The organism is Microbacterium sp. NPDC057944, assembly GCF_042887445.1.
Classification (GTDB): domain Bacteria; phylum Actinomycetota; class Actinomycetes; order Actinomycetales; family Microbacteriaceae; genus Microbacterium; species Microbacterium natoriense.
Genome location: NZ_JBHVPJ010000001.1, coordinates 843894 through 901564 on the forward strand (window position 1 = coordinate 843894; position 57671 = coordinate 901564).

General features: G+C 68.0%; 44 protein-coding genes and 2 tRNA genes (2 of these 46 cut by a window edge). 23 read left to right on the forward strand and 23 right to left on the reverse strand.

The genetic code is table 11. The annotated features are described in order from the left end of the window. Positions 1-1112: the 3' end of an AAA family ATPase gene (locus ACFVRO_RS03790; protein ID WP_386949427.1), read on the forward strand. Its footprint begins 1429 nt before the window's first position; 1112 of the gene's 2541 nt are visible here — the last part of the coding sequence; its start codon lies off the left edge, out of view; it ends in the stop codon at positions 1110-1112. Between the two features lie 10 nt (positions 1113-1122). Further along, a complete protein-coding gene (locus ACFVRO_RS03795; RefSeq protein ID WP_386949429.1) occupies positions 1123-2247 on the forward strand; it encodes a M24 family metallopeptidase in 1125 nt (374 codons plus the stop codon). Positions 2248-2312: 65 nt separating this feature from the next. Here ACFVRO_RS03795 and ACFVRO_RS03800 read toward each other — a convergent pair whose 3' ends face one another. Further along, positions 2313-3443, reverse strand: coding sequence for an aminotransferase class V-fold PLP-dependent enzyme (locus ACFVRO_RS03800; RefSeq protein ID WP_386949431.1), 1131 nt, complete (start codon positions 3441-3443; stop codon positions 2313-2315). 312 nt (positions 3444-3755) lie between these two features. Between ACFVRO_RS03800 and ACFVRO_RS03805 the strand changes: the two genes are divergently transcribed. Then, complete coding sequence (locus ACFVRO_RS03805; protein ID WP_386949433.1) at positions 3756-5135, forward strand: reverse transcriptase family protein; 1380 nt, start codon at positions 3756-3758, stop codon at positions 5133-5135. Between the two features lie 117 nt (positions 5136-5252). Here the strand turns inward: ACFVRO_RS03805 and ACFVRO_RS03810 are convergent, their stop codons facing one another. Beyond that, positions 5253-11273, reverse strand: coding sequence for a GH92 family glycosyl hydrolase (locus tag ACFVRO_RS03810; protein WP_386949435.1), 6021 nt, complete (start codon positions 11271-11273; stop codon positions 5253-5255). Between the two features lie 188 nt (positions 11274-11461). Here ACFVRO_RS03810 and ACFVRO_RS03815 point away from each other — a divergent pair, with 188 nt between their 5' ends. Both ACFVRO_RS03815 and ACFVRO_RS03820 read left to right on the forward strand, forming a co-directional pair. Further along, positions 11462-12463 (forward strand): LacI family DNA-binding transcriptional regulator, encoded by a 1002-nt coding sequence (locus ACFVRO_RS03815; RefSeq protein WP_386949438.1) that lies wholly within the window; start codon positions 11462-11464, stop codon positions 12461-12463. A gap of 152 nt (positions 12464-12615) precedes the next feature. After that, entirely contained in the window at positions 12616-12834 is a 219-nt protein-coding gene (locus ACFVRO_RS03820) for a PLD nuclease N-terminal domain-containing protein (protein ID WP_386949440.1), read from the forward strand. A gap of 109 nt (positions 12835-12943) precedes the next feature. Here the strand turns inward: ACFVRO_RS03820 and ilvD are convergent, their stop codons facing one another. Then, positions 12944-14848 carry a dihydroxy-acid dehydratase gene (ilvD, locus tag ACFVRO_RS03825; RefSeq protein ID WP_105673407.1) on the reverse strand — a complete coding sequence of 635 codons (1905 nt, stop codon included), beginning with the start codon at positions 14846-14848 and terminating at the stop codon, positions 12944-12946. A 76-nt stretch (positions 14849-14924) separates the two neighbouring features. On the opposite strand from ilvD, the gene ACFVRO_RS03830 reads away from it, so the two are divergent. Further along, positions 14925-15749, forward strand: a complete 825-nt coding sequence (locus ACFVRO_RS03830; protein ID WP_386949442.1) for a helix-turn-helix transcriptional regulator — start codon at positions 14925-14927, stop codon at positions 15747-15749. A gap of 61 nt (positions 15750-15810) precedes the next feature. On the opposite strand, the gene ACFVRO_RS03835 is transcribed toward ACFVRO_RS03830, so the two are convergent. Then, entirely contained in the window at positions 15811-16488 is a 678-nt protein-coding gene (locus ACFVRO_RS03835; protein WP_386949445.1) for a helix-turn-helix domain-containing protein, read from the reverse strand. Between the two features lie 157 nt (positions 16489-16645). Here ACFVRO_RS03835 and ACFVRO_RS03840 point away from each other — a divergent pair, with 157 nt between their 5' ends. The 4 genes from ACFVRO_RS03840 to ACFVRO_RS03855 all read left to right on the forward strand — a co-directional run bounded on the left by ACFVRO_RS03840 (position 16646) and on the right by ACFVRO_RS03855 (position 21497). Further along, positions 16646-16972, forward strand: coding sequence for a hypothetical protein (locus ACFVRO_RS03840; protein ID WP_386949448.1), 327 nt, complete (start codon positions 16646-16648; stop codon positions 16970-16972). 198 nt (positions 16973-17170) lie between these two features. Further along, positions 17171-18532 (forward strand): 3' terminal RNA ribose 2'-O-methyltransferase Hen1, encoded by a 1362-nt coding sequence (locus ACFVRO_RS03845; protein WP_386949451.1) that lies wholly within the window; start codon positions 17171-17173, stop codon positions 18530-18532. Beyond that, the gene (locus tag ACFVRO_RS03850) at positions 18529-21048 is read left to right on the forward strand and encodes a polynucleotide kinase-phosphatase (protein WP_386949454.1); all 2520 of its coding nucleotides are present in this window, start codon (positions 18529-18531) and stop codon (positions 21046-21048) included. Before ACFVRO_RS03845 ends, ACFVRO_RS03850 begins: the two co-directional genes overlap by 4 nt. A 44-nt stretch (positions 21049-21092) precedes the next feature. Continuing rightward, positions 21093-21497, forward strand: coding sequence for an Imm70 family immunity protein (locus tag ACFVRO_RS03855; protein ID WP_386949457.1), 405 nt, complete (start codon positions 21093-21095; stop codon positions 21495-21497). A 43-nt stretch (positions 21498-21540) separates the two neighbouring features. On the opposite strand, the gene ACFVRO_RS03860 is transcribed toward ACFVRO_RS03855, so the two are convergent. The 7 genes from ACFVRO_RS03860 to ACFVRO_RS03890 form a co-directional block, all read right to left on the reverse strand. Continuing rightward, complete coding sequence (locus ACFVRO_RS03860; protein WP_386949459.1) at positions 21541-21900, reverse strand: VOC family protein; 360 nt, start codon at positions 21898-21900, stop codon at positions 21541-21543. Positions 21901-22012: 112 nt separating this feature from the next. Beyond that, positions 22013-22885 (reverse strand): MerR family DNA-binding transcriptional regulator, encoded by an 873-nt coding sequence (locus ACFVRO_RS03865; protein WP_386949462.1) that lies wholly within the window; start codon positions 22883-22885, stop codon positions 22013-22015. Between the two features lie 329 nt (positions 22886-23214). Further along, positions 23215-23287: transfer RNA gene (locus ACFVRO_RS03870), tRNA-Ala, on the reverse strand. A gap of 25 nt (positions 23288-23312) precedes the next feature. After that, positions 23313-23386: transfer RNA gene (locus ACFVRO_RS03875), tRNA-Ile, on the reverse strand. Between the two features lie 98 nt (positions 23387-23484). After that, on the reverse strand, positions 23485-24363 hold the full coding sequence (locus tag ACFVRO_RS03880; RefSeq protein WP_386949464.1) for a DUF4097 family beta strand repeat-containing protein: 879 nt from the start codon (positions 24361-24363) through the stop codon (positions 23485-23487). Beyond that, positions 24360-25049, reverse strand: coding sequence for a response regulator transcription factor (locus ACFVRO_RS03885; protein ID WP_223585469.1), 690 nt, complete (start codon positions 25047-25049; stop codon positions 24360-24362). Before ACFVRO_RS03885 ends, ACFVRO_RS03880 begins: the two co-directional genes overlap by 4 nt. Beyond that, positions 25037-26302: a histidine kinase gene (locus ACFVRO_RS03890; protein ID WP_386949466.1), complete on the reverse strand. Its 1266-nt coding sequence runs from the start codon at positions 26300-26302 to the stop codon at positions 25037-25039. The genes ACFVRO_RS03885 and ACFVRO_RS03890 overlap by 13 nt, the downstream gene beginning before the upstream one ends. 117 nt (positions 26303-26419) lie before the next feature. Between ACFVRO_RS03890 and ACFVRO_RS03895 the strand changes: the two genes are divergently transcribed. Further along, positions 26420-27130 carry a VIT family protein gene (locus ACFVRO_RS03895; protein WP_386949469.1) on the forward strand — a complete coding sequence of 237 codons (711 nt, stop codon included), beginning with the start codon at positions 26420-26422 and terminating at the stop codon, positions 27128-27130. A gap of 51 nt (positions 27131-27181) precedes the next feature. Here the strand turns inward: ACFVRO_RS03895 and ACFVRO_RS03900 are convergent, their stop codons facing one another. From ACFVRO_RS03900 to dnaA, 7 genes are all read right to left on the reverse strand, one after another. Then, positions 27182-27586, reverse strand: a complete 405-nt coding sequence (locus tag ACFVRO_RS03900) for a DUF3566 domain-containing protein (RefSeq protein WP_386949471.1) — start codon at positions 27584-27586, stop codon at positions 27182-27184. Beyond that, entirely contained in the window at positions 27583-30129 is a 2547-nt protein-coding gene (gene gyrA / locus ACFVRO_RS03905) for a DNA gyrase subunit A (protein ID WP_344013736.1), read from the reverse strand. Before gyrA ends, ACFVRO_RS03900 begins: the two co-directional genes overlap by 4 nt. Before the next feature lie 171 nt (positions 30130-30300). Then, positions 30301-32376, reverse strand: coding sequence for a DNA topoisomerase (ATP-hydrolyzing) subunit B (gene gyrB / locus ACFVRO_RS03910; RefSeq protein ID WP_386949473.1), 2076 nt, complete (start codon positions 32374-32376; stop codon positions 30301-30303). A gap of 119 nt (positions 32377-32495) precedes the next feature. After that, on the reverse strand, positions 32496-32993 hold the full coding sequence (locus tag ACFVRO_RS03915) for a DciA family protein (protein ID WP_341940792.1): 498 nt from the start codon (positions 32991-32993) through the stop codon (positions 32496-32498). Continuing rightward, the gene (recF, locus tag ACFVRO_RS03920; RefSeq protein ID WP_386949476.1) at positions 32986-34149 is read right to left on the reverse strand and encodes a DNA replication/repair protein RecF; all 1164 of its coding nucleotides are present in this window, start codon (positions 34147-34149) and stop codon (positions 32986-32988) included. The genes ACFVRO_RS03915 and recF overlap by 8 nt, the downstream gene beginning before the upstream one ends. A gap of 218 nt (positions 34150-34367) precedes the next feature. Further along, positions 34368-35510 carry a DNA polymerase III subunit beta gene (dnaN, locus tag ACFVRO_RS03925; protein WP_386949479.1) on the reverse strand — a complete coding sequence of 381 codons (1143 nt, stop codon included), beginning with the start codon at positions 35508-35510 and terminating at the stop codon, positions 34368-34370. Between the two features lie 537 nt (positions 35511-36047). Next, positions 36048-37439, reverse strand: a complete 1392-nt coding sequence (gene dnaA / locus ACFVRO_RS03930; protein ID WP_105673394.1) for a chromosomal replication initiator protein DnaA — start codon at positions 37437-37439, stop codon at positions 36048-36050. 318 nt (positions 37440-37757) lie between these two features. Between dnaA and rpmH the strand changes: the two genes are divergently transcribed. The 11 genes from rpmH (at position 37758) to ACFVRO_RS03985 (ending at position 48397) form a co-directional block, all read left to right on the forward strand. Then, a complete protein-coding gene (gene rpmH / locus ACFVRO_RS03935; protein WP_045257399.1) occupies positions 37758-37895 on the forward strand; it encodes a 50S ribosomal protein L34 in 138 nt (45 codons plus the stop codon). Positions 37896-37901: 6 nt separating this feature from the next. Beyond that, positions 37902-38246: a ribonuclease P protein component gene (rnpA, locus tag ACFVRO_RS03940; RefSeq protein ID WP_105673393.1), complete on the forward strand. Its 345-nt coding sequence runs from the start codon at positions 37902-37904 to the stop codon at positions 38244-38246. Then, a complete protein-coding gene (gene yidD, locus ACFVRO_RS03945; protein ID WP_223585472.1) occupies positions 38243-38593 on the forward strand; it encodes a membrane protein insertion efficiency factor YidD in 351 nt (116 codons plus the stop codon). The genes rnpA and yidD overlap by 4 nt, the downstream gene beginning before the upstream one ends. A gap of 3 nt (positions 38594-38596) precedes the next feature. Beyond that, positions 38597-39676, forward strand: a complete 1080-nt coding sequence (yidC, locus tag ACFVRO_RS03950) for a membrane protein insertase YidC (RefSeq protein WP_105673391.1) — start codon at positions 38597-38599, stop codon at positions 39674-39676. After that, complete coding sequence (locus ACFVRO_RS03955; RefSeq protein ID WP_386949482.1) at positions 39673-40164, forward strand: protein jag; 492 nt, start codon at positions 39673-39675, stop codon at positions 40162-40164. The genes yidC and ACFVRO_RS03955 overlap by 4 nt, the downstream gene beginning before the upstream one ends. 28 nt (positions 40165-40192) lie before the next feature. Continuing rightward, positions 40193-40816 (forward strand): 16S rRNA (guanine(527)-N(7))-methyltransferase RsmG, encoded by a 624-nt coding sequence (gene rsmG / locus ACFVRO_RS03960; protein ID WP_386949485.1) that lies wholly within the window; start codon positions 40193-40195, stop codon positions 40814-40816. 3204 nt (positions 40817-44020) lie between these two features. Further along, positions 44021-44944 (forward strand): ParA family protein, encoded by a 924-nt coding sequence (locus ACFVRO_RS03965; protein ID WP_386949488.1) that lies wholly within the window; start codon positions 44021-44023, stop codon positions 44942-44944. Further along, the gene (locus tag ACFVRO_RS03970; RefSeq protein ID WP_386949491.1) at positions 44944-45915 is read left to right on the forward strand and encodes a ParB/RepB/Spo0J family partition protein; all 972 of its coding nucleotides are present in this window, start codon (positions 44944-44946) and stop codon (positions 45913-45915) included. Before ACFVRO_RS03965 ends, ACFVRO_RS03970 begins: the two co-directional genes overlap by 1 nt. A gap of 118 nt (positions 45916-46033) precedes the next feature. Further along, entirely contained in the window at positions 46034-47476 is a 1443-nt protein-coding gene (locus tag ACFVRO_RS03975; protein ID WP_344013749.1) for a sugar porter family MFS transporter, read from the forward strand. A gap of 47 nt (positions 47477-47523) precedes the next feature. Continuing rightward, the gene (locus ACFVRO_RS03980) at positions 47524-47859 is read left to right on the forward strand and encodes a tryptophan synthase subunit alpha (RefSeq protein WP_223585477.1); all 336 of its coding nucleotides are present in this window, start codon (positions 47524-47526) and stop codon (positions 47857-47859) included. 10 nt (positions 47860-47869) lie between these two features. Further along, positions 47870-48397 (forward strand): GrpB family protein, encoded by a 528-nt coding sequence (locus ACFVRO_RS03985; RefSeq protein WP_386949494.1) that lies wholly within the window; start codon positions 47870-47872, stop codon positions 48395-48397. 60 nt (positions 48398-48457) lie between these two features. Here ACFVRO_RS03985 and trxA read toward each other — a convergent pair whose 3' ends face one another. The 4 genes from trxA to ACFVRO_RS04005 form a co-directional block, all read right to left on the reverse strand. Beyond that, positions 48458-48781, reverse strand: a complete 324-nt coding sequence (gene trxA, locus ACFVRO_RS03990; RefSeq protein WP_105677494.1) for a thioredoxin — start codon at positions 48779-48781, stop codon at positions 48458-48460. A gap of 69 nt (positions 48782-48850) precedes the next feature. Then, a complete protein-coding gene (gene trxB / locus ACFVRO_RS03995) occupies positions 48851-49825 on the reverse strand; it encodes a thioredoxin-disulfide reductase (protein WP_386949496.1) in 975 nt (324 codons plus the stop codon). Between the two features lie 216 nt (positions 49826-50041). Beyond that, the gene (gene murJ, locus ACFVRO_RS04000; protein WP_386949499.1) at positions 50042-51658 is read right to left on the reverse strand and encodes a murein biosynthesis integral membrane protein MurJ; all 1617 of its coding nucleotides are present in this window, start codon (positions 51656-51658) and stop codon (positions 50042-50044) included. Next, a complete protein-coding gene (locus ACFVRO_RS04005; protein WP_386949502.1) occupies positions 51655-53883 on the reverse strand; it encodes a DUF6049 family protein in 2229 nt (742 codons plus the stop codon). Before ACFVRO_RS04005 ends, murJ begins: the two co-directional genes overlap by 4 nt. A 97-nt stretch (positions 53884-53980) precedes the next feature. On the opposite strand from ACFVRO_RS04005, the gene ACFVRO_RS04010 reads away from it, so the two are divergent. Continuing rightward, positions 53981-55492 (forward strand): methyltransferase, encoded by a 1512-nt coding sequence (locus ACFVRO_RS04010; protein ID WP_386949504.1) that lies wholly within the window; start codon positions 53981-53983, stop codon positions 55490-55492. 21 nt (positions 55493-55513) lie between these two features. Here ACFVRO_RS04010 and ACFVRO_RS04015 read toward each other — a convergent pair whose 3' ends face one another. After that, positions 55514-57671, reverse strand: the 3' portion of a protein-coding gene (locus tag ACFVRO_RS04015) for a beta strand repeat-containing protein (protein WP_386949507.1). It continues 2114 nt past the right edge of the window; the window shows 2158 of its 4272 coding nt (coding positions 2115-4272); the start codon falls outside the window, past its right edge — the gene reads right to left on this strand; it ends in the stop codon at positions 55514-55516.

Genomic DNA, 57671 nt, shown 5'->3' on the forward strand with positions numbered 1-57671 from the left:
GGCCGGGTCACGCCACCGCCCTCGCCGGGCTGCGCGCGCTGTCGCACCTCAGGGTGGGGGATCTCGATCGCGGCCGGGAGGCGTACCGCATCGCCAAGGACGGCTTCGACACGCTCACCGCGTCGGAGCTGCTGCCCGTTCTCGACGTCGTCACGGCGATGGGGTGGTGCGCGCACTTCCTGGCCGACTTCGACGACGGGGCTCGCCTCGTGGAGCGCGGCATCCGCCTCGCCGAGTCGCACGGGCGCTTCCACGTGCTGCCTCACCTCTACCTGATCCTCGCCTTCCTCTGCATCCCCTTGGATCGGTGCGCCGAGGCCGAGGAGCTCAGTGAACTGGCGATAGCGGCGTCGGAGAAGTACAACTGGCCGGATGCCGTTCCGCTGGCGCTCACCGCGTCGCTGGTCGCCGCGCCCGGTCGGGTGAGCGCGGAGGAGTTCGTGACCCGCTACCGGAGACTCGTGGAGGCGGGGCTGCCGCAGATCCTGTGGTGGCGTCGTGTCGTGCGCCTGTTCATCTGCCGCGGTTCGATCGTGCTCGGCCAACCCGCCGATCTCGAGGCTCTGGAGATCGACCGCCACGACATCTTCGCCTCGCAGAAGCACATCGGTCTCGGTGAGCTCGCCGTCGCACGGGGCGATCTCGACGAGGCGCTCGCTCACGCCGAGGCGGCCATCGAGTGGGGGAGACGCGCGGACCACCCGTCCCAGAGCGGGCACGGAACGATGTTCCGCGCCCAGCTGCGCGTGCGCCAGGGCAGGATGGCGGATGCTCTCGCCGACGCCCGCGAGGCCGCGGACCTGTTCGATCGAGCGGGCGCCGTGCTGTATCGGCGTTTCGCGGAAGCCGCGATCGCCCGGTTCGGCGCTCCCACGGCCGAGGAGGATGTTCCGCTCGACGCGCTCACTCCACGAGAGCAGGACGTCGCGGAGCTCGTGGCCGACGGACACACGAACCGCATGATCGCCGAACGGCTGCATCTGAGCCCTCGCACCGTGGAGAGCCACGTCGCACGCATCCTGCAGAAGACGGGGCTGCGCTCGCGCGCGGGCATCGCACGCCATCTCGATGGCGCGCAGCCTTCCGTTCCGCCGGGCCGACCTGCGCAGTAGCGTTGACGTCGTGAGCACAACGCCGTTCCCCGCCTCCGTGTACGCCGACCGACTCGACCGGGCTGCGGCCCTCGCTGCGGATGCAGGGATCGACGGCATCGTCGTGGGTCCAGGACCCGACCTGCAGTATCTGGTGGGGGTGGAGGGCGACACGATCGAGCGCCTCACCGCCCTGGTGGTGCGTCCCGGCGCCGCCGCGACCATCGTGGTGCCGCGCATGGAGCTCGCGAAGGTCCGCAGCACCGCGGTCGGCGAGCTGGGGCTGGCCGTCGCCGACTGGATCGACGGCGAGAACTCCTACGACCTCGTGGCCTCGGCCCTGGGCGCGGTGTCGCGGGTGGGGGTGTCGGATGCGCTGCCCGCACTGCACGTGATCCCGCTGGCCGAGCGCCTGGGTGTGCGGCTCGAACTCGCCACCCCCGTGCTGCGCGAGAGCCGGATGATCAAGGATGCCGCCGAGATCGTGGAGCTGCGACGTGCCGGCGCGGCGATCGACGCGGTGCATCGGCGGGTGCCGGAGTGGCTGCGCGCAGGTCGCACGGAGCGGGAGGTCGCCGCGGACATCGCGGAGGCGATCATCGCCGAGGGGCACCGCACCGTGGAGTTCGTGATCGTCGGCTCAGGGCCAAACGGGGCGGATCCGCACCACGAGGTGTCCGACCGTGTGATCGAGGACGGCGATGTCGTCGTGGTCGACATCGGCGGCGCCGTGCCCAGCGGCTACAACTCCGACAGCACCCGCACCTACGTCGTCGGACGTCCCTCGTCTCCCGATGCGGCCGAGCGGATCGCCGTGCTCGTGCGCGCCCAGCAGGCCGCCGTCGACGCGGTGCGGCCGGGAGCGACGGCCCAGCAGGTGGATGCCGCCGCGCGCGACGTGCTGACGGATGCCGGCTTCGGCGAGGCCTTCCTGCACCGCACCGGACACGGCATCGGCGTCTCGGTGCACGAGGAGCCGTACATCGCCCCGGGCAACGATCTGGTCCTGCGCGAGGGGATGGCCTTCAGCATCGAGCCGGGCATCTACTTCGCCGGGTCCTGGGGCGCGCGCATCGAGGACATCGTCATCGTGACCGCCGACGGCGGCGAGCGCCTCAACCTCGCGCCGCACGAACTGCGCTCCGTCGGCGGCTGACGCCGGGCGGATCGAGCGTCTCGGCGGAGCCGACCGGGCCCGCCGGGCGTGCGGATCGAGGCCCGTCAGACCCCCATGCGGTCGAGAGCCGCTTCGAGCCGCGCGACCGCGCCGTCGACGTCGGTGAGCTTGTCGAGGCCGAAGAGCCCGACCCGGAAGGTCGAGAAGGCATCGGGCTCGCCGCAGTGCAGGGGCACCCCGGCGGCGATCTGCACGCCCTCCGCGCGGAAGCGCGCACCGCTGCGGAGGCCAGGGTCGTCGGTGTGCACGACGACCACGCTCGGTGCGGCCACCCCCTCCGCCGCCACCGACGGCAGACCCCGTGCGGCCAGGAGCGCCCGCACTCTCGCTCCGAGCTCGACCTGCGCGTCCCGAAGGGCGGTGAAGCCGAGGCCGCGCGTCTCGATCATCTGCGCGAGGTTGTGGGCGATCGTGTCGGTCGGCATCGTCGCGTGATACCCCGCTGTTCCGTCGCGGTAGCCGTCGGAGATCGCGAGCCAGCGCCCGAGGTCCAGAGCGAAGCTCGTCGTGGCGCCGGCGGCGACGGCATCCCGTCCCCGCTCTCCGAGCATGACGTAGCCGACGCCGGGGGATCCGCTCCAGCCCTTCTGCGGGGCGCTGATCAGCACGTCGACGTCGAGCGCCGTCATGTCGACCCACATGGCCCCAGAGGCGATGCAGTCCAGCACGAGCACTCCGCCGACCTCGTGCACGGCGTCGGCGAGGGCCTTGACGTACGAATCGGACAGGATCATGCCCGCGGCCGTCTCGACGTGCGGGGCGAACACGACGTCCGGCCGGGATGACCGGATCGCGGCGACGACCTCGTCGATCGGCGCGGGGCTCCACTCCGCCTGCGCGTCGTCGCCGTCGGGTCGCGCCGTGCACACGACGACGGATGACGCGATGCCGCCGGTCTCGAGGATCTGCGACCACCGGTAGGAGAACAGCCCGTTGCGGACGATGAGCGCGCGGCGCCCCGTCGCGAGCTGCCGCGCCACCGACTCCATCGCGTAGCTGCCGCCGCCGTTGACCACGACCGCGTCCTCCGCGCCGTACGCCTCGCGCAGGATCTCAAGGGTCTGCTGCATGACCGCGACGAAACGGGCGGACATGTGGTTCAGCGACCGATCGGTGAAGACCACCGAGTACTCCAGCAGTCCGTCCGGATCGATGTCGTCGTGAGGAAGGCTCATCGCCCCAGTGTGTCAGGTGGGCTGCGCGGAGGGGAGAGCGGATGCCGCGGCATCCGCTCTCCGTCGCCGTCACGTCCGACGTTGTTGCTATCGTGGCGGCGTGCGATGGCTTGCGAGCGAGGCGGGTGGTTCACGCGGTGAGCCATCCTCTCCGGGGATACCCCGGGGCACGCAGGCCGATCTGGAACGAACGCCGCAGGCGCCTCCCTGCGCTTCGCGCAGTACAGCGCCCGCACTGATGGACGAGTCGCGCGCAGGCCATCGCACCCTCTTCGCCGTCCGACGAGCCGATGGCCGGACGGTCTCCTTACGATGACGGAGGCGCCGACGCCCGCGACGCGCGTGCTCGCCCGGACGCCCCGCGCGGGGGCCTCGGCGATCGCCACGGCGTTGGCCGACGCCTTCCTCGCTGCGGACGCGTGGACGGCTCCGCACCTCGTCGACGCAGGATCCTTCGTCCTCGGTGCGCGCAGGCGCTGGCTCCCGCGGGTGGTCGACGACGTCATGGTCGACTTCGTCAGAGCACCCGTCGATTCCCCCCGGTTGCTGATCACGGTGATCGGCGATTCGCCGGCGTTCCGCGCAGCGATCGAGAAGGCCGACGCCGCCAGGACTCCGATCCGCATCCACCACCATGTCGTCGGGGTGACGCGCTCCCGGGAGCCCGCAGCGGGCCTCCCGCGCATCGACGACGTCGCCGCCCTCGCGAAGCTGCTCGAACTGACCGATGGGCAGCTCGCGTGGTTCGCCGACACGAAGCGGTGGAACCGTCGAGCACGCCCCGGCCCGCTCCACCACTACCGCTACGAGTGGCGATCGCGACCGGGACGAGTCCCGAGACTGCTGGAGGTCCCGGAGGAACGGCTGCGCCGGGTCCAGCGACGTCTGCTTGAGCGCGTGCTCGGCCTCATCCCCGCGAACGATGCGGCCCACGGCTTCATGCCAGGACGGAGTGCCGTCACGGGCGCCGCTCGGCACGTGGGTGCGGACATCGTCGTCTCGGTCGACCTCACGACGTTCTTCGCCCGCGTGTCGGCGGGGCGCGTCTACGGCACCCTCCGCCAGTCCGGGTACTCGGAATCCGTCGCTCACACGATCGCGGGGGTGTGCACGAGCGCCGTGCCTCCTCGCGTGCTCGCCGCGATGCCTCCCGGCGGGATACCGGAGGAGCGATTCGCTCTTCGCCGGGCTCTGGCCGCGAACCATCTCCCCCAGGGAGCCCCGTCGTCTCCGATGATCGCGAACCTCGCCGTGCGCCGGCTCGACTCGCGTCTGACCGGTTGGGCCGACGCCGTCGACGCCGCCTACACGCGCTACGCCGACGACCTCACGTTCAGCGGCGGACCCTCGCTCGCCGCGCGACCGGACGCCTTCATCCGCGGAGTGCGGCGGATCGTCGAGGACGAGGGGCATTCCCTCAACGAGCGCAAGACCAGGATCAGGCGACAGGCCACGAGGCAGGCGGTCACCGGGATCATCGTGAACGAGCGCCTCAACCTGGTGCGGGGCGACTACGACCGGTTGAAGGCCATCATCCACAACTGCATCCTGCACGGACCGTCGTCACAGAATCGTGCCGGGGTCGCGGACTTCCGAGCCCACCTGCGAGGGCGCATCTCCTGGGTAGAGTCCCTGAATGCTCAGCGAGGGGCGAGGCTCAGGGCGGAGTTCGCGCGCATCGTCTGGAGCTGACGCGCTTCTCTGGCATTCAGTCCACGGAGGGAGAGCGGATGCTGCGGCATCCGCGGCTCACAGCACGACCGCCCTCCCCGGAGTGCGGGGAGGGCGGTCGCGAGGATCCTGCGGGGGTCAGGACTCCCTGCGGCGGCGGGTCACGAGGACTCCACCGGCCGCGAGCAGCACCAGCAGCGCCACGATCAGCACGATCGGCACCGCTCCGCCCGTTCCGGCGAGACCACCGCCGACGGCAGCCGCAGCCGTCACCTGCAGCGCGGCCTGGGCGGTGAGGCCCGTGTCGGCGCCGGTGGCGACCACGGTGTGCGCGCCGACCGGGGCGTTCGCGGGCACGGCCACCTGGATGCGGAAGGAACCCGCGCCGTCGGCGACCACGTCTGCGAGGTGGATCGGGTCGGAGTGCAGCACGATCGAGACCTTCTCGCCCGCGCCGAAGCCGCGGCCGATGAGCTCGAACGAGCCGCCCTGGACGACGCTCTTCACGCCGACCACGATCTCCGCGTCGAGCACCGGGGTGCTGCGCACGTCGAGCGTGAGCGGGGCGGACGTCGAGCCGAGGTAGGCCTTCGGATCCGACGGCACGAAGCGCGCGACGTAGGTGTGCGCACCCGAGGTCTCGATGCGGATGTCGGCCGTCGCCGTTCCCGCCGAGACTCCGGCGGATCCGACCACGACGTCGCCCTCGAGGAACTCGACCTGACCCGCCGCGCCTGCCGGCTTCACCGTGGCGGTGAGTGCGACGGACTCGCCGGCGACCGGGTCGGTCGCCGTGGTCGAGAGCGCGACGGTCGTCGCCTTGGCACCGGTCGATCCGGTGACGACGAGCACCGTGGCCCGCGCCTCGACGTTCGAGACGCTGCCGAGGGCGATCACGGGGTGAGCGCCGTCCACGGCATCCGCGGGGACCGTGACGTCGGCCGACACCGTGCCGTCGTCGAGGGCCTTCACGACCACCGGCTCCTCGTCGTCGATGCGGATCGAGACGCTCTCGCCCGGCGCGAAGCCCGTGCCGGTCACGTGCACCGTGTCACCCGGCCCCACCTCGGCGCCGTCCACCGTGATCACGGGCTCGTACTCCGGTTCCGGCTCGGCGACCACGATCTGCAGCTGCGCGTCGGCCGACTTCACGCCGTCGTCCGCCGTGACCGTGACCGTGTAGGTGCCGGCCGCGGCGTAGGTGTGCGTGCCGGTGACGGCGCCCGAGGCCACGTCGACCGTGGACACGGGAGACCCGTCGCCCCAGTTGACCACCGCGGTCGCCTCGCCGGAGCCGCCCGAGACCGCGGCCAGCGCGGCCTCGAACTCCTCGCCGGCGATCTGATCGGCCACCGTCGATGCGGTCACCGCCAGCGGAGCGGCGGCGGCACGGTCGCCGTCGGAGGCGATGGCGAACACGTGCACGCGTCCGTCGCGGAGCGTACCTGCCTCCTTCGGCATCGTGAGCGACTCCACGACCTTCGGCTTCCCGTCGGCGTCGAGGTCGATCGTGATCGGCGCGGTCGCGTAGATCGCGGTGTTCTTCACACTGGACTCCGCGCCGGTACCCGACAGGCGTCCCTCGGAGACCGCGACCACCGAGTTGCCGAACGCCGGGCTGCCGGATGCTCCCACCCAGTCGCCGAACGAGATCTGCACGCGCTGCTCGGTACCGTCGGTGAAGTGCAGCACCGCCTCAGGCTGACGCGCCTTCTCCGTCGCCGTGCCGACGAACGCAAGCTGCGTCGCGCCGGTGCCGAGGTCGAGGCGGATCGTCTGACCCTCTCCGGTGATGTTGTCCGGGGCGCCGGGGGCGACAGCGGGCAGATCGTAGGTGAGAGAGGAGCCGGGGAGCGTCAGGGTCTGACCCTGCACGAACCCGTCGGCGGCGAGCTTGTCGCGGTAGTACCCGTAGCCCTGGTCGTCGCAGTTCGCGGCGGTCAGGTTGAGGTCGCCGATGCACACGCCGTTGAAGCTGCCGACGAGCGTCTCGTCGCGGTAGACCGTGACGGTCGCCGCACCGGATGCCGTGGCGCCCGTCGAGTCGCGCACCACGATCGTCGCCGTGTACGTGCCCGGGGCGTCGAAGGTGTGCGGGGCGCTCATCTTCCAGCCGCCGAGATCGTCGCGGGTGAGCTTCACGCTCGGCACCGGGGTGCCGTCGCCGTAGTCCACCGTGACGGTGTAACCGGCGGCATCCGTCTCCTCGCCGATGATGGTCCCGAGGCTGCCGGTGAACGACGTTCCCGCCGCGACCCGCTGCGGGGCGGCCGCGGTGATCGAGAGTCCGTCGGCCCCTGCGGCCTTCGCGAACAGCTCGACCTCGGACAGCGACAGGGCATCGCCCGCACCCGTGAGGCTCAGCTTGATGCTCGTGTAGCCGCCCTCGCCGTTCGCCGTGAACGGCCGGGTCTGGGTGTCCCACGCGAACGTCTCGCCCGTGCGCGAGTCGAGCTCGGTCCAGTTCACGCCGTCGGTGGAGCCCGAGAGCGTCCAGCTCGACGGGGCGCTGCCCTTCGCGGCATCCGTCAGCGTGTACTGCCCGATCGAGACCGGACCGGACTGCGAGGTCCAGACCAGCTCGGCGGTCGTGCCCGTGAACGTCGTCTTCGAGTTCATGTTGTCGTCGACGAGCGCGCCGACCGGGGTGCCGTCGGCGGCCGTGAGGATGCCGCGTCCGGGCTTGGTCGCATCGACCAGGCTCGTCGGCACCGCCAGCGGCTCCGTCAGGTCCTTCGCTCCCCACGCCGAGGGCTGCGCGCTCATCGTGAAGTCGAGCGTGCCGCCCGCGCGGACGAGGTCGCCGTCGAACGTGGTGTCGGAGACGGCCGTGCCGTTGATGCTGACGCCGGCGACGTAGTCCTTGCCGCTGGACGCCCCGGGGGCGTTGATGACCAGGTCGGTGTCGCCGATCGAGAGCGTCGCGCTGTCGAACAGGGGCGTGCCGACCGTGTAGTTCCCCGACCCGACCTCCATCGGGTAAAACCCGAGGGCCGAGAACACGTACCAGGCCGAGAACTCGCCGTTGTCCTCGTCGCCGGGGTAGCCCTGGCCGATGTCGGAGCCCACGAAGAGGCGGTCCTGGATGTCGCGGATCAGCTTCTGCGCACCGGACGGGTCGCCGGCCTCGGCGAGCACGTAGGGGATGTGGTGCGAGATCTGGTTCGACATGCCCAGCATCCCGAGGCGCACGTCGCGCGCCTCCCGAGCCTCGTGGATGCCGGAGTAGTCGGCCTTCTCACGGGTCGTGAGGAACTGGTGCAGGTTGTCGAGGAGTCCCTGCCTGCCGCCGTAGAGCGCGGCGAGGCCGTCGACGTCGTGGGGAGCGTGGTACCCGAAGGTCCAGGCGCTCGCCTCGGTGAAGGCACCGCCCCACGCCTTCTTGTCGAAGTCCGCGCCGGACGTCCAGGAGCCGTCGGCGTTGCGCGACGTGAACGTGCCCGCCTCGGGGTTGAACATCTCGACGTAGTGCTCGGCGCGGGCCTCGAAGTAGGTGGCCTCGTCCTTCAGCCGCTCGATGCGATCGGCCGGGGTCTTCGGGTCCTCGGACAGGGCCTTCGCCATCTCCGCGATGCCGAAGTCGTTGATGAAGCCCTCCAGGCCCCACGATGCGCTCTCATGCGTCGTCGCCTCGGTGTATCCGAGGAAGATCGACTGCGCGATGCCCTTGCGGCCGACGTCGTTCGAGGGCGGCAGCACGGTCGCGTTCTTGACCGCCGCGTCATAGGCCTCGAGGGCCGTGTCGGTGTCGAGGGATCCGGCGAGGTACGCCTCGGCGAACGCCACATCGGAGCTCGTGCCGGTCATCAGGTCGGCGTAGCCCGGCGACGACCACCGCGCCACCCAGCCGCCGTCGCGGTACTGCTGCACGAAGCCGTCGACGAGGTCCTCGGTGACGTCGGGGTACAGCAGCGAGTACAGCGGCCAAGCCGTGCGATAGGTGTCCCAGAAGCCGTTGTTGACGTAGATCTTTCCGTCGACGATCTTGGCGTTGGTCTGGGTGTCGGTCGCAGATCCCGCCGTCGGGGAGACGGGGCTCGCGTACTTGTAGACCGGATCGGCCGCGCTTCCCGTGTTCTCGAACTGCGAGTTCGGGTACAGGTTCAGGCGGTACAGGCTCGAGTAGAGGTTGACCAGCTGCGCGTCGGTCGCTCCCTTGACGTCGTGCACGACGCCGAGGCGGTCGTTCCACGCGGCTTCGACGGCGGCGTGGGCCTTGTCGAAGGAGACGCCGGAGAGCTCGAAGTCGAAGTTCTTGCGCGCCTGATCCTGCGAGATGAACGAGGTCGACAGCCGCAGCTCGACGGTGCGATCACCCGAGGTGTCGAACGCCGCATAGCGCGCGGTGCCGTTGCGGTCGCCCTTGGTGGTGGCGCCGGATGTCGTGGGCTGGCGGTCGAACGTGCCGTAAACGAACATCCGCGTGCGCCCCGGCCAGCCGGAGCCGCCGTCGACCCAGCCGGTCACGGTGTCGCCGGTGACCGAGAGCTTGGAGGAGTTCACGAGCTGGTCGATGACGACCGAGCTCGCGTCGCCGGTGAACTCGAAGCGGTAGATGGCGCCGTGGTCGGTGGCGGTGACATCGGTCTGGATGCCGTTGTCGAAGCCGACGCTGTAGATGTCGGGACGGGCGATCTCGTTGTCGTGGCTGAACGCGAGCTTGCGGTCGTTCAGCGAGGACGTGGGGTTGCCGTTCGCGGCGGGCATCACGGCGAGCGAGTTGCGGTCGCCCATCCAGATGCTCGGCTCGTGCGAGATGCCGATGCCGTTGAGGGTCGGCTGGTTCTGCGCGTTGTTGGCGCGCTGGTACTGGTACAGCGTGCCCGCGTTGTCGGCGTTGGTCATCGGGGTGATGAAGTTGAAGCCGTTCGGCCAGGCCACCGCCGGGAAGTTGTTGCCGCGGGAGAAGCCGCCGGTCGAGTTCGTGCCGCGACGGGTGTCGACGAACGACACGAGGCCGTCGGAGATGTCGCGCGGCGCGACCTCGGCGATGGAGATGTCGTCGAGCCAGCCCGTGAAGGCCGTGCCCGCCGTGGGCACCTCGACGGCGTGCACGTCGGAGCCGGGGTGGTCGTAGGTGAAGAGGACGTCGTCGACCGTGCGGCCGGCGAACTGGCCGAGATCGACGGTCACCCTGTTCCACTGGTTGGGCCAGAGGCTGTTCGACTGCCCCTTGGCCTTCGCGTTCGCCGCGTAGCCGTAGGAGTCGACGGCGCCGCTGGTCGAGAGGGTCGTGCCGTCGGTGAAGCGCAGGTCGACCGCGACGAACGTGGCCGCGTACGTCTGCTCGCCGTCGAGCACCGGGAAGACGGCGTACGAGAGGGCGGTGTCGTCGACGACCGCGATGTCGACGTCGCTGTACAGGGTCGAGGTCGAGGAGGCGGGGCCCGCCGCGAGGGTGCGGCCCGTGTACTGCAGGGCCTTCACGCCGGTGAAGCCGACGCCGGTCTTGGCGGTGTCGGAGCTGGCGGGACCGGACCCGGTCGCGAGGAAGAGGTCGCTGGGCGGGGGCGTCGCGCCGTCGACGGCGATGGGCTCCCAGCCGGCGAGCTGCAGGATGTTCTTGCTGGGGTCGCGCACGGCCTGCACGTCGAGACGGTAGTAGGTGTACGCCGGGCTCGGCGTCGCGAGCGTGAAGCTGCGGGTCTCTCCGCGACCGGTGAAGAGCTCGCCGCTGCGCTGGTCGACCGTGTTCCAGTCGGTGCCGTTGTTGGAGCCCTGCACCCGGAAGTCCTTGGGGTCGCGCTCCTGGGCGTCGCCGCCGGAGGTGAGCGTGTAGCGCACCATCGGCTGCGGGGTGCTCAGCTGGTACTGCACCCACCCGGTGTTCTGGAACGCCAGCCACTTCGTGCCCGCGTTGCCGTCGGCGACGTTGGCAGCGGCCTCGTTGGGGGTGTTCTGAGCGGATGCCGTGACCGCCGACACCTGGCCGAGCACGCTGCCGGGGGTGAAGCGGTCGCCGGTGACGTTGACGGCGGCGCCCGTGCCGGTGAGCACGGGCGCGGCATCCGTCGTCTCGAACGACGAACGGAACGTCGTGCCGCCGGCGGCGATCGCCTGCATCGGGGTCAGCATGGCGAGGGTCACGGCGAGCGCGACGCCTCCCGCCGCCCAGGCGCGACGGCCGGGTCGTGCGTTCCTCGGGGATGGAACGGTCATGGTTGCTCCTTGAACTCCACTGCGATGTGTCGTCTGCGGCCGACGTGTGTGCTGCCGCCGCGCTGTCAATTCATGACAGCGCTGTCATATGATGAGGACGCTACCACAGCGACGGTGGAGCGCGGAAGACATGATCGACGTATCCGCCGCGATAATGGGGATGCCCGCCGACGACCACAGGGGAGACGATGACGAGATCGGATGCAGAGCAGCCGGCGCGTCCGACGCTCGCCCAGGTCGCCGAGCGCGCAGGGGTGAGTCTGAAGACGGCATCCCGCGCCCTGGGCGGCGAATCGTATGTGAGCGAGAAGACGCTCGCCGTGGTGCTCGACGCGGCGAGGGAGCTCGACTATCAGCGCAACTCCGCCGCCAGCCTCCTGGCCTCCGGGCGACTCGCCGACTCGATCGGACTGATCACCGGCGATTTCACCAACCCGTTCTACTCCGCGCTCGCGCAGGGCATCGAAGACGAGATCCGCCCGCGGGGGATGCACCTCTCGGTGACCAACTCCCGCGAATCAGCCGAGCAGGAGCGGCGGGTCGCGCACGACCTCGCCGACCGGCAGACGAAAGCCGTGATCACCGTCTCGGCGATGCCCGACCACCGCGACTACGCATCGCTGCAGGCCCGCGGCATCCCCGTCGTGTTCGTCGACCGGCCGGCCGAGCAGGTCGAGGCCGACTCGGTCGTGTTCGACAACCGCGAGGGCGGACGGCTCGCCGCACGGCACCTCATCGACGCCGGGCATCGGCGCATCGCGTTCATCGGCGACTACGCGTGGCTCCCCACCTACCGGCAGCGCATGGCGGGCATGGGCGACGTGCTCGATCCCGCAGGCTCCGACTGGCGCGAGCTGCTGCGCGCCGACGCGCACGACGTGGTCTCGTCACGCGCCTGCGTGCGGGAGCTGCTCGCCCTCGCGCACCCGCCGACCGCGATCGTCGCCGGGAACAACCGGATCCTGCTCGGCGCCATGGAGGAGCTCGCGGGGATGCCGGCATCCGCCCGCCCTGCCGTGCTGGGCTTCGACGACCCCGAGTGGGCGCAGGTGCTCGGCATCACCGTCGTGACCGGAGACGTCGAGGCGCTCGGGCGTCAGGCCGCACGCCTCGCGGTCGCCCGACTCAGCGACCGCTCGCGCCCCTTCGAGAACGTCGTGCTCCCGATGCGGCTGATCTCGCGCGGCTGAGTCCGCTCGCGCCGTCTCGGCGAGGGGTCAGGAAGCGTCGAGTCCGAGGACTCAGACCCGACGTCATGTGACCCCTCAGCACCGAGCGACGCATGACCTCCGCGTGACTGACCTACCGGACGCATGAACGTGCACCTGGCACGATGTGAACCATGGAGTCCTTCAGCATCCCGCACGTGATCGTTCTGCTCGTCGTGGTCCTCGTGTTCGCTGCGGTGGTCGTGCTGTTCATCCGCGCGGTCATGGGGATCATCAACAGCCGTGGGACCGGTGTGGAGAAGGCGGTGTGGATCCTGATCGTGCTGGCCTTCCCGATCCTCGGCCCGATCATCTGGCTCGTCACGAACAAGAACGGCTCCACGACCTCCTGATCTGCGACCCGCGTAGGGCGTTGAGGGGTCACGAAACGTCGTGTCCGAGAGCGCTGACGCGACGTCATGTGACTCCTCAGCACCGAGCGGCGCGCGGGGTGACGCCGGATCAGGCGAGGGATGCCGCGCTGCGGAGCTCCTGCTCGCGCATCGCGCGCTCGACCGCCTCCACATCTCGCACCGCGCCGCGGTCGGCCGAGGTCGCCATGGCCGCGTACGCCCGCAGCGCGAGTGACACGGGGCGCTGCCGATCGACCGGGCGGTAGCCGCCGGCATCCAGCAGCCGCTCGCGGCGACGCTCGAGCTCGGACTCATCGACGCGCAGGCTCATCGACCGGGAGGGGATGTCGATGTCGATGATGTCGCCGTCCTCGACCAGGGCGATGACCCCGCCGGCGGCCGCCTCGGGGGAGACGTGGCCGATCGAGAGTCCCGACGTGCCGCCGGAGAAGCGGCCGTCGGTGATCAGCGCGCAGACCTTGCCGAGTCCGCGGCCCTTGAGGAACGAGGTCGGGTGCAGCATCTCCTGCATGCCGGGTCCGCCCTTGGGTCCCTCGTAGCGGATCACGACGACATCGCCCGGCTGCACCTTCTTGCCGAGGATCTTCGCGACCGCTTCCTCCTGCGACTCGCACACCACCGCGGGGCCGGAGAACACGAGGATCGACGGGTCCACGCCCGCCGTCTTCACCACGGCGCCGTCCACGGCGATGTTGCCGCGGAGCACCGCAAGGCCGCCGTCGACCGAGTAGGCGTGGTCGATGTCGCGGATGCAGCCGTTCTCGGCGTCCTCGTCGAGAGTCGCCCAGCGCTCGGACTGCGAGAACGCACTCGATGACCGCACGCCGCCCGGGGCCGCGAGCCACAGCTCCTTGGCGGTCTCGGTGGCCTTGCCGCCGCGGATGTCCCAGTCGTCGAGCCAGTCGGCGAACGAGGCGGAGTGGATCGTGCTGACGTTCTCGTCGAGCAGTCCGCCGCGGCGGAGTTCGCCGAGCACCGCCGGGATGCCGCCTGCCCGGTGCACGTCCTCCATGTAGTACATGCGGCCGTAGGCGGGGTTCGGGGCGATCTTCGCGAGGCAGGGCACGCGGCGCGACACGGCGTCGATCTCGTCGAGGCCGAAGTCGATGCCGGCCTCGTGCGCCGCGGCGAGCAGGTGCAGGATCGTGTTGGTCGAGCCGCCCATCGCGATATCGAGGGCCATCGCGTTCTCGAAGGCGGCGAAGCTCGCGACCTCGCGCGGCAGCACCGAGCGGTCGTCCTCGTCGTAGAAGCGGTGCGTGATCTGCACGGCGACCTCGCCGGCCTTCTCGTACAGCGCGCGGCGGGCGGTGTGCGTCGCGAGCACCGAGCCGTTGCCCGGCAGGGCGAGGCCGAGCGCCTCGACGAGGCAGTTCATCGAGTTTGCGGTAAACATGCCCGAGCACGAGCCACACGTCGGGCAGGCGTTCTCCTCGATGCGCTGGATGTCGGCATCGGACACCGTGTCGTTCGCCGCCTCGGAGATCGCGTCGACGAGGTCGAGCGTGCGCACGCTGCCGTCGACGAGGGTCGCTCGGCCGGACTCCATCGGTCCGCCGGAGACGAAGACCGTGGGGATGTTCAGGCGCAGAGCCGCCATGAGCATGCCGGGGGTGATCTTGTCGCAGTTCGAGATGCAGACCAGGGCGTCGGCCTGGTGGGCGTTGACCATGTACTCGACCGAGTCGGCGATGAGGTCACGCGAGGGGAGGGAGTAGAGCATCCCTCCGTGTCCCATCGCGATGCCGTCGTCGACCGCGATCGTGTTGAACTCGCGCGGGATGCCGCCGGCCGCGGAGATCGCGTCGCTGACGATGCGCCCGACGGGCTGCAGGTGCGTGTGACCGGGGACGAACTCGGTGAAGCTGTTCGCGACGGCGATCATCGGCTTGCCGAAGTCGGCGGCGTTGACGCCGGCGGCGCGGAAGAGCGCGCGGGCGCCGGCGGCGTTGCGGCCGTGCGTGACGGTGCGGGAGCGAAGGGGGGTGGGCATTCTTCCACCCTGGCGTCTTCACGATGCCGCCGGAAGACGCCGCTGATACTAGTAGTGAGAGCACTAGGTTTGATCCATGACCACCGACGACCAGCAGCGCACCGAGCTCGGCGCCTTCCTGCGCGCCCGACGGTCGCTGCTCGACCGGGCGGCGTTCGGTCTGCCCCCTGCGGGCCGCGGCCGCACGGTCGGTCTGCGGCGCGAGGAGATCTCCTTCCTCTCCGGCGTGAGCGTGACCTGGTACACCTGGCTCGAACAGGGCAGGGACATCAACCCGTCGAGGCAGGTGCTGGATGCCGTCGCCACCGCGCTGCACCTCACCGTCGCGGAGCACGACTACGTGCTGACGCTCGCGGGCTTCGCCCCCAGTCGCCCGGGCTCGAGCGTCGCCGTCGAGACGGCTCCCGCTCACGTGCAGAGATTCCTCGACGCCCTCGACGAGCACCCCGCCTACGCGCTCGCCCCGGACTGGGGCATCGCCGGATGGAACAGCGCCTACGAGCGGCTGTACCCCAACGTCGCCACGACGCCCCCCGAGCAGCGCAACCTGCTGTGGCTCATCTTCACCGACCCCGCGGTGCGGTCGCTGCTCGACGACTGGGACGACACGAGCCGCCGGTTCCTCGCCGAATTCCGAGCCGAGGCCGGACCGAGGCTCGGCGACCCGCGCTACCGCGACGTCATCGGCCGGCTGATGGACGCGAGCCCCGAGTTCCGCGAGCGCTGGGAGAGCCACGGGGTCGGCGGCTTCGAGTCGCGCGAGCGGGTGTTCCTGCATCCGACCCTCGGCCGCCTCGTGTTCGAGCACCACCAGCTGCGTCCGTCTGACCTGACCGACGTGCAGCTCGTCGTCTACGTCGCCGATGCGGAGACGCGGGAGAGGTTCGCGGCGCGGGACTGACGTCGGCAGTCGCGAGCGGTGACGCGGAGCGCGGCGCCAGGCGGCAGAGCCTTGGGGTGTTTCACAGCTCCCGGACGACCGTGACCTGCACCTGCAGACCCACGGTGTAGTGCGGCTGCGGGAAGTAGAGCCGATCATGACCATCGGTCATCTTGAAGACGGCCCTGCTCGTGCCCTCGACGAACTGGGCCACGCACGGGACCCGGATCGTGAGCTCATCGCCGGGCGCCGTGGTCGGCAGCGGCGTGCGATGAGGCGTGGTGATGAGTCCTGGACCGGCGGCGATGCCGACGCGGGTGAGGAACCGGCCGGTCCACTCAACGCGGCCGGCGTTGCGGATCGTCCACGTCTTCTCGAACCTCTGGCCCGGCGTCATCAGCGTGCCGTCCGCCACGGTCTCCCCGATGAAGACGGATGCGTCCTCGTCGGAGGCGTCAGGGGCCGTCACCCGCACGAAGCCCCGATTCAACCTCTTCAACCGCTTCTCCGCGACGACCGCGTCGTAGTACGAGAGCACGATCCCGCCCGTCTGCAGGCGATCCTCGATCCGGTTGATCACCGCCTCGGAGGGACAGTTGCGCCCGTCCTCCGCACCCGTGATCGTGCGGCGGTCCCGACCCACCGCGTCGGCGAGCTCCTGCACGCTCAGACCGCGGGTCTCGCGCCACGTCCTGATCTCCCGTCCCAACTGCTGCAGCGGCGAGTGCGCAGGCCCTGGTGGCTTACGAGGTCGTGGCATCGGCGTCCATCTTTTGAGGGGTGTTAGCCCACAATCTAGCGGCTGGGATATCTCTGAAGGAGGACGTCGAGACGACGATCCGCAGACGATCGGATGCAGGGCCGGCCATCGCGCATCCACTCGTCTGACCGCAGAAGGAACCAGGAAGGGACACATCATGAAGAAGTCGAATCTCCTGATCAGGGCAGCGGTCATCGCGTCCCTGGTCGTCGGCGGACTGGCATTCGGCGCGGCATCGCCCGCGTCGGCCGCGACGATCGTCGGAACGCCGAATCTGACGGCGTACTGCAAGGTCAACGTCGGGGCTGTCTGGTACGCGCAGACCCAGTCGCTGGTCTCGCCCTATTACTGGCGGTGCACGAACAGCGCAACCCACGCGCTGATCCAGATCGACGTCAACAAGGCGTGCCGCCAGCAGTTCGGCACCACCTCGTACGCGATCGTCGTGGCGAACAACCCGAACGGATGGCGTTGCGTCCGCTGATCGAATGGGGAACGGTGAGGGCTCTCGGACGCGAGGGCCCTCATCTTCGCGAACGACGGATGCCGTGGCGGGAGTCGACGGAGAGCGAAACGGCTCGGTCCGCGGGAGAGATTCGCCGGGCGGCCGTCCGCAGAGTGATCCTGGTGCGGATCCCCGCGGACCTAGACTGAGGCGAAATGCCATCAACCGGGGGTGTCGATGCTGTTCACACTGACCTACGAGCCGGATGGGGACGTCGACGCGACCGTCCTCGGCTACCTGCTGCACAAGCATCCGGCGAAGGTGCAGACCTTCTCCGCCCCCGTCGGCGACATCCACGTCTTCTACCCGGAGGCGACGGCCGAACGCACGACCGCGGCGGTGCTCGTGGAGGTCGATCCCATCGGACTCGTACGGAGCAAGCGGTTCCGGGGCGATGCCGGAGCACTCGACCACTACGTCAACGACCGCCCGTACGTGGCGTCGAGCATGCTGGCCGTCGCGATCGGCACGGTGTTCCGCACGGCGATGACCGGCCGCAGCGACTCGTATCCCGAACTCGCCGAGTCACCCCTGCCGCTGCGCATCGACGTGCCGGTGGTCTCCACCCGCGGCGGAGAAGACGACCTGGTGCGTCGCATGTTCGAGCCGTGCGGCTGGGATGTCGTCGAGCAGAGCATCCCACTCGATCCCGCCTACCCGGACTGGGGAGACTCGCGCTACAGCTCGGTCACCCTGAGCGGACGTGTCCGACTGGCGGATGCCCTGCGACAGCTCTACGTCCTGCTTCCGGTGCTCGACGACACCAAGCACTACTGGGTCGGCGATGACGAGATCTCGAAGCTGGAACGCGCGGGAGAGGGGTGGCTCGCCGATCACCCCGAGCGCGAGCTGATCACCCGACGGTATCTCGTGCACCAGCGATCGCTGCTCGCCCAGACGGCGGACGAGGACGACGCCGTTCGGGAGACGCCGCTGCGGGTGCATCGAGCGGATGCCGTGATGCAGGCGCTCAGGGATGCCGGCGCACACCGCGTCGTCGACATGGGATGCGGTCCCGGTGCGCTTCTCTCGCGGCTCGCGAGCGATCGATCGTTCACGAAGATCGTCGGCGTCGACGTGTCCGCGCGGTCCTTGGAACGAGCGGCACGGATGCTGCGTCTCGACGCCGCGTCGGATGCCGAGCGGGAGCGGATCGAGCTGCTCCACGGCTCCGTGGTCTACCGGGATGACAGGCTCCGCGGCTACGACGCGATGGTGCTGATGGAGGTGATCGAGCACGTGGAGCCGCCACGGCTGCGCGCGCTCGAGGATGCGGTCTTCGCGGGCGCGGAGCCCGCCTCGGTGATCGTGACGACGCCGAACGCGGAGTACAACGCGCTGTATCCGACGTTGGGATCCGGCGGTCACCGCCACGACGATCATCGGTTCGAGTGGACGCGTGAGCAGTTCCGCGACTGGGCTGACGCCGCCTCCTCCCGCCACGGATACACGGTCGAGTATCGCCCGATCGGAGAAGAGGACGCCATGCTCGGATCACCGACTCAGCTCGCACTCTTCCGGCGGGAGGTGGCCGCATGACCGTGCTCGACATCCCCGCTGCATCGCTCGTCGTGCTCGTCGGCGCCTCGGGGTCGGGTAAGTCGACCTTCGCGCGCGACCACTTCGGCCCCTACGAGACACTGTCCAGCGACTCGTTCCGCGGTCTCGTCGCGAACGACGAGACCGATCAGTCGGCTACGGCGGCGGCATTCGATGCGCTGCAGTACGTCGCCGGCAAACGGCTTGCCGCCGGACTTCTCACCGTGATCGACGCCACGAGCGTGCAACCTGACGCGCGTCGCAAGCTCGTGGAACTCGCCAAGGCGCACGATGTGCTCCCCGTCGCCATCGTGTTCGACCTGCCTGAGTCGGTGAGCAGCGCGCGCAATGAGATTCGCGCGGATCGATCGATTCCGGCCGGTGTCGTCAAGCGGCAGACCGATCAGCTGCGCCGCGGCCTGCGTCACCTCGCGAAGGAGGGATTCCGCAAGGTGCACATCCTCCGCACTCCCGAGGATGTCGCGTCCGTGACGATCACGCGCACCCGGCTGCTCAACGATCGGTCGGATGAGCACGGCCCCTTCGACGTCATCGGCGATGTGCACGGATGCCGCAGTGAGCTCGAGGCGCTGCTGGGGGCGCTCGGGTACGCGCTCGCCCGTGATGAGCAGGGCCGGCCCGTCGATGCGACGCACCCCGAAGGACGTCGCGTGGTCTTCGTCGGCGACCTCGTGGACAGAGGACCCGACGTCGTGGGTGTGCTCCGTCTCGCGATGGGGATGGTCGCATCCGGCACTGCGCTGGCCGTGGCCGGGAACCACGAGGCCAAGCTCGTCAAGGCGCTGCGTGGTGCCAAGGTCACGATCTCGCACGGGCTGGAGGAGACACTCGCCCAGCTCGCCGGTGAGTCGGAGGAGTTCCGGAACCGGGTCGCGACGTTCTGCTACGACCTCATCTCCCACCTCGTGCTCGACGACGGTCGCCTCATCGTGGCGCACGCCGGTCTCAAAGAGCAGTACCACGGCCGGGCGTCGGGTCGGGTGCGGGCCTTCGCGCTGTACGGCGAGACGACGGGGGAGACCGACGAGTTCGGTCTGCCCGTGCGGTACCCGTGGGCGCAGGACTATCGCGGCAAGGCCGTCGTGCTCTACGGTCACACCCCGGTGCCGACTGTCGAGTGGATCAACAACACGGCGTGCCTCGACACCGGCTGCGTCTTCGGTGGCGCCCTCTCGGCGATGCGGTACCCGGAGCGCGGGGTCGTCTCGGTGCCCGCCGAGCAGGTCTGGTACGAGCCGATCCGCCCCCTGGTGGCGGAGACCCCTGCGAGGGAGCCTGGCGTGCTCAGCCTCGCCGACGTGCAGGGCAAGCTGATCATCGAGACGGGCACCCACGGCAAGATCGGCATCAAGGAGGAGCAGTCCGCGGGCGGACTCGAGACGATGAGCCGGTGGGCGACCGACCCGCGGTGGCTCGTCTACCTTCCGCCGACCATGTCGCCGCCGAACACCTCGGCGCGGGAGGGGTATCTCGAGCATCCCGCTGAGGCGTTCTCCTCCTTCCGCGACCAGGGCGTGACCGATGTGATCTGCGAGGAGAAGCACATGGGCTCACGCGCGGTCGTGCTCGTGTCGCGCGATCCCCGCAGGTTCGATGCTCCCGACGACTGGCGCGGGGTCATCCACACACGGACCGGACGGCCGTTCTTCGACCCCGTGACCGAGCGGAGCTTCCTCGAACGGCTCGACACGGCGCTGGAGCAGGCGGGGGTATGGGACGAGGTCGCCGCGGACTGGGTGCTTCTCGACGGGGAGATCCTGCCCTGGTCGCTCAAGACGGGCGGTCTCATCCGTGAACAGTACGCCTCGGTGGGCGCGGCAGGGGTGACCGCGATGAGCGCTGCCGAGTCCGTGCTGGCTCAGGCCGCGGCATCCGGCATCGACGTCGCCGAGCTCGCCGGTCGGACGCGCGCACGCGTCGAGGACATCGGTCTCTTCCGGGACGCGTACCGGCGCTTCGTCGGCGACCCCGGGGAGGTGCGCTTCGCACCGTTCCAGCTGCTCGCGGCGGGGGATTCGACGTTCGAGACCCGCGACCACGCCTGGCACCTCGCGATCGCGGACCGTCTCGTCGCGACCGCCCCCGACCTCATCACGCCTACCGCTCGGCTCCGTGTCGACCTCGGCGACGAGGATGCGACCGCGCACGCTATTCGCTGGTGGGAGGATCTGACGGCGGGCGGTGGTGAAGGCATGGTCGTCAAGCCGTTCGCGAACCTGAGCCGCACCGAGAAGGGTCTCGTGCAGCCGGGCATCAAGGTGCGCGGACGGGAGTACCTCCGCATCATCTACGGACCCGACTACACCGACCCCGCGAGCCTCGCGCGCCTGCGCGACCGCGACACCGGCCGCAAGAGGTCCCTCGCCGGTCGTGAGTACGCTCTCGGGGTGGAGGCCCTGCGGCGCTTCACGTCCGGCGAACCTCTCTGGCGGGTCCATGAGGCGGTCTTCGGCGTGCTCGCGCTGGAGTCCGACCCGATCGATCCTCGACTGTAGCGCGTCGTGGATTCCGCAGGGCTCGGAAAGGGGAGGACATGGGTGTGAGCCTGCGAGTAGGGCCGATCGCGTATCCGATCGGCACGGCGGCATTTCTCGGCGCCTTCTTCGACACCATCACCGTGCGTCTGGAGAGCGGAGCACGCGGAACCCGGTTCCCCCACCTCGCCACGCTGTACCAGGCGGGCAGCCTCGAGGCCACGCACGTCGATGCAGCGATCGCGGAGCTCGATCTTGTCAGGAGAGGCCTACGTCAGCTCCCGCCGTCCGCGGTCGTCTGGGACATCGACGATCCGACCGCCGCGCCGCCCTGGGGCCACGTGATCGCCCCCACGATCACCGACCTCGCGAACTACTTCATCACCTCGGACGGACGGCATCTGCTCGACGTTCTCACGATCGCGCTGGATGCCGGCAGACGACTGGAGCGGACGATCGCGATCGGCTGACGAGTGCGGACGAGCATGACTCGACCGCACTCTCGCCTGCCGTTCAGTTGGCGTTCTTGCGCTGCCAGACTCCGAAACGGTTGCCCGCCGGATCGGAGAGGTGCGCGAAGATGATCGCACCGTTGTCCACCGGGGGCAGCACGATCTGAGCCCCGTTCGCGATCGCCGCGGCGACGCTCGTCTCGACGTCTGCCACCTCGACGTAGAACACGGCCCACGTTCCGGATCCGATCCCGCTGGTGTCCCACAGTCCACCGGCGTTCCCGTTCACCATGGCGTATCCGGCGGGTCCGGCCGGTCCGAACTCCCAGCCGAAGACCTGTCCGTAGAAGGCCCTCGCCGCCTCGGGGTCCGGCGTGCCGACCTCGAAGTAGTTCACGGTGTTCATGCTCGACTCGCTCATCTGCGATCGTCCTTCCGATCCGCGGCATCGCCCGATGCGATGCGCTCGGATCGAGTCTGAGATCTACCACTGTGCGAGGGTCAAGCCACGAGAAGCTGACCGCTCTGACGGGTCAGCCGATGGGGACGTTGACCTCGGTCACCCACTTGTCGGGGTCCGCCTCGCGACCCGGCCCGACGACGTAGACGTTGAAGAGAGGACCGACCTGCGTGCGACCCTGCGTCGCGATCCACGCGCCGATCGATTCGGTCGCCCGATGGATACCGTCGAACCCGCCGTGGTGGGTCGTCCACGCCACCCTCTGTGCGGGAAGGTCGACCACCTCGAATCCGCCCTGCGGTGTGAAGGAGCCGCGATAGTCGCGCCAGATCGCCATCTCCACATCCTCGTCGCGATACTCCTCGTCGAAGTAGGTCGCACCGACCAGGTCACCGAACCCGGAGGGGTCGACGCCGGCCGCGGAAGCCATCAGAGTCCGCAGATCCGCCCACAGCTCGCCCTCGGCCGGATAGCAGGCGACAGTGCGCCGCAGCTGCAGTACGCGTGCGGACGGGAACAGCCGCTCGCTCACCACCGATCCGGTCGATCCGAGGTCTGCGGCCAGGGTCAGTGCGAGGTCTCTCTGCGCCGCGAGCTGACGAGCCGCCTCCTCGAGACCGGCGATATGCACCTCGAGCCGATCCCGGAGCACCGCGGGAGACTCCTCATACAGGGGCAGCAGTTCCATGATCAGCGCGATGCCGCACCCCGCATCGCGCAACGAACGGATGCGCCCCGCGATCCGCAGCTGTTCGGCGGTGTAGCGCCGGTATCCGGTGAAGGGATCGACCACGGCCGGGATCAGCACGCCCCGATCGTCGTAGTGCCGCAGCATCCGCACGCTCAGACCGGCGTAGCGGGAGAAGGCACCGATGTTCAGCAGCGGAGCCGAACCGTCGTGTTCCGGCGGACGCCGTGCGGGGTGGGTGTCCTCGTACGCGGTCATGGGTTCATGATGCCAGTCGTGGGATGATGGGGGCACCGCACGTCCGGGAGGAGAACGCACTCTCGGACGGAGAAATGACGCACGAACCTCAGCCCGAGCGTGAGATCTCCTCCCGACGGGAGGAGAAGGTGCTCTGTGTGGAGGGGCCTAGGAGACTCCGTGTGGGGGAGCCTAGGAGACTCCGTGTGGGGGAGCCTAGGAGACTCCGTGTGGGGGAGCCTAGGAGACTCCGTCGTCGGTGCTCCGCTCCGACTCCTCCCCGAATCACTCAGCCATATAGAGATGCGAAGAGGGCCCGTGCATTCGCTCGGGCCCTCTTCGCATCTCTGTGGAGCCTAGGAGATTCGAACTCCTGACATCCTGCTTGCAAAGCAGGCGCTCTACCAACTGAGCTAAGGCCCCTCATGGGGATTTCTTGAGTTAAGGGTGGGGCTACCAGGACTTGAACCTGGGACCTCTTCATTATCAGTGAAGCGCTCTAACCGCCTGAGCTATAGCCCCGTCAACCTCCAAGACTTTACCGGAAGATCCGACAAAATCCGAATCGAGGCGGGTGTGCGGCGGATGCCGGGCGTTTCGGCCCGGCATCCGCCTCTCGATCATCTGCCCGGACGCAGCGTGACCGTGCCAGCGGAGAGGGTCACATCGATCGAGTTCCGTGAGCTCGAGGAGTGGTCGAGCCTGTTGTCGAGCGTTCCCGCGCTCACGTTCTGGGTGATGTTGTACTCGCCGGCGGGGACGCTCAGGTCCAGACCGCCCGCACTCACGTCGATCGAGGTCTCGCTCGGCGCCGCACCGGTGAGCTCGACCGTGAGGTCGCCGGCCGATACGGCGAAGTCGGCCTCGCGCACGCCGTCGAGGAGGATGTCGGCGCTGCCGGCGCTCACGTCGGCGTCGAGAGACGACGCCGACCCGGAGATGTTCAGGTCGCCTGCCGACAGCTCGGTGTCGAGCTCCCCGAAGCGCCCCGTGACGTCGAGGCTGCCCGCGCTCAGAGTGAAGGACGCGTCGAGCCCCTGCAGCTCGGACGGAAGGGTCAGCACGACCGAGCGGTCGTCGTCGAACCAGCCGCCGAACCACCAGCCGAACACCGTCTCCGGTCCGCGGACGAGCAGCTCGTCCTCGTCGCGCTGCAGCGTCCAGGGGCCGCCGCGGCCGCCGGTCACGGCGAGCTGCGCCTGGTCGACGTCGCCGAACTCGACACGCACATCGCTCGCGCTCGCGTTGAGGTCGAGTTCCGAGACGCCCGTGACGTCGAGTTCCAGCACCGTGTCGCTGCGAGACAGATCTCCGGATGCGGCGACCGCTGCCGTCGCGCCTGTGCCGACCAGTGCGATCCCGCCGATCACGGCGAGCGTGACGGTGATCCAGCTCGTCCCGCCCGGTCGCGGAGTCGCAGCCTGAGGCTGGGCCGGAACCGGTGCCTGAGCCGGCGAAGACGCGGGAGGGGGAGTGAGGGGGTTCTGCTCGGTGCTCATCGTGCGGCTCCTGTCTGGCCTGCGGGCGGCGTCGGGCCGCCGGTGTTCTCGATGTGGGCGAGGGCGGCGAGCACACGGCGGTTGCCCGACTCGTCCGGCTCGAAGCCCAGCTTCTGGAAGATGGAGGTGATGTGCTTCTCGACGCTCGCCTCCGAGAGGAAGAGCAGCGCGGCGATCGCCTGGTTCGACTTTCCCTCCGCGATCAGCGCCAGCACGGTGCGCTCGCGCTCGGTGAGCCGCAGCATCCGGTCGTCCTTGTTGCGTCTCGTGAGCAGCTGCGCGACGACCTCGGGGTCGAGCACGGTCGCGCCCTCGGAGATGCGGGTGACCGACTCCAGGAACTCCGACACGTCGGCGACCCTGTCCTTCAGCAGGTAGCCCAGGGGGCCACCCTGTGCGGCGATGAGGTCGGATGCGTAGCGCTCCTCGACGTACTGCGACAGCACGAGCAGAGGCAGCGCGGGGTCGGTGGCCCGCAGCGCGAGCGCGGCACGGATCCCCTCGTCGGTGAACGTCGGCGGGAGGCGCACATCGAGGATGCACAGCTCGGGCGCGGCATCCGCCACCGCCTCGGCGAGGCCATCGGTGTCGGGGAGAGCGGCGACCACCTGGTGGCCGGCGTCCTCGAGCAGTCGCACGAGTCCCTCGCGCAGCAGGACGGAGTCCTCGCAGATCAGGATGCGCATGGCACGTTCACCTCCAGGCTGGTGGGTCCGCCCGCAGGGCTGTCGAGGCGGAACGTGCCCCCGGCGGCGAGGATGCGGTTGGCGATGCCGTCGAGTCCACCGCCGGGCTGCACCTGCGCGCCGCCCATGCCGTTGTCTTCGACGCGAGCCCACAGTGTGCCTCCCTCGCGAAGCCGTACGGTCACCCGCGCCTCGCTCGCACGGGAGTGCTTGGCGGCATTGGTCAGCGACTCGGCGATCGCGAAGTACACGGCGGCCTCGGCCTCACGGCTGCAGCGTCCGTCCATGCGGACGTCGAGATTCACGGGGATGTGGGAGCGGCTGGCGAGGGCCGACAGGGCAGCGTCCAGTCCGCGGTCGTCGAGGACCGAGGCGTGGATGCCGCGGGCCAGCTGCCGCAGCTCGGTGATCGCCGCCTTCGTCGAGGTGTGCGCCTCGGCGATGAGGTCCTTCGCGGCTGCCGGGTCGTCGTCGATCTTCTGATGCGCGAGCCCCAGCGTCATGCCGACGGAGACGAGCCGCGGCTGGACGCCGTCGTGCAGGTCGCGCTCGATGCGGGTGCGTTCGAGGTCGGCCGCCCGCACGGCGCCCTCGCGCTGCGCGGTCGTGGTGCGCACGCGCTCGGTGAGCTCGGCCTCGCGGCTCTGCGCCACGATCGCGAGCGACAGCGTGCGGTGCAGCAGGGCGAGACCGACGATGCCGGCGGCGCTCAGCACGACGCCGAGCGCACCGATCACCGGAGCCCATGCCGCATCCACGAGGGAGCCGAACGGGCCGTCCACCTCTCCGTCGCCCGCGAGCGGGGCGAAGGAGATGATGCCCGACCAGACGAGGGTCCAGAACAGGCGCAGCACGATCACGCCGGCGATGCACGCCAGCGTGAAGTTCGCGAGCGCCCGCCACATGCGGCCGTCGATGACCTGACGCCCGAGGGAGCGGGCCCATCCGCTGAAGCCGGGGCGATCGCTCGTGCGGCGACGCAGCGGCGCCACCGGCACGCGGTACAGCGAACCGACTCGCGCCACCTCGAACCAGCCGAGGCCGAAGAGCGCGTAGACGAGGCCGATCAGCAGGAAGATGCCGATGCCGAAGGCGAAGAGGAGCCCGAGTCCGGCGCCGAACAGGCCGGTCAGCATTCCGAAGATGCCTGCGCCCAGAACGCCGAGCGCGGCGAGATGGAGGATCGTCAGGAGGATCCGCAACGGCGGTCTCGCCGTGCCCTCCGGCAGTGGGGTCGCAGTCTGTGTGGTCATAGTCCCAAGGTACGGTGACGCCGCGACCCGCGACACGGAGGCACCCGGACACTCGGCTTCGGGTTTTCCCTACCCTGTACCATCGCCGGCTCCCCGGGTCTCTGGTTCACTGGCCTCATGACCACTCATGAAGGCGAAGCGCACGGTGCAGGACTCGGCCAGCGGCTGAACTGGCTGCGAGCGGGGGTGCTCGGCGCGAACGACGGCATCGTCTCGGTCGCGTCGCTCGTGGTCGGCGTCGCCGGCGCCACGACCGACAACGCGGCACTGCTCACGGCGGGGATCGCGGGACTCGTCGGCGGCGCCATCTCCATGGCGCTCGGGGAGTACGTGTCGGTCAGCAGCCAGCGCGACAGCGAGCGCGCGCTCATCGCGAAGGAGAAGGAGGAGCTGCGCACCCTCCCCGAGCAGGAGCTCGCGGAGCTCACCTCGCTCTATCGGGACCGGGGCCTCAGCGAGGACACCGCCCGCAAGGTGGCCGAGGAGCTGACCGCCCACGACGCGCTCTCGGCGCACCTCGAGGTCGAGCTCGGCATCGATCAGGACGACCTGGTCAACCCCTGGCATGCCGCCTTGTCCTCCGCCATCGCCTTCACTCTCGGAGCCCTGCTGCCGCTGCTCGCGATCCTGCTGCCACCGCCGGCGTGGCGGGTGCCCGTCACCTTCGTCGCCGTGCTCGTCGCCCTCGCCGTCACGGGTGCGGTGAGCGCGAGGATCGGCGGGTCGAAACCGGTGCGCGCCTCGGTGCGTCTCGTGCTCGGCGGCGCGCTCGCCCTCGCCGCGACCTGGCTGATCGGCACGCTGCTCGGCACCACGGGCATCGCCTGAGAACGACGAAGGGCGGATGACGCAGCATCCGCCCTTCGTTCTCTGTGAAGATCAGTTCGACATGAAGCCGACGAGCAGTCCGCCCGTGACCTTGACCGCCAGGTTGTAGATGCCGGCGACGACGGCGCCGAGCACCGTCACGACGATCAGATTGAGGATCGAGACGACCGCGGCGAAGGCCATGACCTGCGGGAGGCCGGCGACCTCCGACAGACGGACGCTGTTGTCGGTGAAGCTCGAGACGAAGCCGTCGACCTGCGTGAGGACGCCGGTGGCCTGCAGCACCATGTAGATCAGGAAGAACGACACCATGGTGACGATCGCGAGCGCGACGGCCGCCAGGAAGGAGAGCTTCACGGCCGACCAGAAGTCGATGTAGACCAAGCGCAGGCGGACCTGCTTGCCGCTGGTCTTGCGCGTGGACTTCTTCGCCAGCTTGTCGGCTACTGTGCTCATGCGTTTTCCTCAGGGGTGTCTGTCGTCTCGGGAGCCGCGGGGTCGGCATCCGTCTCGGCCTCGTCCTCACCGAGTCCTCGTTCGCCGTTGCGGGCGATCGCGAGGATGCGGTCTGCGTCCGTGGTCCGTGCGAACACCACTCCCATGGTGTCGCGGCCCTTTGCGGGGACCTCGGCCACGGCAGAGCGTACCACCTTGCCGCTGGACAGAACCACCAAGACCTCGTCGTCCTCCGCGACCATCAGACCACCCGCGAGAGTGCCCCGATCGTCGTTCAGCTTGGCGACCTTGATGCCGAATCCGCCGCGTCCCTGGACCCGGTACTCGTCGATCGCGGTGCGCTTCGCGTAGCCGCCGTCGGTGACCACGAACACGTACTGGCCGGGGGCGGCGACGGATGCCGAGAGCAGGCTGTCGCCGTCGCGGAACTTCATTCCCTTGACGCCGGCGGTCGCTCGGCCCATCGGACGGAGCGCCTCATCGGTCGCGCTGAAGCGGACCGACATGCCCTTGCGGCTGATCAGCAGGATGTCGTCCTCGGCGTTCACCATGAGCGCCGAGACCAGCTCGTCGTCATCGTTCAGACGGATCGCGATGACCCCGCCCTGACGGTTGGTGTCGTAGCTCGACAGGCTCGTCTTCTTGACCAGGCCGTTGCGCGTCGCGAGCACCAGATACTCGGCGACCTCGTAGTCGCGGATGTCGAGGATCTGCGCGATCTTCTCGCCCGGCTGCAGCGCGAGCAGGTTCGCGACGTGCGTGCCCTTCGCGTCGCGCCCTGACTCCGGCACCTCGTAGGTCTTGGAGCGGTAGACGCGACCCTTGTCGGTGAAGAACAGCAGCCAGTGGTGCGTCGTCGTCACGAAGAAGTGCTCGACGATGTCATCCGCCCGCAGCTGCGCGCCCTTGATGCCCTTGCCGCCGCGGTGCTGCGAACGGTAGTTGTCGCTGCGCGTGCGCTTGATGTACCCGTCACGGGTGACGGTGACGACCATCTCCTCCTCGGCGATGAGGTCTTCCATCGAGACGTCGCCGTCGAAGCCGTGCAGGATGTGCGTCCGACGGTCGTCGCCGAAGCGGTCGACGATGCCGGTGAGCTCCTCGCGGATGATGTCGCGCTGCAGCGCCTCGTCGGCGAGGATCGCGTTGTACTCGGCGATCTGGACCTCGAGCTCAGCGGCCTCGTCGAGGATCTTCTGACGCTCCAGGGCCGCGAGGCGGCGGAGCTGCATCGACAGGATGGCGTCGGCCTGGTCGTCGTCGATGTCGAGCAGCGCCTTCAGTCCGCTGCGCGCCTCGTCGACCGTGGGCGAGCGGCGGATGAGCGCGATGACCTCGTCGAGCGCGTCGAGCGCCTTCAGGTACGCACGCAGGATGTGCATGCGCGCCTCGGCCTTGGCCAGGCGGAAGCGGGTGCGACGGACGATGACCTCGAGCTGGTGGGTGATCCAGTTCGTCACGAACCCGTCGATCGCGAGGGTGCGCGGCACCCCGTCGACGATCGCGAGCATGTTCGCGCCGAAGTTCTCCTGCAGCTGCGTGTGCTTGTAGAGGTTGTTCAGCACGACCTTGGCGACGGCATCCCGCTTGAGGACGACGACGAGACGCTGACCCGTGCGGTCGGAGGACTCGTCGCGGATGTCGGCGATGCCGGTGATCTTGCCGTCACGGGCGAGGTCGCCGATCTTCACCGCGACGTTGTCGGGGTTGACCTGGTACGGGAGCTCGGTGATGACGAGGCAGGTGCGACCCTGGATCTCCTCGACGTTGACGACGGCGCGCATCGTGATCGAGCCGCGGCCGGTGCGGTACGCCTCGTGGACGCCCTTGGTGCCGAGGATCTGCGCGCCGGTCGGGAAGTCAGGACCGGGGATGCGCTGGATCAGTCCCTCGAGGAGCTCCTCACGGGAGATGCCGGGGTTGTCCAGCGCCCAGAGAGCGGCGGCCGAGACCTCGCGGAGGTTGTGCGGCGGGATGTTGGTCGCCATGCCGACCGCGATGCCGACCGAACCGTTGACGAGCAGGTTTGGGAAGCGGGCGGGGAGGACCGTCGGCTCCTGGGTCTGACCGTCGTAGTTGTCGGTGAAGTCGACCGTGTCCTCTTCGATGTCGCGCACCATCTCGAGCGCGAGCGGGGCCATCTTGGTCTCGGTGTACCGGGGGGCTGCGGCGCCCATGTTGCCGGGGGAGCCGAAGTTGCCCTGGCCGAGGGCCAGCGGATACCGCAGCGACCACGGCTGCACCAGACGGACGAGGGCGTCGTAGATCGCCGAGTCGCCGTGCGGGTGGTACTGACCCATGACCTCGCCGACGACGCGCGCGCACTTCGAGAACGACTTGTCGGGGCGGAATCCGCCGTCGTACATGCCGTAGATCACGCGGCGGTGCACGGGCTTGAGGCCGTCGCGCACGTCGGGGAGCGCGCGGCCGACGATCACGGCCATCGCGTAGTCGAGGTAGCTGCGCTGCATCTCCGACTGCAGGTCGACCTGGTCGATCTTGCCGTGTTCGTGTTCCGGCTCGGGGCGGATGTCGTCAGTCATAGTTCTCGTTCGATTCTTTTGTGGCTACCGGACTCCGGGATGCCGCTTCGCTCGCAGAGCGGGGACCCTCCCGCTTCGCGGGCCCCTCCCGATGCTCGCTCCGCGGCATCCCTGCGTCCTCACGTCATGCGTGGCGGTAGCCTCCGATTCGCGTGTGTGTGTATGTGGGGATCAGATGTCGAGGAAGCGGACGTCCTTGGCGTTTCGCTGGATGAAACTGCGTCGGGACTCGACGTCCTCACCCATCAGCACGCTGAAGATCTCGTCGGCCGCCGCGGCATCCTCGATGGTGATCTGCTGGAGCGTGCGGGTGGAGTGATCCATCGTGGTCTCCCACAGCTCCTTCGGGTTCATCTCGCCGAGACCCTTGTAGCGCTGGATGCCGGCATCCTTCGGGATGCGCTTGCCGTTGTCGAGGCCGTGCTTGAGCAGGGCGTCGCGCTCGGCGTCGCTGAAGACGTACTCGTGAGCCGAGTTCGACCACTTCAGGCGGTACAGCGGCGGCATCGCGAGGTAGACGAAGCCCGCCTCGATGAGTCCGCGCATGTAGCGGAACAGCAGCGTGAGCAGCAGCGTCGTGATGTGCTGGCCGTCGACGTCGGCATCCGCCATCAGCACGATCTTGTGATATCGCGCCTTCTCGATGTCGAACTCCTCGCCGATGCCCGTGCCGAAGGCCTGGATCATCGCCTGGACTTCCTTGTTGCCCAGGGCCTTGTCGAGACGCGCGCGCTCGACGTTGAGGATCTTGCCGCGCAGCGCCAGGATCGCTTGGGTGTGCGGGTCGCGACCCTGCACGGCCGAACCGCCTGCGGAGTCACCCTCGACGAGGAAGATCTCGCTGATCGACGGGTCCTTGCTCGTGCAGTCCTTGAGCTTGTCGGGCATCGCGGCCGACTCGAAGACGCTCTTGCGACGGGCCGTCTCACGCGCCTTGCGGGCGGCGAGACGAGCGGTCGCGGCGTCGATGGCCTTGCGGATGACGTTCTTCGCCTGGTTCGGGTTGCGTTCGAACCAGTCGCCGAGCTGGTCGCCCACGACCTTCTGCACGAAAGCCTTCGCCTCGGTGTTTCCGAGCTTGGTCTTGGTCTGACCCTCGAACTGCGGCTCGCCGAGCTTGATCGAGATGACCGCGGTCAGCCCCTCGCGGACGTCGTCTCCGGAGAGGTTGTCGTCCTTCTCCTTGATGATGTTGTTCGCCCTGGCGTACTTGTTCACGAGGGTGGTCAGCGCCGCACGGAAGCCCTCCTCGTGCGTGCCGCCCTCGTGGGTGTTGATCGTGTTCGCGTAGGTGAACACGTTCTCGGTGTACGAGGTCGTCCACTGCATCGCGACCTCGAGGGAGATCTTGCGCTCGGTGTCCTCCGACTCGAAGGCGATGATCTCGTCGTTGACGACCTCGGCGTGGCGCACCCGGTTCAGGTACTCCACGTAGTCGACGAGTCCGCGCTCGTAGAAGAACACGTCGTTCGGCTGCTTCGTGACAGCCTGGCCGTCCTCCTCCGTCTCGTACGCGGAGTCGGGCCGCTCGTCGCTCAGCTCGATGCGGAGTCCCTTGTTCAGGAACGCCATCTGCTGGAAGCGGGTGCGGAGCGTGTCGTAGTCGAAGTCGACCGTCTCCTGGAAGATCTCGGCATCCGGCCAGAACGTGATGCTCGTTCCGGTCTCGTCTGTCGCCTCGCCCTTCTCGAGCTGCTGCTGCGGCACGCCGCCGTTCGCGAAGCTGTGGCGCCAGGCGAAGCCCTTCTGCTTGACCTCGACGTCGAAGCGCGTGGAGAGCGCGTTCACCACAGAGGAGCCGACGCCGTGCAGACCGCCGGAGACGGCATAGGCGCCACCGCCGAACTTTCCGCCGGCGTGCAGGATCGTGAGGACGACCTCGACGGTCGACTTCGACGGGTCGGACGAGTGCGGGTCGACGGGGATGCCGCGGCCGTTGTCGACGACGCGGACTCCGCCGTCGCCCATCAGCGTCACGAAGATCGTGTCGGCGTACCCGGCCAGCGCCTCGTCGACGGAGTTGTCGACGATCTCGTACACCAGGTGATGCAGACCACGCGGACCCGTGGAGCCGATGTACATACCGGGGCGCTTGCGGACCGCCTCGAGACCCTCGAGGATCTGGATCGAGTCCGCGCCGTACTCACCGGGCTGCTGCGCCTTGGGTGCGGGTGCAGTGGTGCCCTCGTTCTCGGGGGTTCCCCCGTTGGTCGATTCCGTCTCGTCAGCAGGGGATTCAGGCGTCATCAGAGGGCATTCTCCACATCGATATTACGAACTCCCATTCTAAGGGGTTTTCGTCTCGATATGTGCGCTAGAACGCCGTGTGTGCCCTTCTGAGCGATTCGGACCCCATATCTGGTCCCCTACCCGTAGGTATCGCGTGGGCCCCGCCCTGGAACGGCTCTGGGACCCCATTTCCAAGAGGGGACGTCCGGTCCGATGAAGCGGAGGTTCTGGACGCCGGCATCCGGATACCTCCTGCCGATCTCGGTGAGGATGGTCGCCCGCATGTACTGGAGGTTCTTCGCCCACGCCGTCGAGTCGCATTTCACGGTGAGGAGCCCGCGCTCGAGAGACACCGGCTCGGAGTGCTTGGCCGTGTCGGATCCGGCGAGCTCGGCCCACTGAAGCACCAGGTCTTCACGGGCCAGGGTCGTCTGCCAGCCGGAGTCACGGGTGAGCTTGTCGAGCACCGCCCCGAGAGAGCCGGGGTCGCGCCCCGGCGTGAACGGCGCGTTCTCGTCATCGTCCGCGATGCGCCGCTTGCGCTTCCAGTTCTTCGCGCTGGGCTTGAGGCCCCGCAGCCGCAGGTAGGTGGCGACGGTCTCCGGGGTGTCGGATGCCGCGGCGATGTCAGTCATGGCTCTCCTCCCGCTCGTCGCTGATGGTCCCGGCGGTGATGCGCACCACGTGCGCGTGCAGCACCTCGGGGATATCCTCCTCCACGGCCGCGGTGACCACCACCTGCTCGTAACCGGACGTGAGGGAGGCCAGCCGCTGACGCCGATCGGCGTCGAGCTCGGCGAACACGTCGTCGAGGATCAGCACGGGGTCCCCGGCGGGCGATTCGTTGCGGAGCAGCTCGGCCGAGGCGAGACGCAGGGCGAGGGCGACCGACCAGGACTCTCCGTGCGAGGCGTAGCCCTTGACGGGTAGGTCGCGGACGCGGAGGACGAGGTCGTCGCGATGCGGTCCGGTCAGGGTGAGTCCGCGATCGAGCTCCTGCGTGCGCTTGGCAGCGAGTGACGCGCGGAACATCTCCGATATATCGCCAGTGGTCTCCGTGACGGCATCGTCCTGTCCGTCTTCGGGGTCGCCTCCGCGCACGGAGAGCGCCCATTCCAGCTGGGGACGGTGATCGGCGCCGACGATCGCCGCGTATGCATCGGCCACGGGCTGCTGCAGATCGGTCGCGAGCCGCTGGCGCGCGACGATGATCTCCGAACCGAGGGAGACCAACTTGTCGTCCCAGACATCCAGGGTCGTGAGGGCCTCCCCGCGGATGCCGCGGGCCCGCGCCGATTTCAGCAGTGCGGTGCGCTGCTTGAGCACGCGGTCGTAGTCGACGAGCACGGCGGACATGCGGGGCGTGCGCTGGATGAGGAGCTGATCGGCGAATCGTCGACGCGACGAGGGGTCGCCGCGGACGATCTGCAGATCCTCCGGAGCGAACAGCACCACGTGGGCGTACCGCGGCAGCTCGCTGGTCTTCGACGGCGACCCGTTGATGCGCGCCTTGTTGGAGCCCTGCCTGTTCAGCTGGACCTCGGCGAGGACCTTGCGCTCTCCGTGGGAGAGCCGGGCGCGGATGATCGCGAACTCCTGGCCGTCGCGCACCATCGGCGCATCCGACGACACCCGATGCGAGCCGAGGGTGGCCAGGAACACGACCGCTTCGGCCAGATTCGTCTTGCCCTGTCCGTTGCGGCCGACGAGCACGTTCGGTCCGCGGTGGAGGGTGAGTTCTGCGGTCGCGTAATTGCGGAAATCGACCAGACTCAGGTGCTCCACAATCACGGAGTCAGCCTACCTTTCGGGTCCGACAGTCGATCTCGGCCTGCTGCCCACCCGGTTGAGCCCCTGGACGGTTCCGCGGGGTGGCGGAGGATCCGTCTGAGAGGCGATTTTCGGCCTTCTCGGCCGGGCCCGCCACGCGGGGGCCGGAAAACCGTCGTCAGGAACGATCCTGAGGACGCCTGATCCGAGCGTTCGGCGAGGCGTGATGCCGCTGCGGATCAGCGCAGGAGGAGGTTCGGCTGGAGCAGGTACTTGAACGAGTCGAGTCCGGCCTGGTCGACCGAAGTCTGGCTGGTGATGAGCACCGGGCTCAGCTTGTTCGCGTTGTCGCTGGACGTGAACGTGACCCGCACGAACTCGCTCTTCACCGCGCCGAGCGCCTCGATGAGGTACTGCGGGTTGAGTCCGAGGGTGACCTCGTCGCCACCGTGCAGGATGGCGTCGACCGACTCCGATGCCCTGGCGTGCTCGCTGCCGGACGCGTCCATCGTCACGCTGTCGCTCGAGAAGGTGAAGCGCAGCGGAGCGGCACGGTCGAGCACGAGCGACACACGACGAACGGCCTCGATGAGGTCGGCGGTGTTGACGACCGCGTAGTGGTCGGTCTGCTCGGGGAAGAGGCGGCGGACCGGCGGGAAGTTGCCCTTGATCAGCAGCGACGTGACGGTCTTGTTGCCCGCGGTGAAGGCGATGATCTCGCGGTCGCCCGCTCCGGAGAACGCGACCTGGATCGTGCCGGCGTGACCGAAGGTCTTGCCGACCTCGACGAGCGTGCGAGCAGGGACGAGCGCAGTGCTCTCGACCTCGGCGCCGTCCCACGGGACGTCGCGGAGCGAGACGCGGTACCGGTCGGTGGCCACGAGGCTGAGGCTCTGGCCCGAGACCTCGAGCTGCACACCGGTGAGGACGGGGGTGACATCGTCGCGGGATGCCGCGAAGCCGACCTGCGAGATCGCGGTGCCGAAGTCGTCAGCCGGCACGACACCGGAGGACCCGGAGACCTCGGGGATCGACGGGTACTCCTCGACGGGCATCGCCGCGAGGGTGAATCGTGCGGAACCGCAGGTGACGGTGATCCCGCCGTCTTCCTCGACGGCGATCTCGATCGGCGCGTTCGGGAGGCGGCTGGCGATGTCGGAGAGCAGTCGGCCGTGCACGAGGATCGTGCCAGGCGTGTCGACGGTGGCCTCGATCGTGGTGCGAGCGGATGCTTCGTAGTCGAACGCCGAGAGCGTGAGACCGGATCCGTCGGCTTCGATCAGCACACCGGCGAGGATCGGCTGAGGGTTGCGCTGCGGGAGCAGCTTGACCACGAAGGAGACAGCCTCGCTGAAGACATCGCGGTTGACCTGAAACCTCACGGGTGCTCCTCGTCGTTTCTTGATGACTCGGTCGTTCTTGACAGCCACATCGTCGTCGAATGACAAGACGTGATCGCTCCTGCCGGTGCAGGGCTTCCCATGGTAGCCCCACAGTCGAACACTTCCCTACGACTTGTGATTCGAAGGGCCGCCGCGGCTTCTCCGCACCGTCTGGTGATCGGATCGCGCTTAAGACGGGTTAACTCCTTAACAGTGTTAACAGCTGTGGATACTGTGGATAACTCGGTGGAAAGCAGTCGCGAGTAAGGAACTACACGCGTGTCACTTGTGGAATCCCTGAGGAATCCGCGGGTTCGCAGCATCCGTCGACCTGTGGACACTCCCGTAGTTATCCACAGGTTCTCCCGTTAACCCCACATCCGTCCCGACCGAAACACCATTCATCCACAAGTTATCCACATGTGTGAAAACGTGATATCCGATCGCTCAGAGGGCTGTCAAGTCGGAAAAAAGGGGACACAGCGCCCGAACGGATGCCGTGTCCCCCTTTTCGTCGGAAGACGTGTGTCGAGGCCGTCAGCGGCGGCCGAGCTGCGTGGTGATCTCCGTCACCTGGTTGTAGATCGAGCGCCGCTCCTTCATGAGCTCGCTGATCTTCTTGTACGCGTACATGACGGTGGTGTGGTCGCGGTTGCCGAACAGCTGCCCGATCTTCGGGAGCGAGAGGCTCGTCCGCTCACGGCACAGATACATGGCGATCTGCCGTGCGGTCGCGATCTGCTGCGATCGACTCGAGCCGTAGAGGTCGTCGACGGTGAGCTTGAAGTACTGCGCGGTGGCCGTGATGATGTCGGTCGGCGAGATGACGTTGTCTTCCGCCGTGTCCACGATGTCGCGCAGCACGGTCTGGGCGAGGGAGATGTCGAGCGCCGAGCGGTTGAGGCTCGCGAACGCCGAGACGCGGATGAGTGCGCCCTCCAGCTCGCGGATGTTGGAGGAGACGACGGTCGCGATGTACTCCAGGACCTCGTCGGGGATGTGGAGGGACTCGCTCTGCGCCTTCTTGCGCAGGATCGCGATGCGCGTCTCCAGGTCGGGAGCCTGCACGTCGGTGATCAGACCCCACTCGAAGCGGCTCCGCATCCGGTCCTCGAAGCCCGTGAGGAGCTTGGGCGCCACATCGCTGGTGATCACGACCTGCTTGTTGTGGTCGTGCAGCGTGTTGAAGGTGTGGAAGAACGCCTCCTGGGTCTCGGCGCGACCCTGCAGGAACTGGATGTCGTCGATGAGGAGGATGTCGACCTCGCGGTAGCGCGCCTGGAACGCGGCTCCGCGGTTGTTCGCGATCGAGTTGATGAAGTCGTTCGTGAACTCCTCGCTGGAGACGTACCTCACCTTCACCCCGGCGTAGAGCGACTGCGCGTAGTCGCCGATCGCGTGAAGGAGGTGGGTCTTGCCGAGCCCGGAGTCCCCGTAGATGAAGAGCGGGTTGTAGGCCTTGGCCGGAGCCTCCGCGACCGCGACCGCTGCGGCATGGGCGAAGCGGTTGGACTGGCCGATCACGAAGTTGTCGAAGGTGTACTTCGGGTTCAGGCGCGATTCGTGGCGGAGCGGGGTGGGCTGCTCCATCGGCGACTCAGGCCGCTGAGACTCCTGACGCCCGTAGTCGGGGACCGCGATGGGTGCCGTCGGCTGCTCCGCGAGCTCATGGTTCACCACGACGCGATACGAGGTGACGTCCTCGCCGACATGGGCGAGGGCCTCCATGATCGGCAGCCGCAGCCGCTTGTTGATCTGGGCGGCGGTGAGGTCGTTGGGCACCTCGAGATAGAGGGTCGCGGCCATGACGCCCGCCGGCACGGCGAGGCTGAGGAATCCCTGCAGCTGCGGCGTGACCCGGTCGTCAGCCTCCAGCAGATCCTGCACCGTGGTCCAGATCGGAACGTCGGGCTGGGCAGGTGAGGACATGACGCTCCGGGCAGGGGATCGAGGAGGGATGCTCGGAATCGCGTCCCCCCTGTGGATAACTTCGGATGCCACGGTAGTCACCTGGGCTGAGAACGGCAACCTGCCCTTGAAAATCCGCGGGCGTGTTGCGTCTCGCGAGGACGCACAGGTTGTGGATAATAGCTGTGCGGATCGTGGTCGCCCCTTGGCCTCTGAGCGCGCAGATTTGCTCTGCGCGCCGTCAAGACGTACCCTTAGTCGGTTGACTTATGCCTGAACGGCAGTTCCCTATGTCTCCGGTCGAAATGGTTCCGGTGACAGCATTCCCGGAGTGATCCCATGAGCAAGCGCACCTTCCAGCCCAACAACCGCCGCCGCGCCAAGAAGCACGGTTTCCGTGCCCGCATGCGCACCCGCGCCGGCCGCGCGATCCTGTCGGCTCGCCGCGGGAAGGGCCGCGTCGAGCTCTCTGCGTAACCCGCTGTGCTCGCCCGCCCCTTTCGGTTGACCCGCGGGAGCGACTATCGACTGGTCGTTCGACGCGGATCCCGTTGTGGCGGGTCGCGCGTCGTAACGTCCATGTTGTCGACGGGCGAGAGCAGAGCCGCGAGGTTCGGATTCATCATCAGCAAGCAGGTGGGTGGCGCCGTGGTGCGCAACACCGTCCGTCGCAGACTCAAAGCAGTCTGCGCTGAGGCCCTGCCGCTGGTTCCAGAGGGCACGGATGTCGTCATCCGTGCCCTTCCTGCATCCGCGACGGCGAGCTACGCGGAGCTCAGCACCGAAGTGAACCGCTGTCTCGGACGCCTGAACCGGGTGACGGCATGAGCGCGCTTCCCGCCTCGTCGATCGGATCGGCGCATTTCGATGCGCATGACCTGATCCGCAGCATCCCGTTGATCCCTCGGAACCTCGTGCTCGGGTTCCTCACCGGATACCGCAGGGTGATCTCACCGATGTACGGCGACGTGTGCGCGTACTACCCCTCCTGTTCCGCCTACGCTGTAGGTGCGGTGCAACAGCACGGCGCCGCGCGGGGAACGCTGCTCTCGGCATGGCGCATCCTCCGCTGCAATCCCTGGACTCGCGGCGGCGTCGACGACGTTCGTCCGCATGAACACTTCCGCTACGACCTGACTTCACACGGTTTCGTCGTCCCTGCCCGAAAGGACTGAACAGTGGGTCTTGACCTCCTGCTCGCTGCGGCCACGCCGTCTCCGTCTCCGTCAGGAGCTGCGTCCGGCGGCTTCGACCTGCTCGGCACGATCCTCTGGCCGCTGAAGTGGCTCGTCGAGCTCGTGCTCGTCGCCTGGCACTGGCTCCTCACGACCGTCGGACTCCCCGCGGCATCCGGTCTGACCTGGGTGCTGTCGATCGTCGGACTCGTGATCGTCGTCCGCGCTGCTCTGATCCCGCTCTTCGTGAAGCAGATCAAGAGCCAGCGGAAGATGATGGAAATCGCTCCTGAACTGCGAAAAGTACAGGAGAAGTATCGCGGCAAGAAGGACCAGCTCAGCCGTGAGGCGATGAGCCGCGAGACCATGGCCCTGTACAAGAAGCACGGCACGACGCCGATGTCGAGCTGTCTTCCGCTCCTCGTGCAGATGCCGGTGTTCTTCTCGCTGTACTCGGTGCTGAGCGACGTCAAGAAGCACGCTGAGGCTGGTCTGGGTGGTGTCGGTCTCCTCAGCCCGGAGCTGACGAAGGAGTTCTACGACGCCAAGCTCTTCGGTGTCGCGTCTCTGCACGAGACTCTCGGCAACGCGTGGGAGAAGCAGAACACCACGGCGATCATCATCCTGGTCACGCTCGTCGTGCTCATGATCGGCTCGCAGTTCTTCACTCAGCTGCAGATCATCTCGAAGAACCTGTCGCCCGAGGCCAAGACGGGCCAGGCGTACCAGATGCAGAAGATCATGCTCTACATCCTGCCGCTGGGCTTCATCTTCTCGGGTGTGTTCTTCCCGCTCGGCGTGGTCGTGTACTGGTTCATCTCGAACCTGTGGACGATGGGTCAGCAGTTCCTGGTCATCCGCGAGATGCCGACGCCCGGTTCTGAAGCGGCGAAGGCCCGCGAGGAGCGACTGGCCCGCAAGGGCAAGGCGATCGACTCCTCCGGCAAAGTCGTTCCCATGGCGGTGTTCGAGGCGGAGCAGCAGCGTCTCGTCGAAGAGGTCGAGAAGGCCAAGGCCGAGGCCCCGAAGAGGCAGCAGCCCGTGGGCAAGAAGCGTGCGAAGAAGAAGGGATCCGGCGCATGAGCGAGAACCTGACCGAGGCGGTCGAGCCGACCATCGCTCAGCTGGAGAACGAGGGCGACGTCGCCGCCGACTACCTCGAGGAGCTGCTGGACATCGCCGACATCGACGGTGATCTGAACCTCGACGTTCGACAGGGCCGAGCCTATGTGTCGGTCGAGGCGGAGGGCGATGGTCTGTCGCTGCTCTCGGCCCCCGACACCGTGCAGGCTCTGCAGGAGCTGACCCGCCTGGCCGTGCAGAACAAGACAGGTGCATTTTCGCGCCTGATCCTCGACATCGGTGGTTCGCGCGACACGCGTCGTCGTCAGCTCGAGACGCTCGTGAATGCCGCCGCCGCCAAGCTGGATGATGGGGCATCACAGGCCTCTCTGCCTGCGATGTCGAGCTACGAGCGCAAGCTCGTCCACGATATTGCCGCTGATCAGGGGCTTGTCTCGGAGTCGTACGGTGAGGGCGCGGATCGCCACACCGTACTGCGTCGTCGCTGAGATCTCACATGATTCTGCGAGTCCAGTCATGAGTGACGTCGAGGTCGAGCCCGCGATCGCGGCCGAGCTGTTCGGCGATCGCATCGATGTCGCCCGTTCCTTCACGGAGGCGCTCGCGCGTGAGGGGGAGGAGCGAGGCCTTATCGGTCCGCTGGAGCTCCCTCGCCTGTGGACCAGGCACGTTCTCAATAGTGTGATCGCCGCACCGTTGTTCCACGGTTCGGTTGCGGACATCGGATCCGGCGCCGGCCTTCCCGGTGTGGTTCTCGCGATCGCCCGTCCGGATGTGCGGTGGACGCTCATCGAGCCGATGGAGCGCCGCGTGACCTGGCTCAACGAGCAGGTATCGTCACTGGACCTCTCGAACGTGGAGGTGCTCCGCGCTCGCGCCGAGGACGTGCGCCGCCCAGAGGGTTTCGACGTCGTCACCGCCCGGGCGGTCAGCGCGTTGCGTACGTTGATCCCGCTGACTGCACCCCTGGTGCGTGACGGAGGAGAGCTCACTCTCCTCAAGGGGCTCAACGCCGCGAACGAGATCGACGCGGCGCAGAAGCAGATCAAGAAGTTCCGCCTGGCGGATGTGCGAGTTGAGGTCCTCGGCGAGGGTGTTCTCACCGAGACGACTCGAGTCGTGCGAGCTCGCGTTCGCTGATCAGGGTCGATGTTTCACGTGAAACATCGATGTGGATGAGTGCTGCGGTTCTCGTCGGTGGAGGAATCGCGGCCTCCGTCTGGTCTTCTCCTGCTTGACGGCCTGGGTACTCGCGGTGGATACCGGGACTGGGTGAGTCGGCCTTGTCCGTTGAAGCACGCGAGGGTCACTTCGCGCTGCTTTCGTGTGCGATGGATGTCTCTGCGTTCCTTGTACGCGTGTATCGGTGCACTCCGGGCCGGCTGAACAGAGGCAGTTCTTGCGTCGGTCTGATTCTCCCCGGGAAGGCGTCTTCCGCGAATGTCCGGGGTGCTGGAAGTGAGTTGCGCTCTGAGATGTCGATGCTGAGGATATGTTCCCCTCGCTGGGAGTCGCGCTCGCTGGATAGCGCCGCTACTGACGCGTGAGTCCCGGCTGTAGGTAGTCTGCCCGGGCGTGATTGCTCCGCGTTTCCTGCGGAACTGGTTGGTTCCTACGGTGGAGAAGGGCGCGGCGTGCTGGGGGGGGTACCCAAAGGATGTTTCACGTGAAACATCCTTTGCTTTAGGTCCTTCGGCACACAATCAAGGCGTAGGCGTAGGCGTAGGCGTAGGCGTAGGCGTAGGCGTAGGCGTAGGCGTAGGCGTAGGCGTAGGCGTAGGCGTAGACGCCATTCGGCACGCTAGTTCGGATGTTTCCGGGTGATGCCGTGACCTCGTGCGCGTTTCGGGGATGACTGCGCGCGACGTGAGTGTTTCACGTGAAACGGCGATGATGTCTTTCACGCATTGCTCAGAACTAGGTGCAAACGGCTAGGGCTTTACCCAGCTGGCGGTTTCAGTGTGGGCACAGGCGCATTCGTGAGTTTCGCGAAGGACGTAGGTAGGGAGCGTACGTTTCACGTGAAACAAAGGAAGGCTCCTACGAAGAGACGCGGTATCGAGGCGGGTTTCACTGGACCTTTCTGAGCTCGCTTGATGGCGAGGTCAACGTCCCAAGAAGGCGAGGAAGGCTCCTCTGATTGGTGAAAGCCGCGCGCTTGCGGGGGACTAGTGGACGCGGAGGAGGCGTGCGAAGCGGTCGTCCTGAGTTGATCCAGCGTGCTGTGGTGCTGATGACATCACCACGGTGAAGAAGTCCGCTACCACGACAGAGGACTCTGCCGACCGCGCAGCCTGGCCTTCGTCCAGTTGACGGTGCGGGACTAACGTACAGACGTCGTGCTCGGACTGTTTCACATGAAACGTAGCCACGCACTCACATTACGATTGCCTCCTTTGCTAGTGAGGAGCCCACCCCAGTAGCCGAGGGCTCAATGAGATCTTGGGTCGATGGTCGTGTCACGGAGTCTGTTCAACCCCGAGCCGAATCGGATTGGGCGGAGAACGTGCATCGACGACCGCACCGCGCTCTGATCGCTCGTGGGGTGCACCGATGCACGAAGGATCACCACTCGTTGACTGGCTCTGGGTACTGTGCGCGGGTGAAGGCGGCTTCCATGAAGAACAGCGGGGGAGGGATGGTGAGTATGCCCACAGAGAGTTAAGTGCAGTCCGTCCGCTCATGTTTCACGTGAAACGACGCGCCTGCTGTCGTTCATGGGCCGTCTTGGGGGATCTCGTTTCTGTCTAACGGGATGTATGGCCGAGTAGTGAGTGGTGAGGGGTGAGTGGTGAGGCCTGAGAGGTGAGGCGTGAGGGGTGAAGCGGCGACGGAATGGACAGTGGTGAGGCGTGCGGCACCGGATTGTGGGGTCTTGCGCGCGGTGACGTGGTCCGGTGTCCGGTTGGCAGTGGCCGATGGTTGGTCCCCGGCCTTATGCGGGGAAGAATGCAGGCCTGGCGGCTGTGGGAGATGGGTGAGATAGCGAGATCGACCACAGTTTCACGTGAAACAACGCACGAGTCATCCTTCTCCTCTGCGCCTCACGGACCCCAGATGATCCTGGCCGGAGCGGCGAACGTGGTGCGACAGTGCTGAGCATGCTGGCCACGACCACTGATGAGGTGACACTTCACGTGGCCACCCCTCTGCTTTGCGTCTACCGAGTCGCAGAGGCCGACGACCAGCGTGGCCAGCGCCTCTCGAAAGTGGGGAGGGGGGGAGTACTTGGCCAACGTTTCACGTGAAACACTCTTGTGATCCGCCTATCTAGTCCTCGTCCACAAACTCTCAGATGCCAGGCCGGCATGACGAAAGGGATGCGACTGCGCTGAAGATGGTGGCCCTGACCACCGTTTCACGTGAAACGGACTTGTGTCCCCCATCTACTCTTCGTCCACAAGCTCGGCTGGCATGGCGAACGTGATGCGACAGTGCAGAAGATGGTGGCCCTGACCACCGTTTCACGTGAAACGGACTTGTGTCCCCCCATCCACTCTTCGTACACAGGCTCCCAGATGATTCTGATCGACGTGACGAAAGTCATGCGACAGTGCTGAAGATGATGGCTCTGACCACCGTTCACGTGAAGCATCACATGAGCCACACCCCCTCTGCTGTGCACCCGCCTAGTCGCAGAGGCTGACGATCGGCGTGACCAACGGCCTCGCGAGAGGGCGAAAGGGGGAGGAGCTGACCACCCCTTCAGGTGAAGCAATCTTGTGGGCGCCTCATATGCCCTTCGTCCACAGACTCCCAGCAGATGCCGGGCGGCGTGACCAACGTCATGGGACAGTGTGGAAGGAGTGGATCCGACCGCCGCTTCACGTGAATCATCACAGGAGACACCTAGCTACTCTCCGTCCACAGACTCCCAGATGCGGCGCCACGAACGCGATGCGACAGTCCAGAAGAGAGGTCGATTCGTCCCCCGTGTCACGTGAAAAATCACAGGATTCACCCCGCGGCTCCACGTACATCGACTCGCAGATGAAGTCGGCCAACGTGACGAACGCGATGCAAGAGTTCGCTAGGGGGTGGTGCCGCATCACGGCGTCACCAACGGCGATGCAAGGCGGGCGCACCGGCGTGTTGCCGAGACTGGAGCGACGCCGCAACCACAGGCACCGATTGGCGCCCAGCTGCGAGCACACCTTGGCGCAGGCAGAGACTCCGATGTCGCCAGAGCAACACACCTGCCAGTGACTTCACACCGCGACGAGCAGTTCTGAAGATACCCAGGACAGCCCGCAAATCCGCAGTGAGTAGTCCCCAGGCCCTACATCTCCGCTCAGCCACGTCGCCTGTAGCGATTAGACTCGAACCCGGCCCCGAAAGGAGTGGATGTTTCACGTGAAACAATCCGAAAAGGCATCACCGAACACCTTCGGGATGGATACGCCGCTCGCGCGGGAGCTCGCAGACCTCTCTGCCCGCCGCAGGGTTCTCGAAGACGTCTCGATCGACTTCAGCGGTGACACCCGCATCCTCACGGTGTCGAACCAGAAGGGCGGCGTGGGCAAGACCACGACGGCGGTGAACATCGCCTCAGCCCTCGCTGGACTCGGCGCCAAGGTCCTCGTGATCGACCTCGACCCGCAGGGCAACGCGTCCACCGCCTTGGGGGTGCCTCACAGTGCGGAGGTCCCCAGCGTCTACGACGTGCTGATCGATGAGTTCCCTCTCGCAGACATCGTGCAGCAGAGCCCCGAAAACGAGAACCTCTTCTGCGCGCCGAGCACGATTCATCTCGCCGGCGCCGAGATCGAGCTCGTCGCCCAGGTCGCTCGTGAGCACCGGCTGCGTCGTGCTCTGCTCGACTACCTCGAGAGCAACCCGATGGACTTCGTCATCATCGACTGCCCTCCGTCTCTGGGGCTACTGACGATCAACGCCTTCACGGCGGCATCCGAGGTCTTCATCCCCATCCAGTGCGAGTACTACGCCCTGGAGGGACTGAGTCAGCTGCTCGGGAGCATCCAGATGATCCAGAAGCACCTGAACCCCGGGCTGCACCTGTCGACCATCCTGCTCACGATGTTCGACGGACGCACCCGCCTCGCCCACCAGGTGGCCGAAGAGGTGCGCACTCACTTCCCGACGCAGGTGCTCGACACCGTGATCCCGCGCTCGGTGCGGGTCTCGGAGGCGCCGAGCTTCGGACAGACCGTGATCGCCTACGATGGGCAGTCCGCCGGTGCGATCGCGTACCGCGAGGCCGCCGTCGAGATCGCGTCGCGCACAGCGGCGCAGAGCAAGGAGAAATGATGGCGAAGCGCACTGGGCTGGGTCGGGGGATCAGCGCCCTCATCCCCACCGCTGATCAGGCAGAGCGTCCGGTGGATGTGTTCTTCCCCGGGGCGTCCATCAAGAAGGTCGAAGAGGCTGCAGCGCAGCCCGTCGAGGAGGCTGAGCCCGAGCTCGAGGCGATCCCCGGCATCCACCTGATCCAGATCGACCCGCATGAGATCGTTCCCAACCCTCGTCAGCCGCGCACGCACTTCGACACGGAGCACCTCGCAGAGCTGGTGCACAGCGTGCGCGAGTTCGGCGTCATGCAGCCCGTCGTCGTGCGCAGGAACAGCGACGGGGCCTACGAGCTCATCATGGGCGAGCGCCGTACGCGCGCGGCCCGCGAGGCGGGACTCACGTCGATCCCCGCGGTCGTCCGCGAGACGGCCGATGAGGACCTGCTTCGAGACGCTCTGCTCGAGAACCTGCACCGGTCGGAGCTGAACCCTCTGGAAGAGGCATCCGCCTACCAGCAGCTGCTCGAGGACTTCGGCATCACGCAGGAGGAGCTCGCGACCCGCATCGGACGATCGCGTCCGCGCATCAGCAACACGATCCGCCTGCTCAAGCTGCCCGTGCCCGTGCAGCAGCGCGTCGCCGCCGGTGTGCTGAGCGCCGGCCATGCCCGCGCCATCCTGAGCCTGGAGACGCCGGAGGCGATGCAGCGGCTCGCCGACAAGGTCGTCAACGAAGACCTGTCGGTCCGCGCGACAGAGGTGGCGGCGAAGACCGAGCCGGCCACGCCCGGCCGCACCGCGAAGCCGACTCCCGGCGCCCGCCGCGCGTACCTCGACGAGGTCGCCGGAAAGCTGGGCGACAGGCTCAACACCCGGGTGAAGATCAGCCTCGGTGCACGCAAAGGCCAGGTCACGATTGATTTCGCATCCATCCAGGACCTGAATCGCATCCTCGATGAGCTCGGCGAAGAGGGCTACGGCCGCAGCTGACGACCGCCGAGACCACGATGAACCCCGCGCTGCAGAAACCTGTGGCGCGGGGTTCTTCGTTGTGCAAGTGTGTTGACCACCGGCGCCGTCGCCGGTGGTCATGACGGAGGGTGGAATCATGGCTGGACACGGGGCAGCACCCCAGGAGGAATCGGTCTTCGACGACGAGGGCGACTCGAAGAGCGCAGGAGTGATCAGGATCGCCGTGGTCGCCGCGCTCGGCGGCTTCCTCTTCGGCTACGACAGCGCGGTCATCAACGGCGCGGTGTCGGCAGTCGAGAAGACCTTCGATGCGGATCCGGTGTCGCTCGGATTCGCCGTGGCATCCGCTCTGCTCGGTGCGGCCGTCGGCGCCCTGATCGCCGGAAGGATCGCCGACCGGGTCGGCCGACTCGCGGTCATGAAGATCGCCGCGGTGCTGTTCCTGATCTCCGCCGTCGTCGCCGGCCTCGCGCCCGACCTGTGGGTCCTCATCGTGGGGCGCGTGATCGGCGGCCTGGGCGTCGGCATGGCGTCGGTGATCGCCCCGGCCTACATCGCCGAGATCGCTCCCGCACGCATCCGCGGACGCCTCGCCTCGCTGCAGCAGCTCGCGATCGTCACCGGCATCTTCATCTCCCTGCTCGTGGACTTCCTGATCGCCACCGCCGCCGGAGGCTCCAACGAGCCGTTCTGGCTGGGACTGGGCGCCTGGCAGTGGATGTTCCTCGCCATGGCCGTCCCTGCCGTCGTGTACGGCGGGCTGGCTCTGACGATCCCCGAGTCCCCGCGGTTCCTGGTGGCTCAGCATCGCGTCGACGAGGCCAGGGAGGTGCTGGCGAAGATGCTCGGTCCAGACAAGATCGAGACGACCGTCATCCGCATCCAGGCCACCATGGAGCGCACCACCAAGCCCTCCTGGGCCGACCTGCGCACCCCGACGGGCAAGATCGCCGGCATCGTCTGGGTGGGCCTGCTGCTGTCGATCTTCCAGCAGTTCGTCGGCATCAACGTGATCTTCTACTACTCGAACATCCTCTGGGAGGCCGTCGGCTTCGACGAGTCGCAGGCGTTCGTCATCACGGTGATCAGCGCCGTGATCAACATCCTGACGACGCTGATCGCGATCGCGACGGTCGACCGCTTCGGACGCAAGCCGCTGCTCATCATCGGCTCGATCGGCATGACCGTGACGCTGGCGACCATGGCCGTGATCTTCGGCACGGCGCCGGTCGTCGACGGCACGCCGGTGCTCCAGGGCGCAGCGGGACCGATCGCCCTCATCGCGGCGAACCTCTTCGTGATCTCGTTCGGCATGTCGTGGGGCCCTGTGGTCTGGGTGCTGCTCGGTGAGATGTTCCCGAACCGCATGCGCGCCGCAGCGCTCTCGCTGGCGGCAGCAGGGCAGTGGATCGCGAACTGGGTCATCACGGTCTCGTTCCCGGGCCTCAAGGACGTCTCCCTGGGCCTCGCGTACGGCCTCTACGCGACCTTCGCCCTGCTGTCGCTGCTGTTCGTGTGGCGGTTCGTGCAGGAGACGAAGGGCAAGTCCCTGGAGGACATGGGGGAGACCACGCGATGAGGAGCGGATGCCGCCCGGCATCCGCTCGCGGCACGTAGGCTGGAACCATGACCGAGCACGTTCCCCGCCGCGCCAGCCTCGAAGTGCTGCGCGCGGAGGCGTCGGACGAGCTGGCCGTGCTGATCCAGGAGCGGCTCCTCGGGGGAGAGGACCCCTGGGAGTTCATGGAGGAGCTGCCCAGCGTCGACGAGCTCGTCGTGTACCTGCTGCGTGCCGACAACATCGCCGCGAACGACGGTGTGCGGCCGAACGAGGCGCGTCACTACCGCGTCCTGCGGCAGATCGCACTGGAGTATCCGGAGCTGACGCCAGCCGTATGGGGCCTGCTCGACGAGAAGCAGCGTCACCGTCGGTGGGATCCGACGGTGGCCGACGCCTCCTGAGAGGCGCTCCATGCCCCGGATGCTCGTCGCCTACGACCCCGCCTGGCCGCAGCGCTTCGAGAGCATCGCGGCAGGGCTGCGCGTACTCGGCGACCCTGACTGGGTGATCGAGCACATCGGCTCCACGGCGGTCCCCGGGCTGCGCGCGAAGCCGGTCATCGATCTCGCGATCCGAGTGGCCGATCCGGCGGATTTCGTCCGCCACCGACCCGCTCTGGAGAGCGCGGGGTGGCGTGCGGAGAGCTCTGTGCGCACGCATCCCGTCCTCGTCCTGAGCGACGACGGCACGCGCGTCGCCATCGCGCACTTCTTCTCCGCGGAGGAGTGGGATGCCGCCAACCAGAGGATCCTGCGGGACTGGCTGCGCGCCCACCGCGATGACGCCGCGCTCTACGCCCACGCCAAGTGCGACGCGGTGGCGGCCGCGGCGCGGGGGAGATCGTCGTACAACGCGGCCAAGACCGAGGTGATCCAGGACATCGTGGATCGGGCGAGAGCATCCCTCGGCCTGCCATCGGTGCCTGTCTCCGACAAGTAGGGATGCAGAAGGGCCGCCGCCCCGCGAAGGAGCGACGGCCCGAAGACTGCGTGCGGGAGGTTAGCCGATGAAAGCGGCGAGATCCTGCTCGAGAGCGAACTTCGGCTTGGCGCCGATGATGCTCGTCTTGACCTCTCCGCCGACGAAGACCTTCATCGCCGGGATCGAGGTGATCTGGTACTGCATCGCGAGCTGCGGGTTCTCGTCGACGTTCAGCTTGAGGATGGTGATCTTGTCGGGGTTGTCGGCCTGGATCTCATCCAGCACCGGCGAGACCATACGACACGGACCACACCACTCGGCCCAGAAGTCCACCAGCACCGGACCGTCGGCCTGCAGAACGTCCTGCTCCCAGGTCGCCTGGCTCGTAGCCTTTGCACTCATCAGAGTTTCTCCTTGATTCGAGGTATCGTCCGCTACAACAGCGAACGATGCGATTGTGTTCCCGCTGCCTCAGGCGACGATGACCTCGGCGGCCTCCGCAGCGGGGACCTCCACCGAGGCGTCGTCAAAATCCGCGAGGAAGTGCTCCGCGTCGAGCGCGGCGACCGTGCCGGAGCCGGCGGCCGTGATGGCCTGACGGTAGGTGGGGTCGATCACGTCGCCGGCCGCGAAGACGCCGGGCACCGAGGTGACCGACGAACGACCGTCGACCCAGATGGTCCCCTCGTCGGTGAGTGTCAGCTTGTCGTGCACGAGGTGCGTACGCGGATCGTTGCCGATCGCGATGAACAGGCCGTCGAGGGGCAGGTCGCTGAGCGTGCCGTCGACCGTGTTGCGCAGCTGCACACCGGTCACGGAGTCACCGCCGAGAACTTCTGCGACCTCGCTGTTCCAGACGAACTCGATCTTCTCGTTCGCGAAAGCGCGCTCCTGCATGATCTTCGAGGCGCGCAGCGTGTCCTTGCGGTGGATCACGTAGACCTTGTCGGCGAAGCGTGTGAGGAAGGTCGCCTCCTCCATCGCGGAGTCGCCGCCGCCGACGACGGCGATCGTCTTCTCGCGGAAGAAGAAGCCGTCGCAGGTCGCGCACCAGGAGACGCCGTAGCCGGAGAGGCGCTCTTCGCCCTCGATGCCGAGCTTGCGGTAGGCGGAGCCCGTCGCGTAGATCAGGGTGCGGGTCTCGTGCACGGCGCTGCTGCCGAGCGTGACCGTCTTCACGGGTCCTTCGAGGTCGAGTGAGGTGACGTCGTCGTAGAGGACCTCGGTGCCGAACTTCTCCGCCTGCTCCTGCAGCTTGGCCATGAGCTCGGGGCCCTGGATGCCCTCGGGGAAGCCGGGGTAGTTCTCGACCTCGGTGGTGTTCATCAGCTCGCCGCCGACCTCCACCGAGCTCGCGATGAGCAGCGGCTTGAGGCTCGCACGCGCCGCGTAGATGGCGGCGGTGAATCCGGCGGGGCCGGAGCCGATGATGATGACCTGACGCATGTGCTCTCTCTCTTCCCTGAAAAGGGGTTCCGCTGCTTCAACCAATGGTAGCCGCGGGGCATTCCCCGACCCAGCGCTCTCCTGGACTCGGTGCCGTGGCGTCGACGTCACGTGCAGTCGCCGAGTGGACAGGATGTCGACGCGGAGTTCTCGTGCACTCGGCGAGTACAAGAGAACTCGACGGAGGACGGGGCGGGACGAGGGACGGGCGGGGGGTCAGCGGCCGGGGAGGAACCTGCGGAGCGTCCGCGTGGCGGCTGACAGCTCGGGGGCGCGGAGCAGGAGGAGAACGATCACGTAGACGATGACGGCGGCGAGACCGATGACGCCCGTTCCGACGGCGCCCAGGAGGCGATCGAGCACGTTTGATCCGGTGTTCCCGAGGGTCCATCCGCTCTCGGCGCCGAGAAGGAGATAGGTGCCCCATCCCGCGAAGCCGGCCGGGATGGCGGCGATGATGAAACGGAGGAGGGAGAGAAGGGTCTTCGGGATCTCGAGTCCGCCGAGGCGATTGCGCAGGATCCAGATCGCGATGATCGTCTGGATGATCCCGGCGATCGACTGCCCGAGGGCGATGGCTGCGGCGAGCTGCTCGATCGGGGCCACGGCGCCCGCGAGACGGGAGAGCCCGATGATGAGCGCCACCTGCACGAGGGTGAAGTAGAAGGGCGTGCGGGTGTCTCCGTAGGCGTAGAACGCGCGCTGCACGATGAACAGCAGGGCGAGCGGCAGGAGGCCCACGAGATAGCAGATGAGCACGGGGGCCGCCTGGACGGCCTGCTCGGAGGTCGTGGTGAAGATCCGGGTGGCGGGCACGGCGGCGGCGGCGAGAGCGATGCCCGAGCCGACGACGAACAGTGAGATCACGCGGATGCAGCGGGCCACATCCGCACGGACGTCGAGGTCGCGCTTCGCGGCGGCGTGCTCGGCGATCTGAGTGAAGTACGGGGTTCCGATCGAGATCGCGAAGATCGAGTACGGGAGCATGAAGACGAGCCATGCCGCCATCATCACCGTGGACGACGCATGCCCTGTGGCCTCGGAGACCACGCGGGTCTGCACCCATCCGGCGATCTGACCGGCGATCACCATCAAGAAGGTCCAGCCGGCGAGAGTTCCCACGTTGCGCAGGCCGACCCCGCGCCATGCAAAGTCGGGACGCAGCGACAGTCCGGTGCTCCGCCAGGCGAACAAGAGGATGCCAGCCTGCACCGCGATGCCCAGCGTCGCTGTCGCGCCCATGACGGAGATCATCGTCGGGTTCCACATCTCGACCTGGTTGCGATTCTCGCCGAAAAGAGCGATAAAGATCAGGAAACCGATAATGGACACGACGTTGTTGGCGACCGGCGACCACGTGTAGGGACCGAACACTTTTCTCGCGTTGAGGGTCTCACCGATGAGCGCGTACAGGCCGTAGAAGAAGATCTGCGGCAGGCACCAGTAGGCGAACGCTGTAGCCAGGGCGATCTGGTTCTTATCCCAGTCCGAGGTGTACAGCGTGATGAGCAGGGGCGCTGCGATCATTGCGACCGCTGTGGCGGCGAGGAAGACCAGTGTTCCCAGCGTGAAGAGCTTGGAGATATAGGCCCTGCCACCGTCGCGATGCGAGCCCGCTCGGACAATCTGCGGGATGATCACGGCGGTCAGGATGCCGGTCTGGATGATGGTGAAGACGTTGTTCGGCAACTGGTTCGCGATGCTGAACGCGTCACTGGCCTTGCCGAAGCTGCCGATGGCGGCGAGCAGCACGATCGTCCGGATGAGGCCGGTGACACGGGAGACGAGGGTGCCCGCCCCGAGGAGGGCGCTGGCGCGGCCGAGACTGCTCACTGAGGGTCCTCCGAGGGGTCGGCGGGGTCGGTCGCGGCATCCGCCGGTGAGGTCGGAGTAGCGGGAGCGTGAGAAGCCGTCGCCTGCTCAGGCGCAGCATCCTCGGTGCTCTCCGCACCGGACTCGGCGCTCTCCGACGGCGCCTCATCGGCCGCGGCATCCGTCTCCGCGTCTGCGGAGGCATCGACACGGTTCTTGCGCCGGCGACGCAGGGTGCGGACGATGCCCAGCACGAGGAGGATGGCGATCAGGCTGCCGAACACGGCGAGTCCGATGCCCTCCCACTCGGCGCGTACGGCGACGCGGACGGTCTGATCCTGACCGATCGACACTCCGGTCGGGCTCTTGAGAGAGAGGTGCAGGTCGAGTTCGCCGCTGCCCACTCGTGCCGAGACCGGCACCTTGACCCTGCCGGTGGTGCGGGGCTGGATCTCTGCGGTGGTGACGGGCTTCACTTCGAGGCGCGGGTCGCTGGGGCGCGTGTACAGCACGATGTTGACCGGCCAGGGGAGGTCGTTGCGCACGCTGAAGGGCAGATCCGCGTTGGCCGAGAGCAGCTGGATCGTGCTCGATTGCGGGATGTCCACCGCGGCCAGGGTGTCTTGCGTGGCATCCGTGTGGGATCGCAGGGCCTTCTCGAACTGCGCGGCGCTGTGCCCCACTCCGATCGTGCGCAGGATCCTGATGCGTTCGGGGCTGAGCAGCAGCTGGGGATCGCTGAGGATCGTCGAGAACGATCCCAGGGTGACCTCGTCGGCGAGCATCCGGTGCAGGGCGGCGCCGCGGTCGTCGTCGACGTCTGAGTCGACGGATGCCGCGGCAGCCGGGGCCGCACGCACCGAGGTGAGATCGACCCCGGGGGAGTCCGCCGTGGCGACGGCGTCGCGCAATGCATCGGCCGTGCGGTTCTCGTCGCGGTCGAGTCCGACGATCAGCGGCGACGCCGACTGCTGTGCAGAGAGGAAGAGGTACGCGTTCGCCGCCGCCAGGGAGCGCGATCGTGCGGTCGCGTCGGGTTCGTTCGCCGCCGTGGAGAGGGCGTCGGATGCCGCGGCATCCGTGACCAGCACGTCAGCGTCTCCGACGGCGGCGTGCCCGGACGAGCCGGACGACAGCGACGTCGAGGGCAGGACGGTCGACGCCGTGCCGCCGAGATAGGTGCGGAAGTCGGCGAGGTCGTCGGTCCTGACATCTCCGCGCGGCCAGAGGATGCCGGGGGCTGCGCCGTCGATGACCGACAGGGTCTCATCGTCGGGAAGCACGGGCCCGTCGGTCGGAGTCGGCGAGGGCGTCGCGTCCGGAGTCGGCGTCGCGGGCGCCTGGAAGTTCTTCGGATCGAGGAACGGAGCGAGGGTCGTCGGGGCGAGCAGCGACGGAAGGTCGGCCTGCGCCTGCGTGGTGGCGTCGGCATCGCCGAACTGCAGGGCGAAGCGATCGTTGGGCAGAGCGTCGAGGCGATCGAGCCACTCGGTCACGCTGGTCGGGGCCGACGTGCCGAGCACGCGGATCGCCGCAGGGATCGCCGGGTCGATCGCCAGCACCGCGGAGGTGCCGGAGACGCCGTCCAACTGGGCGGTGAGATCGCCGTCTGCGGCCGTGAGCTCGGTGAGCTCGTCGATCGACAGCAGGGCGCCGTTCTGCGGTGTGGCCGTGATCGGGACCAGCACGGCGACCTGGGGTCGCTGCGCGGCCGAGACCACGAGCACACTCGTCGCCGTCGCATCCTCTTCGCTTCCCGACCCCGGGGAGGCGCCGGTGAGCTCGGCGCGCAGCGGGTACACGCCGGGGGCGAGGTCGGCGAAGAGCTCCTGCGGGAGCGGGATGCTGCTCGTGGCCGATGCGCCCGCGTTCACGGCGGCGGTGCTGTCATCGGCGATGCGGTCGAATGCCCCGTCGGCGTCCTCGGACTCGAACCAGTCGGCGACAGCGGCGCGGTCGGCGAGGGCTGTCCGGTTCAGCTCCACCACGACGTGACCGGTGGAGAGAGCGTCGCCGGTGCCGTTCTGCACGGTCACCGAGGCGGACGTGGAGAGACCGGGGGTGACGGCGCCGTTCGCCCCTGCCGACAGGTGCAGTTCGACGACCGCGTCGTCGGTCTTGTCGGCGGCGTGGGCGCTGGTGGCGGCGATCCCGCAGACACCCAGAGCGATCGCGAAGACGGCGGCTCCGCTCGTCGCGCGCCGCAGGCGCGCACGGAAGCCGCTCTCGGGGATGATCACGGTCATGGGGGTCTTCCTCGAACGCCCGAGAACGGGCTGATCGTGAGTGCTGACCCTGTGATTCTAGGTGCGCGGGCGATGGAGAACCCTGAAGACGCGTAGAGTGACGGCCGTGTCCGACACCGCAGCACCCACGCCCGAGCCCCTCCTCTGCGCCGCGTTCGCCGCCGATCTCGACGCCGCCGACTTCCGCTCGGAGCCGCTCAGGAGTCTGTGGGGGAGCGAGGCGGACGACGCGCTCGCCCGCGGGACGCGCGAGCCGATCCTGCGTGCGATCTCCGGTGACGAGGGTGTGCTCGCCACACTCGGCAGGCTGCTCGTCCTCGGCATGCCGCAGCCGGTCGCCGCCGTCGAGGCCGCGCTCCCGCAACTGAGCGTGCAGGGACTCGTGAGCCTCGGACTGGCGACGCTGACGGAGGATGCCGTCACCCCGACCGCTCTGCTGCGACCGCAGTCGTTCGTCGACGCCGACGGCATCGGCGAGTGGTGGATCGCGAGCGATCTCGACGAGGTGGCCCTCGACGGCGCCCTCCCCGCCGATCACGTCCTGGGCGTCGGAGGCGCATCCCGCACGCTCGCCGAGATCGTGATGCCCCTCGAGGTCGACCGCGCCCTCGATCTGGGCACCGGCTGCGGCATCCAGGCCCTTCTGGTGTCGCGGCACGCGGCATCCGTCGTGGCGACCGACATCTCCGCGCGTGCGCTCGCCTACGCCGAGCTGAACGCGATGCTCAACGGCGCCCGCAACATCGAGTTCCGTCTGGGCAGCATGTTCGAGCCCGTCGAGGGGGAGGCGTTCGATCTGATCGTCTCCAACCCTCCGTTCGTGATCACGCCGCGCGTCGACGGCGTGCCCGAGTACGAGTACCGCGACGGCGGTCTCGTGGGGGACGCGCTGGTGGAGCAGTTCGTGCGCACCGCTCCGTCGTACCTCACCGCGGGCGGGGCGGCGCAGCTGCTCGGCAATTGGGAGTCGCGCGTCGTCGAGTCCGGGCTCGACCGCCTCTCGTCCTGGGTTCCCGCCGACGTCGACCTGTGGGTCATCCAGCGGGAGGAGCTCTCCCCGCTCGGCTACGCGGAGCTGTGGATCCGCGACGGCGGCACGACCCCGCGCGATGCGGCGTTCACGAGGCTGCTCACCGCGTGGCTCGACGACTTCGAGGAGCGCGGCGTCTCCGCGGTGGGCTTCGGGTACATCCTGCTGCGCCGCCTGGCGAACCCCACGGCGACGCCGCTGCGGCGGATCGAGCGGATGCCGCAGCCGGTGTCGAACGTCGGCGGAGCGCTGCGTCAGGGGCTCGAGGCGCACGACCTGCTCGCCGACGGACTGCCGACGACGCTCTTCACGGCATCCGACGTCACCGAGGCGCGGCATCTTCTTCCCGGCAACGACGACCCGAGCGTGATCGAACTTCGCCAGGGCGGCGGGCTCGCCCGCACTCTCAAGGTCGACTCCGCGCTCGCCGCCTTCGTCGGAGCCTGCGACGGCGACCTCACGGTCGTGCAGATCGTGTCGGCCCTCGCCGACCTGTTCGAGGTGCCGCTGGTCGACCTGTGGGCAGACCTCGAGCCCCGCATCCGTCAGCTCGTGCTCGACGGGCTGCTGCACGGCTGAGCGCGCAGCAGCCCGTCGTCGCTATGCCAGGCGCCGACGCGCGCCGCGGATGAGGGCGAGTCCGCCCAGCAGCGCGAACAGGGCGATGAGCCCGAGTCCGAGCGACGGCGCGGCATCCGCACCCGTCGCGGCGAGCCCGCCGGTTCCGGTGCCTCCGCCCGTCGCGGGTGCGACGACCGTGGTGGATGCCGTCAGCAGGCGCGCAGTGCCCTCGGCGCCGATCCCGACTGCGGCGATCGTGTGCGCTCCGAGGGTCTGGCCGGCGGGGATGGTGATGACGGCCGAGAACGATCCCGTGCCGTCGGCGACGGTCGTGCCGAGCATCGTCGGCACCGAGTAGATGCCGAGCTGGATCGTCGCCCCGGGGAGGAAGCCGGAGCCGCCGATCGTGAGCTGCTGGCCGCGCACGACCGAGGCGGGAACCCCGGTCAGCGCGCCGTCGGATGCGCTCGGGAGCACGGACGGGAGGGCCACGGTGGTCAGCACGGTGATCTGCACGGTGGTCTCGGTGGTGCCGAAGCCGTTCGCCGCGGTGACCGTGATCTCCACCGCGCCGGCGTCGGCGAGGGCCGGGGTGCCGGTGAGGGTGGCGGTGCCGTCGCCGGCATCCGTGAACGTCAGCCAGGCCGGGACGCCTGTGGCGGTGAGCGTGCTCACCGGGAGACCGGTGCTCGTGATGTCGACCGTGACGGCGGCGCCCGCCAGCGCGGTGATCGGGTCGATCGCGTCGACGACCGGCGTCTGGCCGACCGTGAGCAGGACCTCGTCGCTCGTCGCCGAGCCCGCCGTGTTCGTGAACACCGCACGGAACAGCGTGCCGTCGTTGCCGATCGTCGGCGTGATCGTCAGCGTGGTGCCCGTGGCTCCGGCGACGTCGGACCAGGAGCCGCCGGTGAAGAGCTGCCACTGCACGGTCGGGACCGGGTGCCCGGTCGCGGTTGCGGTGAACGTCGCGTCCGTACCCTCCAGGACCGTCGCGGCGACCGGCTGGGCCGTGATGACGGGGGCCTCGTTCACCGTGAGCGTGAAGCTCTGCGTGACGCTGCTGCCGTCGATCGAGAGCTCGAAGGAGGCGGTTCCGCCCGAGCCTGCCGGGGGCGTGCCCACCAGCGTCTGCGAACCCGCGACGCCGTCGAGGGAGAGCCAGGCCGGCGCTCCGCTGATGCTCACCGCGTTCTTCACGGGGAACCCGGGGCTGACGGTGACGGGGAACGATCCAGCGGAGCCGACCGTGAACGTGGTGTGGTCGGCGCTCGTGAAGCTCGGCGCCTCCCTGATCGTGAGGAAGAAGGAGCTTGGCTCGGTGCCGTGGATGTTCGTCGCGCTCAGAGCGATCGAGTACTCGCCGGCCACTGCGGTCGGCGTGCCGTGCAGCCTCGCCGTCCCGTCTCCGTTGTCGTCGAGGGAGAGTCCGGCGGGCACGGGCCCGGTTGCGGCGATCGTCGGCGTCGGCACACCCGTCGTGGCGATGGTGATGTCGACGGACTCGCCGCGGTCGACGGTCGCGACCATGGCGCTCGTGAATGCCGGGAGCGAGCCGACCACCGTGATCTTCACAGTGATCTGGTCGGTGCCGAATCCGTTGTCCGCCGTGACCGAGATGTTCACCGCACCGGCGTCCGTCAGGGCGGGGGTGCCGCTGAGGGTGGCGGTGCCGTCGCCGGCATCCGTGAACGTCAGCCAGGCGGGCACGCCCGTGGCGGTCAGAGCGCTCACCGGGATGCCGGTGCTGGCGATGTCGACGGTCAGGGGCGTCCCGACCGGGGCCGTCACGGGGTCCACCTCGTCCAGCACCGGCACCTGACCGACCGAGAGCACGGCTTCGTCACTGGTGACCGTGCCCGCGGAGCTCGTGAACACGGCGCGCAGTCGTGCGCCGGCATCCGAAATCGTGGTGTCGATGCTCAGCGTGGTCGAGGTCTCACCCGCGATGTCGGTCCACGAGCCGCCGGTGAAGCGCTGCCACCGCACGGTCGGGGTCGGGTAGCCGGAGGCGGTCGTGGTGAAGTCGGCGTCCGCGCCGGCGATCACGCTGATCGAGTCGGGCTGGTCGGTGATGACGGGAGCCTCGTGCACCGTCAGAGTGAACTCCTGGGTGACGGAGCTGCCCGTGATGGCCAGGTCGAAGGTGTACGTGCCGCCCGCACCCGCGGGCGGCGTGGCCTGCAGCTGCTGCATG

Bases quoted from the DNA above. Each gene is read 5' to 3' on its own strand.
- ACFVRO_RS03800 (WP_386949431.1), bottom strand. From the start codon at position 3,443: ATGAGCCTTCCTCACGACGACATCGATCCGGACGGACTGCTGGAGTAC.
- ACFVRO_RS03805 (WP_386949433.1), top strand. From the start codon at position 3,756: ATGACGGAGGCGCCGACGCCCGCGACGCGCGTGCTCGCCCGGACGCCC.
- ACFVRO_RS03810 (WP_386949435.1), bottom strand. From the start codon at position 11,273: ATGACCGTTCCATCCCCGAGGAACGCACGACCCGGCCGTCGCGCCTGG.
- ACFVRO_RS03815 (WP_386949438.1), top strand. From the start codon at position 11,462: ATGACGAGATCGGATGCAGAGCAGCCGGCGCGTCCGACGCTCGCCCAG.
- ACFVRO_RS03820 (WP_386949440.1), top strand. From the start codon at position 12,616: ATGGAGTCCTTCAGCATCCCGCACGTGATCGTTCTGCTCGTCGTGGTC.
- ilvD (WP_105673407.1), bottom strand. From the start codon at position 14,848: ATGCCCACCCCCCTTCGCTCCCGCACCGTCACGCACGGCCGCAACGCC.
- ACFVRO_RS03830 (WP_386949442.1), top strand. From the start codon at position 14,925: ATGACCACCGACGACCAGCAGCGCACCGAGCTCGGCGCCTTCCTGCGC.
- ACFVRO_RS03835 (WP_386949445.1), bottom strand. From the start codon at position 16,488: ATGCCACGACCTCGTAAGCCACCAGGGCCTGCGCACTCGCCGCTGCAG.
- ACFVRO_RS03840 (WP_386949448.1), top strand. From the start codon at position 16,646: ATGAAGAAGTCGAATCTCCTGATCAGGGCAGCGGTCATCGCGTCCCTG.
- ACFVRO_RS03845 (WP_386949451.1), top strand. From the start codon at position 17,171: ATGCTGTTCACACTGACCTACGAGCCGGATGGGGACGTCGACGCGACC.
- ACFVRO_RS03850 (WP_386949454.1), top strand. From the start codon at position 18,529: ATGACCGTGCTCGACATCCCCGCTGCATCGCTCGTCGTGCTCGTCGGC.
- ACFVRO_RS03860 (WP_386949459.1), bottom strand. From the start codon at position 21,900: ATGAGCGAGTCGAGCATGAACACCGTGAACTACTTCGAGGTCGGCACG.
- ACFVRO_RS03865 (WP_386949462.1), bottom strand. From the start codon at position 22,885: ATGACCGCGTACGAGGACACCCACCCCGCACGGCGTCCGCCGGAACAC.
- ACFVRO_RS03880 (WP_386949464.1), bottom strand. From the start codon at position 24,363: ATGAGCACCGAGCAGAACCCCCTCACTCCCCCTCCCGCGTCTTCGCCG.
- ACFVRO_RS03885 (WP_223585469.1), bottom strand. From the start codon at position 25,049: ATGCGCATCCTGATCTGCGAGGACTCCGTCCTGCTGCGCGAGGGACTC.
- ACFVRO_RS03890 (WP_386949466.1), bottom strand. From the start codon at position 26,302: ATGACCACACAGACTGCGACCCCACTGCCGGAGGGCACGGCGAGACCG.
- ACFVRO_RS03895 (WP_386949469.1), top strand. From the start codon at position 26,420: ATGACCACTCATGAAGGCGAAGCGCACGGTGCAGGACTCGGCCAGCGG.
- ACFVRO_RS03900 (WP_386949471.1), bottom strand. From the start codon at position 27,586: ATGAGCACAGTAGCCGACAAGCTGGCGAAGAAGTCCACGCGCAAGACC.
- gyrA (WP_344013736.1), bottom strand. From the start codon at position 30,129: ATGACTGACGACATCCGCCCCGAGCCGGAACACGAACACGGCAAGATC.
- gyrB (WP_386949473.1), bottom strand. From the start codon at position 32,376: ATGACGCCTGAATCCCCTGCTGACGAGACGGAATCGACCAACGGGGGA.
- ACFVRO_RS03915 (WP_341940792.1), bottom strand. From the start codon at position 32,993: ATGACTGACATCGCCGCGGCATCCGACACCCCGGAGACCGTCGCCACC.
- dnaA (WP_105673394.1), bottom strand. From the start codon at position 37,439: ATGTCCTCACCTGCCCAGCCCGACGTTCCGATCTGGACCACGGTGCAG.
- rpmH (WP_045257399.1), top strand. From the start codon at position 37,758: ATGAGCAAGCGCACCTTCCAGCCCAACAACCGCCGCCGCGCCAAGAAG.
- yidD (WP_223585472.1), top strand. From the start codon at position 38,243: ATGAGCGCGCTTCCCGCCTCGTCGATCGGATCGGCGCATTTCGATGCG.
- ACFVRO_RS03955 (WP_386949482.1), top strand. From the start codon at position 39,673: ATGAGCGAGAACCTGACCGAGGCGGTCGAGCCGACCATCGCTCAGCTG.
- rsmG (WP_386949485.1), top strand. From the start codon at position 40,193: ATGAGTGACGTCGAGGTCGAGCCCGCGATCGCGGCCGAGCTGTTCGGC.
- ACFVRO_RS03965 (WP_386949488.1), top strand. From the start codon at position 44,021: ATGTTTCACGTGAAACAATCCGAAAAGGCATCACCGAACACCTTCGGG.
- ACFVRO_RS03970 (WP_386949491.1), top strand. From the start codon at position 44,944: ATGGCGAAGCGCACTGGGCTGGGTCGGGGGATCAGCGCCCTCATCCCC.
- ACFVRO_RS03975 (WP_344013749.1), top strand. From the start codon at position 46,034: ATGGCTGGACACGGGGCAGCACCCCAGGAGGAATCGGTCTTCGACGAC.
- ACFVRO_RS03980 (WP_223585477.1), top strand. From the start codon at position 47,524: ATGACCGAGCACGTTCCCCGCCGCGCCAGCCTCGAAGTGCTGCGCGCG.
- ACFVRO_RS03985 (WP_386949494.1), top strand. From the start codon at position 47,870: ATGCCCCGGATGCTCGTCGCCTACGACCCCGCCTGGCCGCAGCGCTTC.
- trxA (WP_105677494.1), bottom strand. From the start codon at position 48,781: ATGAGTGCAAAGGCTACGAGCCAGGCGACCTGGGAGCAGGACGTTCTG.
- trxB (WP_386949496.1), bottom strand. From the start codon at position 49,825: ATGCGTCAGGTCATCATCATCGGCTCCGGCCCCGCCGGATTCACCGCC.
- ACFVRO_RS04005 (WP_386949502.1), bottom strand. From the start codon at position 53,883: ATGACCGTGATCATCCCCGAGAGCGGCTTCCGTGCGCGCCTGCGGCGC.